Source organism: Streptococcus cuniculi (assembly GCF_001921845.1).
GTDB lineage: Bacteria > Bacillota > Bacilli > Lactobacillales > Streptococcaceae > Streptococcus > Streptococcus cuniculi.
In genome coordinates this window covers 1-57,671 of sequence record NZ_MSJM01000006.1, presented here as the reverse complement: position 1 = coordinate 57,671, position 57,671 = coordinate 1, and the positions used below count along the sequence as shown (strand labels likewise).

Genomic DNA, 57,671 nt, shown 5'->3' with positions numbered 1-57,671 from the left:
CCAGTGATTATCACCATCGTTTTAATATCATCTACTTGGATGTGGAAATGGAAATCATGGACGGCATGACAACTGCCCAAAAGATTCGTGCTGTGGATAAAGATGTGCTGCTTGTTTTTGTCACCAACCATTCTCAGGTGGCGATTCAGGGCTACGCTGTCGAAGCCATCGACTTTCTCCTCAAACCTCTCAGCAATTTCGTATTTGAAGAACACTTCAAAAAAATGCTTCGGAAGTTGCCAACTCCCGAGGAAGAGCAGCAGTATCTCTATGTCAAAAACAAGGCTTCAACCTTTAAAATCGCCCAAAAAGAGATTTACTATATCGAAAGTGAGGGGCACCAGCTCCATATCCATAGCAAGCAAGAGACCATTACCATCAGCAACACCTTAAAAAACATGGAACAATTGCTGGATAAAAAGAGCTTCTTCCGCTCTAATTCAGGCTACATTGTCAATCTGGCCTATGTGGAAAAGATTGAGGGAAATCTAGCCTATATACAGGGTGAGCCTCTACAAATCAGTCGCCCACGTAAGAAAGATTTCTTGACCGCCCTCACCAACTACATCGGAGATACCCTCTTATGATGACACATTTTCCTGATATTCCACGAGTCTATACAGCGCTATCCGAATCAATTGCCTGTTGTCTGGTCTGTCTTCCGCTCATTCTGACCATGGACTGGCTGCGTAGACTCCGTTCCTTAGCGCTCATCATCGGTCTGCAACTTCTCCTCCAATGGGTAGCTGGACAATTTCCTATTCTCTTGTGGACAGTTGGGATGTTTCTCAATATCTGCTGGATGTTTGCTTCGATTTACCTCCTTGGTGTTCACCAGAAAAAGACAGCCCTTTATTTGACTGCAAAGGCCTTTATTGCAGCAGAGTTAGTCGCTGCTCTCGCATGGCACCTTTACTGCCTCACGATTTATCAACAACCTGTGGATAACTTGTGGACACAAGCAGCCTTCATGTTGGTCATCGCTAGCCTTGCTTTTCTTCTCTTCCATCAGCAAAATAAAAAAATCAACCTAGAAGAGCTCCAACATATCACCGAAAAACGAGTTGTTTGGGTGGCCATTTTCACCTCGCTGATGATCTTTATGTTGAGTAATATCGGCTTTATCTTGTCTGGAACCCTGCAATTTCAGGATTCGACCAGTATCTTTATCCTCCGAACAACGGTGAATTTCTCTGGTCTCTTGCTCCTACTTACTCAGGAATCCCAGCAGTATGATCGCTATCTACGTGAAGAATTAACCGCTATCCACAACATGTTTCAATTGCAGTACAAGCAGTACCAAGCCTACCGAGAAAACAGCGACCTTATCAGTCGCAAAGCCCATGACCTCAAGCATCAGCTCTATATTATCCAGCAAGAAGCTGATAAGCAAAAACAGCAACAATACCTTAAAGAAATGACTGTAGCTATTCAACATTTTGAGGCAAAGATTGAAACGGGCAATCCTGTCCTTGACACCATCTTGACACAAAAAAATCAATACTGTCTCCAAAACGGCATCAATTTTACCTGTATCGTGCAGGGGGAGTTGCTGCATTTCATGGACATCATGGACATCTCTGCCCTCTTTGGAAATGCGATTGACAACGCCATTGAAGCAGTTGAACAAATTCCCAATCCTGAACAACGCTTGATGACCTTGAAGGTTTCCCAGCACAGCCAATTTATCGTCATCCGGCTGGATAATTATGATATTTCAAATCTCGACTTATCCACAGGTCAGTTTCCCAAGACCTCCAAGGCTGACAAAGATTTCCACGGCATCGGCCTGAAAAGCATGGACTTCATTGTCCAAAAATACGGTGGCAACCTGACCCTCAACAAGGAAGATAATTGGGTACAACTGAAAATTTTACTGCCTCTGACAGCCTAAATACAAAAAGCCCGAACGGGCTTTTTGCTTATTTATGGTTCAATACACATCACGAAATGAGGTCAGTTTTTGATGGTTGAAGAGTGCCCCATCATTCTTTCCAGTCCATTTCTAAATAATCCACAGGAATTTCTTTCATTTCATCAATCATCATACCGACATACTCCACCAGCATACTTTGAGGTTCTTGTTTGAGCAAGGTTGCATAGGTTGGGTTGGTATAGACATGGTTTTCAATCCACTCCTCACTCAAGCGCTCGCCTGAAAAGAAGGCTAGATTGAGTGGCGCCATGATTTCAGCTAGTTGGTCTGCAAATTTCCTGTCATAGGCAGCTTCGTCATGTAAGGCGGTATGAACCATTATCTCACTCGCTCGATTGAAAACATCCACCAGATAGCTCTTGTGGTCCGCCAAATCGGGGTTGGCATTCTTTTTCCACAGGTCGACATCAAGCCCTGTCTGTTGATAGATGAGACGATTCTCTTTGAGAGACAAACGACCGATGGTCATTGGATACATGGAAAAAGCACCATTTACCACCTCTGTAAGCGTCGAGTGCTCACCCTTTAGCTGTGCGATATGCTGGGTGTGGATATGGCCTGAAAAAGTCAACAAAATGCCATATTGATCATACAACTCCCGCACATCAACCGCATTGTCAAGTGTAAATCCCCGCGTTGGTGATGCATGTTGATCCAACACATTGTGGTGCATGATGGGAATCACGGCAACACCTGCTGATTGAGCCTCCCCCAATTGCTCTTTAATCCAAGCCAAGGTCTCCTTTTTGAGACGACCATTTGTCGCAGGAGCGCCTTTACCAAGCCCATCCGCATAAATATTACTATCAATCATAAGCAACCACAGATTTTCAAAAGGCTTTGCCATATAGCTAAGAGAAGCCCCATCCCGCTGACTGGCCTGGGCATACCCATAGTCGGCAAATAGGGTCTCAAAATCCTGCCTACTCACCTGATCTGTCCTAACCTGCTCTTCTCCTTTAAAACCACGCGCCCAACCGCTCGCAATATCATGGTTTCCTGGTATAACCAGTACCTCTGTCCCAGATGCTTCCATGGCTTTAAAATGCTCTGCCAAATCTTCCATACTCTTTTTTTCGCCGTTTAAGCTCAAATCCCCGCTGACAATCAGGAGTTTGGGCTTTTCTTTTTGGACTTGAGCCACCAAGGCCTCCATCCTCTCCTTGCTATAGCGGATATCTTTCCCCGCTGCGGTATTTTGAATATAGGAAAATGCTTTACCATTATCATGGAGACTAGGAGAAAGATAGTGAATATCGGTTATCAGCCAAATGTCCTGCGCATCTGTCCATTTTTCTGCCCGATAGCCAACCTTTACGGACGGCTTAACAAACAATGGAACCAACAGACCAATCCCTAGACAAATCAGATACAGCCAGTAGCGCTTCTTCATACAAGCCCTCCTTTTCTTTTCCTATTATATCATCTTCTACTTTAAAAGAGGACACAGGTGCAACTTTCAAGAATCATAGCAACAGCACTCCCTTAACCACCTTGTATCATCAAAAAGAAGAGGCTGAGAACTTATCTCAACCTCATGACGGATTATTTTTTCACGAATTGTGCAGATTGTTCACCCGCTTGGCGACCGAATACGATGATATCTGCAACGGCATTTCCACCGATACGGTTCTTACCGTGAACACCACCAGTGACCTCACCAGCTGCGTAAAGTCCTGGAATCGCTTGACCTTCTTTGTTCAAGACTTCGGTGTTGGTATTGATTTTCAGACCACCCATTGTGTGGTGTACCCCTGGTGCAATCTTAATTGCATAGTAAGGAGCAGTGTCTAAGGCATGATCCATACCGCTTGAACGGCCAAAGGCTGCATCGCTTTTATCTGCAACAGCTTTGTTCCATGTTTCCAAGGTTGTTTGCAAGGCATCTTCTGGAACATCAATTGCTTTTGCAAGATCCGCAACTGTTTCCCCTGATTTTACAAGGCCTTTTTTCTCATATTGAGCGATTGCTTTGACGCGATCTTTCAAGGCTGAATCAAAGACTACGTAAGCGTAGTTTGGCTCTAAACCATTGATGGCTGCTGAAACTTTATCACGAGTTTCCAATTCATTGAAGAAACGCTCTCCTTTTGAGTTGACCAAGATAGCACCTTCTCCACGAATCGCTTCTGTAATCAAGTATGATTTTTCTTGCTCTACAGTTGGGTGAATTTGGATTTGTTCCATGTCGACTGTTGCTGCACCTTTTGCTTCTGCAAGGGCAATACCATCACCTGTTGATCCTGCTTGGTTGGTTGTAACATAACCTTTTAATTTTGGATTCAACTGCGCAACTTTGTCTAAGTCAGCACCGAAACCACCAGTCGCAATGACAACTGCTTTTGCTGCAACTTTCTTGGTTTTGCCGTCAATCTTGACTTCAACACCTGAAATCTTACCGTCTTTTTCTTCAAGATTAGTCACATCAGCATTGACAAACATTGGAATTTCACGTTCTGCCAAGTTGTGGTAAAGACCTGTTACAAGGTAACCACCTACTGCTGATCCGTCTGCTGGACGGTGAGTACGTTTTTCACTCATACCACCAGTTGTGGTGATGTTGCTAAGCGTAATGCCCATGCTATCCAACCAGTCAATAGCAGATGCAGAGTTGTCTACCAAGTAGCGAAGCAATTCTGGATCATTTGTTCCGCCACCACCTTTAAGGGTTTCTTCGTAGAATTTATCGTTTGAATCTTTGATTCCTTCTTTATCTTGGAATTTGGTTTGAGAAGCATTCATACCCGCAGAAGACTTGGCCGTATTTCCACCAACTTCTCCCATTTTCTCAAGCACCGCTACGCTTGCTCCTGCATCATGAGCAGAAACTGCCGCAGCCATACCTGCACCACCTGAACCGATAACAAGGACATCATAGCTATCTTTCAATTCAGCTGGATCTGTGTAGACCTTCTCTGACGCTCCTGAAACAGCCTCTTCTTTTGAAGAGGAAGCAGGAGTTGACGATTCTGCTGTATTACTTGCCTTGCTTCCACAGGCAATCAAGAAAACAGCAGCAAGTAAACTAAGTAAGGCACCCAGCCAAACTTTCTTCTTCATAATAAACCTTCTCCTTTTCTTTTGGTTACTGTCCTATTTTACCCTATTTAGTAATCGGTTGCAACCATTTTTGTAATTTTTTTCACAAAGAATCTCCTCCATACGTTCAGATGAATTTCGCAGGTATGTAAAAAAGGGAAAGGAACTCGGACCAATCAAAAAGGGAGACTTCGCTCTCTAGTTTCTAGGCTGGGGTATCAACAGTCACTTCCCTGACTGTTGATATCCACAAAGTTGATTAGACCATCTTTGGAGCATAAATAGCGAACATTATGTCAATCAACCACTGCGCCAATATGTTTTTACTAATTCTGATAAAAAAGACTGGACTCTTTTGCCCAGCCTCTTCTTTTTCAATTATTTTTTCACAAATTGGGCAGATTGTTCACCCGCTTGGCGACCGAATACGATAATATCTGCAACGGCATTTCCACCGATACGGTTCTTACCGTGAATACCACCAGTCACCTCACCAGCTGCGTAAAGACCTGGAATCGCTTGACCTTCTTTGTTTAGGACTTCAGTATTGGTATTGATCTTTAGACCACCCATTGTATGGTGAATACCTGGTGCAATCTTAATTGCATAGTAAGGAGCTTTTGAAATGTTGCGCTCCATTCCTGTCGTCCGACCAAATTCAGTATCATTTTTCGCTTCGACTGCCTTATTCCAGCTGTCGATTGTGTTCTTCAAGTTTTCTTCAGACACGTTGAGCGCTTTTGCTAACTCTTCTACGCTGTCTGCCTTGATAACCATTCCCTTGCTTTCATAGGTATCAATTGATTTTGAATGTTCACGTAATTGTTGGTCAAAGACAACATAGGCGTATTGCTCTGGCAATCCATTGATAGCTGCTGAAACCTTATCACGTGTTTCCATTTCATTGTAGAATCGGTTTCCTTGAGCGTTGATGAGAACGGCACCTTCACCACGAATCGCTTCTGACACAAGGAAGGATTTTTCTTGGTATACTGTCGGATGGATTTGAATTTGCTCCATATCAACCGTATCTGCACCTAATTTCTGCGCCATTTCAATACCATCACCAGTTGCACCCTCATGGTTGGTCGTTACATAGCCTTTTAACTCAGGTTTGTATTTTGTAACAGTAGCCATGTTCGCACCGAATCCACCTGAAGTGACAATCACCGATTTAGAAGTGATGGTTTTTTCTTTTTTATCAACTGTTACTTTGACACCAGCTGCAACCCCATCTTTTTCAACAATTTCTGTGACATTCGCATTGACAAAAATTGGCACTTTACGTTCCATCAAGTTGTTATAAAGACCATTTACAAGGTAGCCACCAACTGCGGATCCGTCTGCTGGTCTATGGATACGCGCCTTACTGAAGCCACCTGAGAAAGTGACATTGTTGAGTGTGATACCCATGCTATCCAACCAGTCAATCGCTTCTGAAGAATGATCGACCATGTAACGGAGTAATTCAGGATTATTGGCCCCTTTTCCACCTTTTAATGTTTCTTCATAGAACAAGTCATTGCTATCATCAATCCCTTTTTCTTTTTGGAATTTTGTCTCTGAAGCATTCATTCCTCCTGAAGACTTACTTGTATTTCCACCTATCACAGGCATTTTTTCAAGAATCGCTACGCTCGCCCCTGCATCGTGAGCAGAAATCGCAGCAGCCATACCTGCACCACCTGAACCGATAACAACGACATCATAGCTATCTTTCAATTCAGCTGGATCTGTGTAGACCTTCTCTGACGCTCCTGAAACAGCCTCTTCTTTTGAAGAGGAAGCAGGAGTTGACGACTCTGCTGTATTGCTTGATTTGCTTCCACAAGCAATCAAGAAAACAGCAGCAAGTAAACTAAGTAAGGCACCCAGCCAAACTTTCTTTTTCATCATAAACCTTCTCCTTTTCTTTTGGTTACGATTCTAGTATACACTTTTCAGTAATCGTTTTCAAGATTTTTTGTAATTTTTTTCACAAGAAAACGAAAAGATTGCACCCCTTACCAGAAAGATGGTGAAATGTCAGCAATTAACAAAGCAACTCCCTGCAATTCTTAGGCGTTTTTCAAGCTCGCGTTTCTTTTTGATGCGTTTGTTCATGTTTCCTCCTGTTTTTGAGCATAAGAAAAGCACCTAGATTGTGCTAAGTGCTTAAGCGTATTTAGGATTATTTCTAAATTTGTTTATCATATCACCAAGAAATCGACCATCTTCAGACTCAAAGCCTTTCAACTGCTCCATTCTCTCGATTTCTTCGTCAAATATATCAATTTCCTCATCTGAATATTCTTTCGAAAATTCCCAACGAGGTAGTATTGATTGTATTTTTAAAAATTCATCTTCTGAAAAGAAATTACTCATCTTCATTTTTATATACTTCATGTCGTTTTCTGATGTTTCGTCTCGTTGGATTAGTCGAAACGATATTTACCTATTTCGGGATTCACCGCAACAGTTGTAACAGCACCTCTATACTGCTTAGATGACCTGCCGTTTTCATCATATTTAGTATAAGTCATTTCCAAAGGATTCTTGAGAGCAGAAAGTATCGTCTCAGATGTCCCGCTTCGTTCAATAATACGCTCTATTAAATGTTGAGATATATCCTTGATTTCGATGTCATCTATTGTTGTTACACCAATTATACCACTTTTTAGCTCTCTTTGCTTATCAAATATGTCTTTTTCTTTTTGTAACTTAAACTCCTGCTTCGCATAGCTATCAGGGTTGTAATAATAGTGCTCACGCTTGACATTCCGAGCCAAAAACAGGTGTTCATCGATATATGCACGATAAGTCGCATTCAGCTTATGTTCTTTAAACAACACAAAAAGCCCACTGTTGTAGGCTTTCTGTAAAGTAAGTAATGAAATTAAAGCATTTTGTTGTAGAATTCAACGACAAGTGCTTCGTTAATTTCTGGGTTGATTTCGTCGCGCTCTGGAAGGCGAGTCAATGATCCTTCAAGTTTGTCAGCGTCGAATGATACGAATGCTGGACGTCCAAGAGTTGCTTCAACAGCTTCAAGGATTGCAGGAACTTTCATTGATTTCTCACGAACTGAAATCACTTGACCAACTTCAACACGGTAGCTAGGGATGTCAACGCGTTTTCCGTCAACAAGGATGTGACCGTGGTTTACAAATTGACGTGCTTGACGACGAGTAGTTGCAAGACCTAAACGGTAAACAACGTTGTCCAAACGACGCTCAAGAAGAAGCATGAAGTTGAAACCAAGGATTCCGCCTTTGATTTTTGTAGCTTGTACGAACAAGTTACGGAATTGTTTTTCACCTACACCGTAAGAGAAACGAAGTTTTTGTTTTTCAGCCAATTGCAAACCGTATTCTGACAATTTGCTGCGGTTGTTTGGTCCGTGTTGACCTGGTACATAGTTACGACGAGCAAGCTCTTTACCTGTACCTGTAAGTGATAAACCAAGACGACGAGCTTGTTTCCAAGATGGTCCTGTATAACGTGACATAATAATGTCCTCCATAAAATAGTTTTTATGGAAATAGTCTTTGAGAAATCCTGATTCGTGCAGATACCCTTCGCCTAAACAGCTAAGGTTACTTCTATTGCAAAGTACCTGTTGACGAGCTTCATATTCCTCTGCTGCTATTTCACACAAAGAACAGTATAACATAGAAAAAAGGCTTTGTAAAGCCTTTTATTCCAACTAATCCAAATAATGAATCAAAATCTTTTCGGTTAAGACATCCGAATACGTATAAGATTCCACAAAGGTATTGTTAGGATCTTCGTATTCGACGATGAAGAGAGATTGGTAGACCTCGGTAATTCGGCCTTGTTTGTTTTTCTCGCGTTTGCGACCATTTTCAAGGGTCAACTCGACAATTTGTCCCTCGTGGTTTTTAATATCTTCTTTGATTTGCTTCATTTTGGCAACATCTGTAAATGCATCACTCATTCTTATCCATCCTCTCTCTTGGAAATACTTGAAAACTTGTTATACTCTTTTTGGAACATTAACTCGACGGTTCCACGCGCCCCTGAACGGTTTTTTTCAATAATCACCTCAACGGTATTATTGGGAATGCCACCGTCTTCTTGCTCTCCGCGTTCATAGTAATCATCACGATACAAGAAAGCAACGATGTCCGCATCCTGCTCGATAGACCCTGACTCACGAATGTCGGACAAGACTGGCCGCTTATCCTGCCGCTGTTCCACACCACGGGACAGCTGACTGAGGGCAATGACTGGCACTTTCAATTCCTTGGCTAAAATCTTCAATTGCCGCGAAATTTCAGAGACCTCCTGCTGGCGGTTTTCCCGACCAGTCCCTGTAATCAACTGCAAGTAGTCAATCAAAATCAAACCAAGATTGCCAGTTTCCTGGGCCAACTTACGGGAGCGAGAACGAATCTCTGTGATCTTAATCCCTGGCGTATCATCGATGTAAATACTCGCATTGGCCAGATTTGCCTGCGCCATGGTTAGCTTCTGCCATTCCTCATCTGTCAAATGACCTGTCCGAATGGAGCGCGAATTGATCATCCCTTCTGCAGCAAGCATCCGGTCAACCAGACTTTCTGCCCCCATTTCCAGAGAAAAGATGGCGACGGTCTTACCTAATTTTGTACCAATATTTTGCGCAATATTGAGGGCGAAGGCGGTTTTTCCGACCGCAGGACGAGCCGCCAAAATAATCAATTCTTCTTCGTGCAAGCCTGTTGTCATGGCGTCCAAGGCTGGATAACCTGTCGCAATCCCTGTAATATCAGAAGTTTGGCGCGAACGAATTTCAAGGTTTTCAAAGTTGAGATTCAAAATATCTTCAATCTGCTTGAAACCGCTCCGACTAGCACCTTCGCTGACATCGATTAAGGCTTTTTCCGCACGCGCAATGATTTCATCTGACTCATCCGCCCCATCATAGGCTTGGTTGATCGAATCGGTCAACCGCGCAATCAATTTGCGTAAATTCGATTTTTCAGCAACAATCTTGGCATAAAACTCGGCATTGGCAGAGGTTGGTACCGAATTGATGACCTCGGCTAAATAGCTCAAGCCACCAATATTTTCCAAATCACCATGGTTGGCCAAGTAGTTGCGCATGGTCGTTGCATCGATGACCTCATGCCGATCTGAAAGAGCGATCATGGCTTTAAAAATCAACTGGTGGGCATATTTGAAAAAATCATCTGCTTCAATATATTCGCGGACAAAGACCAGCTTTCCCTCGTCGATGAAAATCGCACCAAGGACCGACTGCTCCGCCAAAATATCTTGAGGTTGCACACGCAATTCATCTAATTCTGCCAAGATTCTCACCTCCTATCTCTGGTATGATTGACCTAGGCTTCTTTGATACTCAAGTTAATCACACCTGTCACATCTTGATAAATTTTAACAGGCACATCAATCAAGCCAACCGCACGAATCGGGTGGTCCAATTGAATGTTGCGTTTATCCACTTTGATGCCGAATTGTTTTTCCAATTCTTCGGCAATTTTCTTGCTCGTAATGGAACCAAAAGTACGGCCATCTGGACCAACTTTTTCCACAAAGGATACAAGCGTTGCTTCTTCAGCCAATTTGGCTTTTATAGCTTTTGCTTCTGCTACCATTTCAGCATGCGCTTTTTCTTGTGATTTTTGTTTGCCGCGTAATTCACCAATCGCTTGGTTGGTCGCTTCCTTGGCAAGGTTTTTCTTAATCAAGAAATTCTGGGCGTAGCCTGTTGGAACTTCCTTAATTTCTCCCTTTTTTCCCTTGCCTTTCACATCTGCTAAAAAAATGACTTTCATGAGGAACTCTCCTATTCTTCTTTTAATTCTTCCTGAATCACTTGATGCAATTTCTCCTGAACCTGTTCGAGTGATTGATCATGAATCTGAGCTGCTGCGAGATTAAAATGACCGCCACCGCCCATCTCTTCCATGATTCGTTGAACATTGACCTTGCTTCTGCTCCGCGCTGAAATGGCAATGTAATCATTGACATTTTTGGTGATGACAAAGACTGCTTCAATCCCTGCCATCTCAAGAATGGTATCGGCCGCCTTACTTGGAACAACATTGTCGTAGACGGTTTCTTGTGCACCACAGACGAGGACAATATGATTGGTCAACTTCTGTCCTCTTAGAATCAATTCATTGATTTGACGGTATTCATTGAAATCCGTAGCCGCAATCTGCTGAATTTCTGAACTATCGCTACCGCGATTTCTAAGGTAGCTAGCCACATCAAAGGTCCTACTGGTCACACGCGCCGTAAAATTCTTGGTATCCAGCATAATTCCCGCCATCAAAAGACTGGACTGCAGACGATTGAGTTTGTGGTGCTTGTCGTTTTGGAACTGAATCAATTCTGTCACCAATTCACTAGCAGAACTTGCACCACTTTCAATATAGGTCAAGACTGCATTGTCTGGGAAATCCGCATCGCGACGATGATGATCAACCACGACCACCTGACTAAACAATTCGTAAAATTCCTTGGACAGGGTCAAGCCGATTTTCGAGTGGTCCACCATGATGAGAAGCGATTGAGCTGTTACCTGCTTTTTCGCCTCCTCAACCGTCACCAGATTAGAGCAATTTTCCTGCGCTAATTTTTCAACCGCACGCTGAATATCAGCCCCCATATCCTGATCGTCATAGACTGTATAGGCATTGTTCATGATGTTTTGAGCAAAATACTGCATCCCCACAGCAGAACCCAGAGCGTCCATATCCAAATTGCGGTGTCCGACAACAAATACTGCATCAACCGTTTTTAACTTATCAGAGACAGCGGTCATCATGGCACGGGTACGGGTTCTCGTACGCTTGACGGATGAGGCCGAACCGCCACCGAAAAAGAGGGGCTGCTTGCTCTCATCGTTTTCTTTGACAACGACCTGGTCCCCACCACGAACCTCGGCCATATTGAGATTTTGCAGGGCAATCTGACCGATCTGCTGATGATTATTTGCTCCGTAAGCAATCCCCATACTCAAGGTAAGAGCTAGTTCGAGCTGTTTTGCCTCATCACGAAAACGATTGATAACCGAAAATTTGTCCTCAATCAATTTCTCCAAGACCGCGTAGTCTGTAAAGAAATAAAAGCGGTCCATGGTCCCACGGCGGTAGTAGATTCCATTTTCATTTGCAAAATCAGACACAAATTGCGCTAAGAAACTATTGATCTGGCTAATTTGAGAATCCGAGTAAATATCTTCTAACTCATCGTAATTATCGATGGAGATAATCCCAATCGCAGGTCTACTACCAATCAGATTGGAAGTCGCATAATACTCTGTTGATGCGTCAAAAAAGTAAAAAATCCCCTGCTCAAAATCGACATAGACGGCATAACGCTTATCTGCGACCGTTACGTAAGTCCGGTCCTCGTCTAAGCCTGCGTCAATGATTTCACGCAGTTTACGCTGATCAAACTCTCCGTCTTCTTTGACAAACAGCAGTTCAGCATAAGGATTAAACCACTCCACTTGATTGTCGTCTAAACGAATCTTAATGACCCCGACAGGCATATGTGCGAGCAGGCGCATCAAGCCATTATCAGCCTGGGCATTTAAATACTCAATTTGCTCTACTTCACTCACTTCGTAGGAATGCTTTTGGAAAATAAAAAGCAAGACCAGCAAAAAGAGAGCTAAAAAAATGGATAAATAGGTAATTGTCGAAGTTGGGTATAAGCCCTGTATCAAAGCCAATAATCCAAAGAGGATTACCCCAATCATCACAAAATGAATCGTTGAAAATCGAAATTTTTTCATCACTAACCTCTGCTTGCCATTTTACCATAAAACCGCTGAAAATGCTAGCTTCTATTTCCACAGAAGATTTACAAAAAGACCAGACAAATGCCCAGTCTTTAGTCATTATTTTTTGCTTTATTCTTTGAAATGGAACGGCTACGCCCTTCTAGATAAACCATGAGGATTGAAATATCCGCTGGATTGACCCCCGATATACGGCTGGCCTGCCCAATCGTTTCAGGAGCAATCAGCTTAAACTTCTGCCGTGCTTCGGTCGCAATCGAGTCAATATCATCCCAGTCAATGTCTGCTGAAATCCGTTTTTCCTCCATCCGCTTCATCTTCTCAACCTGATCCAAGGCCTTGCTGATATAGCCCTCATACTTGACCTCGGTTTCAATCAATTCAATGGTCTTATCAGACAATTCCTCCGCAGCAGGACCTACAAATTGGACTACATCTGCATAGGTCACCTCGGGTCTACGCATAAATTCCTTGGCTGTCAGCGCATCAGTCAAGGGTTTAAAGCCCATAGCGACAACCTTTTCATTGGTTTCCTTGACAGGCTTCAACTTGATTGAATCCAACCGCGCCATTTCATTTTCAAATTGATGTTTATGAATCTGGAAGACTTGGTAGCGTTCATCATTGACCAAACCAACCTGACGACCAATTTCCGTCAAGCGCATATCTGCATTATCATGACGCAAAATCAAGCGATACTCCGCCCGACTCGTCAACAGTCGATAAGGCTCAACCGTTCCTTTGGTCACCAAATCATCAATCATCACGCCGATATAGCCATCGCTACGCTTCAAAATTAACTCTGGCTTGCCCTGCACTTTCAGCGCCGCATTGATACCCGCGACAATTCCCTGACCAGCAGCCTCTTCATAACCAGAAGTCCCATTGGTCTGACCAGCAGTAAAGAGTCCTGAAATTTTCTTGGTTTCAAGGGTCGCCCGCAACTGATGGGGCATGACCATATCGTACTCAATTGCATAGCCAGTCCGCATCATCTCGGCATTTTCAAGCCCCTTGATAGAATGCACCAAGTCCTTTTGCACATCTTCTGGGAGACTGGTCGATAGACCTTGGATATAAATCTCGTCCGTATCACGCCCCTCTGGCTCTAGGAACAACTGGTGCCGTTCTTTATCTGCAAAGCGAACGATTTTATCCTCAATCGACGGACAATAACGTGGGCCCACCCCCTTGACCACACCTGAAAACATCGGCGCACGGTGCAAATTACTATTGATAATTTCATGACTGCGCGCATTGGTATAGGTTAGCCAGCATGGAATCTGGTCTTGCACATAATCCTCATCTTTTGATAGGAATGAAAAATGATTGGGCTTCTCATCTCCGGGTTGAATTTCTGTTGCAGCATAATCAACCGTACGTGCATTGACACGAGGCGGAGTTCCTGTTTTAAACCGCCCAATTTCAAGACCCAAGTCTTTCAAATTATCGGCCAAAGTGACAGAAGCCAGACTGTTATTTGGACCAGATGAATATTTCAAATCCCCGATGATAATCTCACCACGCAGAGCAGTTCCAGTTGTGACCACGACTGCCTTTGCCGCAAGATACTGATTGGTCGCTGTCCGAACACCAATCACTCGGCCATCTTCTACCAAAATTTCATCAATCATCGTCTGACGAAGGGTCAGGTTTTCCTGCTTTTCAACAGTCCGCTTCATTTCAAGCGAATATTTGGCCTTGTCTGCCTGAGCTCGAAGGGCACGTACGGCAGGGCCTTTTCCCGTATTCAACATTTTCATCTGAATGTAGGTCTTATCAATATTGCGCCCCATTTCACCACCGAGGGCATCAATCTCACGGACCACAATTCCCTTAGCCGAGCCACCAATAGACGGATTGCAGGGCATAAAAGCCACCATATCCAAGTTAATCGTCGCAAGTAGGGTTTTACAGCCCATCCGACTGGTTGCAAGACCTGCTTCTACCCCAGCATGTCCTGCCCCAATTACTACCACATCATACTCTTCTGTAAATGTATATGTCATTTCCTAGTCTCCTTTAATCGAATCTGTTCCACATTTCCTGACCAATTTGGCAAAGACGTTTTCAAAAAAGCGGGAACTACATCTATGTTGACAAGGTTGTCAACTTTTATCCCATAACAGGGTGACGTATCCCCTTCCTCCATCATGTTATAAGGTACTTCTTCTAAGGGCTCAACAAGATAATGAAATTCAATATTATGAAAGTCAATCATTTCTCCCTTGTCAACTGCTGTAAACTGATTTTCCACAATAAAGGCTAATTGCTTGACCGCTACCGCGATGCCCAGCTCTTCCTTGACTTCACGAACAACCGCATCTTCTGTTGATTCCCCAACTTTGACAGCTCCGCCAATCGTATAATATTTCTTAGTGTCCTCACGGTAGGAAAGAAAGAGCTTTTGATCTTTCAGAATCAGTGCTGTCGCTCGAACCCCAAAAATCTGCTGGTCTTTTTTTGTTCGAAAATCCACACGATACCTCATTTCTACACAAAAAGAGCCAAAACCCTCAGAAACTGTACGCAAAAAACGTCCAATTCCTATGAGCTTTGACCATCATAGCATTGTTATCCATATTGTAGCAAAAGGCAGGCTGAAAAGTCAACTAATTCGAATGAAAAATTCCCTCGGTTATCATTGTTCTCTTTGACAATCTACGGTATCCTATTTACAAATACAGAAAGGTGATTTACAAGATAAGAACCAATATCATTTTAGTTTCCATGCTTATTTGCACACTTACCGTCTTGATGTACATTCGTGCTACTGACAATCCCTTGAAAGACCTATACATTTTATTTATAGCAATTACTTTATCACTACGATTTTCATCATCAATCGAAAAGATAATTAGCTTTTTTCATTGTCAACATGATTGACAGTTTTAAATATACTGACACACTTTTCCGTCTTTAAAGGCAAGGTCAATCATACCTCCACCTATACACTCGTCACCATTGTAAAAGACAACGGCCTGACCAGGTGTAATGGCCCTTTGTGGCTCATCAAAGATGACTTCAGCCTTATCTCCTGTGACATGGACGGTCACTTTGGAATCCGGTTGACGATAGCGGAACTTAGCCGTACATTCAAGTGTAAAGGTTTCAGGCATCTCCTTTGTAAAGTGAACTTGACTGGCTGTCAAGCTAGTTGACATCAATGAATCATGATAGAATCCCTGACCTACATATAAAATATTTTGTGACAAATCTTTTCCAACAACGAACCATGGAGCGTTGTCGCCTCCGATTTGTCCACCGATACCAAGGCCTCCACGTTGACCGATGGTATAGTACATGAGACCTGCATGTTCGCCCATATCTCTGCCATCAACGGTCATCATTCGGCCAGGTTGAGCAGGTAGGTACTGGCTCAAAAATTCTTTAAAATTCTTTTCCCCAATAAAGCAAATCCCTGTCGAATCTTTTTTCTTGGCAGTTGCAAGTCCTGCACGCTCAGCAATTTCACGCACTTCTGACTTTTGCAAGTGACCTAAAGGAAACATGGTTTTCTGCAATTGTTCCTGTGATAATTGGCTGAGGAAGTAGGTCTGGTCCTTTCCATCATCCGCACCACGTAGCATGTGAACAAGACCATTCTCATCGCGTTTCACCTGCGCATAATGACCTGTCGCCACATAATCGGCTCCTAAGTTCATCGCATAGTCCAAAAAGGCTTTAAACTTGATTTCTTTATTGCACATCACATCTGGATTTGGCGTTCGTCCTGCTCGATATTCCGCAAGAAAATATTCAAACACCCGATCCCAGTACTCTTTTTCAAAGTTGACAGAGTAGTAGGGAATCCCTAGCTGATCCGCAACAGCTGCTACATCTTTGTAGTCTTCTGTCGCCGTACAAAAACCATTTTCGTCTGTGTCATCCCAGTTTTTCATGAAGATGCCAATCACATCATAGCCCTGCTCTTTGAGCAACAAGGCTGTGACAGAGGAATCAACACCTCCACTCATCCCAACGACAACACGTATCTTTGAGTGTTCACTCATTGTCTGTTCTCCCATCAATTTAATCTAGTGTAAACTAAGTTTACACCGTCTATTTTCAAAAAACGATTGAAGGTCGATTTTGAAGTACCTCACGGCACAGACAGTATTATACCATATCCCTAGCTATTTTCTAGCAAATAAAATCAAGAAGCAGATTTTCCGAACGTTATCTGATATAATACATATAAGAGAAACATGAGGAAGGTATATGACAAATTTAAAATTTCAATCGGTATTCGACATTATTGGACCCGTCATGATTGGTCCATCATCTAGCCATACCGCAGGAGCTGTCCGCATTGGCAAGATTGTCTCATCTATCTTTGGTGAGACTCCGACAGAAGTCGAATTTCAACTCTACAATTCATTTGCCAAAACCTATCGAGGTCACGGAACAGATGTCGCTCTGGTAGCAGGTATTTTAGGCATGGATACAGATGACCCTCGCATTCCAGACTCCCTTGATATTGCACGAGAAAGAGGCATCAAGGTCTACTGGAAAATCAATAAAGATAGCAATACTCCTCACCCAAATACGACCCGTATCATTATCAAAAATGACCACAAATCCATTTCTGCAACAGGTGTGTCCATCGGTGGAGGAAATATCCAGGTGACCGAGCTAAACGGCTTTGCGGTCAACCTTAATATGAATACCCCAACCATCATCATCGTCCACCAAGATGTGCCTGGAATGATTGCAAAAGTGACGGATATTCTATCAAAATATGACATCAATATCGCCCAAATGAACGTGACACGAGAGAGTGCTGGCGAAAAAGCAATTATGATTATTGAAGTCGATTCCAGACAATGTGGCGATTCCATTGCTGAAATTGAAGAAATCCCGCATTTACACAATGTCAATTTCTTCAACTAGAAAGAGAAAAATATGTTTTATACAATTGAAGAACTGGTAAAACAGGCAAATCAAGACTTTTCAGGTAGTGTCGCTGAACTCATGATTGAAACAGAAATCGAGCTGACTGGTCGTTCTCGAGAAGAAATCTTGACACTGATGTCAAGAAACTTGACAGTCATGAAATCCTCGATTCTAGACGGTCTGACAGAGAGTAAATCGGTGTCAGGTCTCACAGGAGGTGATGCAGCCAAGCTTGAGCGCTATATCAAGTCTGGCAAGACCTTATCAGACAAAACGATTCTATCTGCTGCCCGCAATGCTATTGCGGTAAATGAATTAAATGCCAAAATGGGACTGGTCTGCGCTACCCCAACTGCTGGCTCTGCTGGCTGCCTGCCTGCCGTCCTTGGAGTTGCCATTGACAAACTTGGACTAACAGAAAAAGAACAGCTTGACTTTCTCTTTACAGCAGGAGCTTTTGGGCTGGTAATTGCAAACAATGCTTCTATTTCCGGAGCAGAAGGAGGCTGTCAAGCCGAAGTTGGCTCTGCCGCTGCCATGTCGGCTGCTGCCGTTACCTTAGCTGCAGGTGGCAATGCCTTTCAAGCTAGTCAGGCTATTTGCTTTGTCATCAAAAATATGCTCGGTCTGATTTGCGATCCTGTTGCTGGTCTTGTAGAAGTCCCGTGCGTCAAGCGAAATGCCATGGGAGCTAGCTACGCCCTCGTTGCAGCTGATATGGCGCTAGCAGGGATTGAGTCCAAAATTCCTGCAGACGAAGTCATTCTTGCCATGTACCAAGTCGGATCTAGCCTGCCTACCGCCTTTCGAGAAACAGCAGAGGGCGGCCTTGCCATCACTCCAACCGGTCTAAAACTAAGCAAGGAGATATTTGGACAATGACAACCGTTTATTTTGTTCGCCACTGCGAGCCAAACTACAACAATCACGATGATTTGACAAGAGAATTATCGCCAAAAGGTTTACAAGATTGTCAACTAGTAACCGACTTCTTGTCAGATAAAGAGGTTGACATCGTTTTATCCAGTCCATTAAAGCGGACCATCGATACGTTAAAACCCTTTGCCCAATCTCAAAATCTTACGATTGAGACGGTTGCGGATTTTCGCGAACGTAAGATTGACGATGTGTGGATTGAAGATTTTGATAGCTTTACAGCAAAACAGTGGGAAGATTTTTCTTTCAAACTAGAAAATGGAGAGAGCCTTCAAGAAGTCCAAAATCGAAACATCGCTGCTTTACAGAAATGTTTACAGGATTATTCAGAAAAAACGATTGTCATCGGAAGTCATGGGACAGCACTTTCGACTATTCTCCATTACTATAGTGAGAATTTTGGACTGAACGATTTTTTAAGAATCAAGCCACTCATGCCCCATATCGTTTGTTTAGAATTTGACGAGTTTACATTACTAAGTCTAAAAGAATACACATTGTATAAGGGATAGATAAAAAAAGACCGAGTTCGGTCTTTTTGTTTTCTTCATGCTTAATACCAACCATGTGCCAACCAAAAGTTTTTAGCTGCAACCCATGAGCCATAGCGAGCTGCAACATAAGCATCTGCTACGCGTTCTTGATTTTCAGGGGAATAATCTCCGTTTAAGTAGCTATCTGTCAACTGATAGCGACCATAGTATCTACCATTTCGAGCTGTATAACTACCGCCTGATTCTTTTTGTGCAATCCACTCTTTGGCTTCTGCCTCAGCATCTGTTACCGTAGAAGTGTTAGAAACTGGAGTTGCTGCAGGAGCTGCCTGTGTTGTTTGGACTGGCGCAGCTGGAGCTGGCGTTTCTTGAACTGGTGCCGATTGAGCTGGAGCTACTTGACTTGGTGTTTCTTGAACTGGCTCTGCTTGAACAGGTGTTTCCTGAACTGGGGTTTCTTGAACGACTGGTTCAGAAACTACTTGTAAAGGAACATTCGCTACTGTCTCTGATAACTTATATAATTCTAATACCTGATTCACATAAATCAAATTCGGATTGCTAATCTGATTCAGAGCAACCAATTCTTCAACAGTTGTTTTGTAAATAAGAGCGATTTTAGATAGGGTATCTCCAGATTTCACCTTGTAGGTATCTGCACTTACGACACCAGCAATCAAGATGGAACTCATTGCAATAAGCCCTGCAATCGCTAATCTTAATTTATTACTTGTACGTCGTTTGTTACGTGTACGTCTCATATGATATACATAGTCCTTTCTTTCAGTCATCTTCTATGATACAACCAAAATATTACTCTTATTTTGTAAAAATATTACAAATGTTACAAAAAAGTTTAGATTCAGTGATAAAAGCACCATTTTGGCTCTTTTCCTCATGTTTTCGCTAATTTTTCATAAAATAAAGAAGGGTTCCTAAAATCAACATGACAACTAAAACTAGACTATCTGCTAACTTCCATTCTAGCATACGGTATTTGGTCCGCCCGTCTCCACCTTGATACCCCCGTGCTTCCATAGCCGTTGCGAGAGCATCTGCCCGTTTAAAACTCGAAGCAAAGAGCGGGATTAGAATTGGAATGACTGATTTTACCTTTTGAATGAGGCTTCCCTCTCCAAAATCAACTCCACGTGCCCGCTGGGCATTCATGATTCGTGTCGTATCATCCATTAAGGTCGGCACAAAACGCAAGCTCATCGACAACATCAAGCCAATCTCATGAACTGGCACCTTCAAATAGGTAAGAGGAGCAAGTCCTGCCTCAATACCGTCTGCTAAGCTCAAGGGCATGGTGGTCAATGTCAAGAGTGTCGACAAGAAGATAATCAAGACAAAACGGACAAAGATAATCCCCGCCTGCTGTAGTCCTTCCTCCGTCACTTTCAAAATCCAGAATTGCCATAAGACCTCGCGACCACCTGTGAAAAAGACTTGGAAAAAGGTTGTAAACAGGATAATACCTATCATGGGTTTGACACCATTGATGAAAAAGCTCAACTTAATCTTGGATAACAATACAACGATGAGGACAAAGGCAAACAATAAGACATTGGTCACTAAATTATTGGCCCAGAAAATAATCAACAAAAAGCTCATCATGGCAAGCAATTTGCTACGTGGATCCAAACGATGAATCACCGAATCCCCTGGAATATAACGGCCTAAAATCAACTTATCCATGCGCTATTACCTCAACAAATTCGTCAATGGTAATCGGTAAACGCTCAAAGACAAATCCTCTCCGTTCTAAATTCGCTGCAAATTTTGTAATCTTAGGCACTCCCAGCTGGATACTTTCCATAAAATCCACTTCTTGAAATACATCCCTAGGACAACCTGATTTGACCAATTTGCCACTTTCCATAATGAAGACATGAGTTGCAAAATTTGCGACATCATCCATTAGATGAGTCACGAGAACAACTGTCATGCCCGCTTGGTGGAGCTCTTTAAAAATGGACATCAATTCCCTACGCCCTACAGGGTCAAGACCTGCTGTCGGCTCATCAAGCACCAAGACCTTGGGTTCCATAGCAAGAATCCCTGCAATGGCAACCCGTCTCATCTGCCCACCAGACAATTCAAAGGGACTGCGGTCAAACAGGTCTTCTGTGATGCCTACCAAGGCTAGTTTTTCACGCGCAATCGCTTCTGCCTCTTCTTTTGATACTCCAAAATTCTGCGGTCCAAAAGCGACATCTTTCAAAACCGTTTCTTCAAAAACCTGACTTTCTGGGAACTGAAAAACAAGTCCAACTTTTTTACGCACCTGCTTGATGTCCTTATTGACAGAGGTCGGTGTAATGCAAAACTCGTCAATCAAGACGGTTCCTGCCGTTGGGATATTCAAGCCATTCAAGAGCTGCAAAATCGTTGATTTTCCTGAACCCGTATGGCCAATAAGCGCCGTGAAAGAGCCGTCTACAATCTCCAAATCGACACCAAAAAGCGCACGCCCTTCAAAAGGTGTGTTGGCCTGGTATGTATAATCTACTTGTTGGAGAGTAATGCCCATAATGTTTCTTCTAATTCCTCTTCTGTAAAATAGCGTGACGGCAGTTCAAGCCCCTTTTCACGCAATTGCTGAACCAAGGTTACTGTAAAGGGCTGGTCTAGACCCAAATCCTTTAAATCCTCACGCATAAATAAGTCTGCTGGACCACTAATCGATTCAATCTGACCTTTTTTCATGACCATGACCCGATCACTCAAGGCCACTTCGTCCAAATCATGCGTAATCGAAATTACCGTAATCTGATGCTTTTCCTTGATGTCCTTGACAATCCGAATCAACTCCAAGCGCCCTTCAGGGTCCAGCATACTGGTCGCCTCGTCAAGGATAATGATATTGGGACGCAGTGCCACGACTCCTGCAATCGCTACCCGCTGTTTCTGACCACCGGAAAGTCTTGCAGGTTCACGCTTTTTAAAATCAAGCATGCCAACCAATTCCAAGGCTTCCTGCACGCGTTGTTGCATTTCCTCTAGCGGAACACCTTGATTTTCTAAGCCAAAGGCAACATCATCTTCCACCGTTGCTCCGACAAACTGATTGTCTGGATTTTGAAAGACCATGCCAATCTGACGGCGTTTTTCCCAGACATTTTCGGGTGTTAAGACATCACCTGAAATAATAATTTCTCCAGATTCCGCCTCTAAAAGCCCATCAATTAGACGAACCGTAGTTGATTTTCCTGAACCATTGTGACCGATAATGGAAAGCCATTCTCCTTGTTTCACGTGAAACGACACATCATTCAAGGTATAATGCTCATCTTCTTGGTCATATTTATAGCTTACATGTTTTACTTCAATAATATTTGTCATTACTTAAAGGTATCCTTAAATAAATAAGAAGCACCCTTGAAATAATCATAACCTGAATAAAGGGTGAAAAATAGGGCGATGTAAAGGGTGATTGTTCCTAACAACTGCCAATGGAGCAAAAGAAAGATAATGGCAAACATCTGAGAAAATGTTTTTATTTTACCAGGCATCGCCGCAGCAAGCACCGTTCCACCATTTTCAACCAATAGCAAACGCAATCCAGTTACAGCTAACTCCCGACAAATAATAATCGCCACAATCCAAGCAGGAGCAAAGCCAAGCTCAACCAGCATAATGAAGGCTGTCATCACTAAAATCTTATCTGCCATGGGATCGGCAAACTTCCCGAAATTAGTCACCACCTGCCACTTACGCGCCAAGTAGCCATCGAGATAATCCGTCAGACTAGCAAGTGCAAACAGCACTGCTGCTAACATATGACTAGCTAGGCTATTCCACACACTCAAAACAAGTATGAAGACAGGAATCACCAAAATGCGGCCAAGCGTTAAGGCATTGGGAATATGTTCTTTTTTCATGTTAATCCTCATTGTTCAATTGTCAGAATGACATTTCCTGACTGGTTTGTTAAAGCAGATGTGTCCAATTTTTGACCTGCAATGGTAATGTCAACTCCACGTACCACACCGAGTACCAAGGTCGCCGTAGAAGTCCCTGCTGGAAGGGTTGCTGATACTGTAGGAGCTTCTGGGGATAGGGTAAAGCCACCTGCAATTTCTGTCCCTGTTAAGCTTACCCAGCTTGTGACACTTGAAACAGAAAGGGCAACTGTTACAGGCTCCTTAGCACCTTTTACGGTTACCGCCAGATCATTACCGCCACCAGAGGTAATCAAGCTCACGCCAGATGCTTGAGTGCTTGAAGATTCTGATGTGGATGTAGAGGAGGATGAACTGGTAGAAGACGAACTCTCCTCTGTCGTTGTCGTAGATGAAGAAACGACACTATAGGAAGTGCTGGTTTCTTGGTTTCGTGCTTGATTTTGCACACGACTGTAAACGATATAGGTTACAAAACATAGGATAAATGTAGAAGCAAGTAACAAGTAAATAAGTGGCAAATAAGATGTTTTTTTCTTTTTGACCTTATAGCTTCTGCGCAATTCCGACTGTAACTCTGCTTCCTCTCCCGCTTCATAATACATGACTAAACTATTGCGGTCATAGGCATCGAGCAATACAGCTGCATCTAATTCCAGCACTTCAGCATAACGCTGTAAAAATGAACGAGTATAAGTTTTATCTGGAATATAGTCAAAATCATTGTACTCTAAAGCCTGTAAATATTTTGCCTGAATCTTTGTCATTCTCTGTAAATCAGCAAAATTCCAACCACGACTTTCCCTAGCTGCTCGCAACACCTCTCCTATACTTTTTTGTCTCATAAGTTCCTCTCTCTATCAATTAGTTTTCAATACCATATTGTACCAAAAATTTAGGGAAATTTCGATGTTAATTCACTTTTATTTTGGAAAAATGATAAAATCTGCCACATCACACTGAGTCATAAATTGCCGTCCAACCACCAACACATCCTCCAGTGTCAAACTAGTCAGGAGTTCAGGAATATCAAAAATAGATTCGGTTTCTGAAAAATGACTCACAAAATAGCCGACCGTAAACTCTGAAGAGTTGAGACCACGGATAAATTCACCGTACATCTCATTCTTGAGAATTTGGAAATGCTCCTGCGTCACATCCTCATCCCGCTCAAAATTCAAAAAGGCCTTGCGCAACTGACTGGAAACTGTTATTGGCTCTGCCGTATCCCCCGTCACTACTACGAAATGATAGCCCTGCTGAACTTCAATATGAAAACTCAAGGAATGGTCAATCTTATTTGTCTCATAGAGAGTCTGATAACGTTTCGAGGTCCGTCCGATTAGCATGGCAAGTAAAAATGACAGGCAAACCCGGTAATACTGTTCCTTTCCCTTTGCAATAGAATCATTGCCTCGCAGACCGATAGCCAGTTTCGGCAACGCTACTTCCCAACTTTCCTTACCATGCTCGATGACCGCTTCTTTCTGGACAGGAATAGCTACTGGCAATTCCTCTTGTGTCACCTGATTTTCTGCTTGGTAGATATCAATCCAATCAAAAACTTGAGAAACATCTATATCCCCCATGACCACCAACGTCATTGCATTAGGCTGATAAAATTGCTGAAAATTTTCGCGCAAGGTTGCAGCTGAAATCTCGTGAATAGAGGTTGTTGTACCCGCGATATCTTCAGCCAAAGCGGTATTAGGATAAAGACTTTTCAAAATCCCCAGATAAAGACGATGGTCAGGATCATCTGCATACATTTCAATTTCTTGACTGATGATTTCTTTTTCCCTCTCCACACTCTCATCGGTAAAATGCGCCTCTCGTACCATTTTCTGAAGCAAATCAAGCGGGTGACGAAGTTCGCCTGTCGTTGAAAAAAGATAGCTAGTCTGGTTAAGGCTAGTATAGGCATTGGCATTCGCACCATACTTTGCAAACTCCTGCAAGATGTCCCCACCATCTTCCGTCTCAAATAGTTTATGTTCTAAAAAATGTGCAATTCCTGCCGGATAAGACTTGATACCACCACCAATAGATGTAAACCTATTGTCAACAGAACCAAAATCAACCGTTATAATAGCATAGGTTTCATGAAAATCTTTTTTAGGAATCAAGACGACTCTTAATCCATTTTCTAGCTGACACTCATAAATGGGATTTTTTAAGTAAGGATAGGTCTTTTCTGTCAACTTCATCTTTACTGCATAACTCCTTCCATAAAATAGACTGCCTGTAGTCGGACCAATTTTGCTACCCGAATAACATCTTCCCTTGACAATTGATTGACAGATTCTATCCATTCTTGTAAATTAAGTTGACCCTCACCGAAAATAATCTTATTATAGGCTTGATCAATCAGCTGGCTCTGCTTATCCTTAGACAGAGTAGCAGAATGAATCAGCATCATCTTTGTCAATTCCAATTCTTCATCTGTAAAGCAGCCCCTCTTTATATCTAATAATTGCTTACTAATCAATCGCATGGCCTTTTTTCGATTATCCTTGTCAATGCCTGCGTAGACCTTCAAGAGCCCTGAAAAGATATTTAACTGACTTCCGATTGTATAAGCAAGTCCTTCTTTTTCACGAACATTTGTAAATAATTTAGAATGAGCAAATGCGCCAAACAAGCCATTAAAGACGATTAAAGGAATGTTATTGACATCGTTGTAAACATGTTGTAAATGGTAGGCCAACTCTAGAATTGATTGTCCTGCTTCCTTTCGTTCCATTTTTTCTCTGACAATAGTTGAAAAAGGCTGCTGGTAAGTCCATTCTAGCTTGGGATTGCGGTAAGAAAAGCGAAAATCCTGTAGTAGCTTGATGACCATTTCTTGGTCAACTTCTCCTGAAACAAAGAAATCAATCCGATCCAGATGAATCATATCCTGTAAAGCCTTGTAAACGGTTTGAGCAGTCTCTTTCTCTACTAACTCCCGTTTTCCAATCCGCGGAATTTTTAAATGTTCATCTTCAAAAAAGAGAGATGCCAATTCCACATCTGCATGGTAAAAATGGTCTTCTACTTCGGCATCGAGATAGTTCAATAAATTTGTCTGTTCAATCTCAAATAGTTTTAACTCAAAACCATCTTTTTTCACCAAGGGCTTAAATAGACTAGCATAGAGAAAATCAAGCAAGGAAAGTGTCAAATCTGTCTGATTCGGCAAGTAGCTGGACTTGACATACGATAGTCTTATGTCAACATAATGAACCTTGCCCTTTCTTGAGACGCTGGTGGAAAACTGTGCTCCGTACAACTCTGCCAATCGCTTATGAAAGAGATGAGAAGTAGGATAGACTTGATTGGCCATATCTAAGATATTAGAGGCAAGCACACGTCCAGCAACGGTCTCCTTATTCATAGGCGCAGCAAAACGGACCAAAATCTGATTGGTCGTAAACTTATCTGCGGGAATAAAATGAAGCTGGACACCTTCTTGTAATTTCATACGAAACCTCTCTCAAACATTCTAGCTTCAATTATACCATTTTATGATATAATTAACTGAAACGAGGTAATTTATGGACTACAAATTATACGAAGAATACATTATTTTACAAGCATTGTTAAAAGAAGTTGGAGTCATCCAAAGCGGAGGAGCTATTAAGGGATTTTTACAGGAATTCCCCGTCTTTTTTAATGGTGAAAAAGAAGAACGTAGACGCAAAAAAATCCGTATTGGGGATGTCATCAACATTCCAAGTCACGATGTAAACATTATAATAGTGGCACCAACAGAAGCTGAACAAAGAGAATATGAGGAAAACAAGGCTGAAAAAGAACGGGTCGCTCAACTTGTCAAACAGCTCAATGCACAAAACAAAAAGAGCAAACCACAAACCACTTCTTCTCATAAGACCAACAATAATAGACAGAAAAAAGCACCTGTCCGCTTTCCAGGTACCTAAGCATGTGGCTCGAATCATTACATTTACAGCATTTTCGCAATTACCAAGAGCTGGATATTGACTTTCATAATGGATTAAACGTCTTTTTGGGACAAAATGCCCAAGGTAAAACCAACATCTTGGAAAGTATCTATTTCTTAGCCCTTACGCGTAGCCATCGGACACGGATTGATAAGGACTTAATGCAGTTTCAGCAAAAAACTCTTTCACTCAATGGTTTACTCCATCGTAAAGCCGGTAAACTTCCGCTTGACATCGAGTTGACAGAAAAAGGGAGAATCACTAAGATCAATCATCTCAAGCAATCTAAATTATCCGACTATATCGGACACATGAATGTTGTTCTTTTTGCCCCAGAGGATTTACAGCTGATTAAAGGTGCTCCTGCACTTAGAAGAAAATTTATCGATGTCGAATTGGGACAAATCAAGCCAATCTACTTGTCTGATTTATCTAATTACAACCATATTCTCAAGCAGCGAAATACCTATCTCAAATCCTCAGATAAAATCGACGAAACCTTTCTCTCTGTCTTAGACCAGCAATTAGCTGAATACGGCAGCAAGGTCATTTTACAACGAATAGAATTTCTAAAAAAACTAGAGTTCTTTGGCAATCAAAAAGTCCTAGAAATCTCGGAACAACGTGAGGAATTGACCGTCCAATACCAATCTTCTATCAAGTTTACAGATATTGACAGTTTAATTGACAGTTTCTTGACAGAACTAACAAACTGTCGAAAACGAGATTTGTTCAAAAAAAATACCGGTGTAGGACCCCATCGCGATGATATTGCCTTTTTTCTAAACGGTGTAAATGCCCACTACGGAAGTCAGGGGCAACATCGCAGTCTTGTATTATCACTCAAATTAGCTGAGATTGAACTAATGAAAGAAGTCACGCGTGAATACCCTATCCTACTGCTTGACGATGTGATGAGTGAACTTGACAATAACCGTCAAGTTAAATTACTAGAAACTATTTCCCACAATATCCAGACCTTCATCACAACAACGAGCCTTGACCACTTGTCCACACTGCCTGAAGACGTCAAAATCTTCACCGTCCATCAAGGTCATATTCAAGAACAATAAAAAGCTGGCTATGCCAGCTTTAAGATTTAAGAAAAAGTTCTTTTGTGCTACTTTTCTTAGGTGGTGCGGACGGTAGCGACTTCCTGCGGAGTAAAATAATCCAGTGGATTATTTTAGCCCGAGCCCAGAAACAAAGGAGCGAGGATAATCGATTTCTGCGAAATCACGATTTTTATCCTACTCCCTACTTTTACCACAGCGAAAAGTAGCTGATGAGGCTCGCTCTGCTCGCAAAAATCGGAAATCGAATGGTACGTTAGCAGAGCTTTTGAACTTGTTTAAATAAGTCTTGTTTTTTCTACGTTCTGAAAGCTGGCATAGCCAGCTTTTTATCTTTACATATATGTAAAGTATTGTCTCTCGATTTTTTTTAGGACTAGGCTGAGTAAAGCTATAGAAACTACTAATAGGATTTTACGACACCTAATAAGACCGCACCAATCACAAAACAAGCAATTCCAATAGTTAACCAGCGCATTTCTTTGCGCGTTTTAGTTTCACCTAAAAAGAGGATACCACCGATAATCGAGATAATCACACCCAGTTGTGAGAAACTAAAAGCTATAGCAAGACCTGCCTTAGCAGCAGCAAGAAGCATAAAGATATTTCCAATCCCCCACATGAGACCAACTAGTGCATTTTTAATCACAACTGCTTCAAGCTGAATCTTGAATTTCATAAAGATCATCGCACCTAGGACCATGCCGACAGCCATCGGAAGAATAACTGCTAAAGCATCAAAATGCATGATATTATTGAACAAAATCGCATAAGATAGATAACCAGCAGTCGAGTAAGTCAATGCACGGAACCCCTTTCCAAACTCATGGTTGGTATTTGTATAAGATTTCTCATCATCCTGCTTACTAGTGAAGTAAAATCCAATGACAAGGAGCAAAAGAGCAAGAATTCCAAGTAAAAATTGAGTTGGTTTGCTCCATTCACCAAAGATGATTGCACCAATCAAGCTACCAAACACCAATTGAGCACCACTAGATAGAGGATTTGCGACTGACACTCCCATATACTGCATGGAACGGAATTGGCCATATTGCCCCATGGACCAAAGCATACCACCTATGATGCCAAATCCCCATAGAGAAACTGACATTTCTGGTCTGACTATCAGCCAAACAACCAATGCAAACAAGAGCGCTCCCAGTGTCATTCCAAAAGTTTGTTGATTGGGCTTGCCACCAATCTTATTACTGACAAAACCAATACTACCCCAAGCTACCATTGGGATCAGTGCGTATAAAATACCTTGCATTTCTTCTCCTTTACAGATTATTTTACAGTTTTGTAAACTTAATTTACACAATTGTAAATATATCTTATTATTTTCAACATAGTTCCATATTCTAACACAATGGATCGTCTTTGTAAAGACAAAGAAAGAACCTCTGAAACATTTCAGAGATTCTTTAGCGCTATTATTGAACAGAGTAGTTTGGTGCTTCGTTGGTAATTTGGACATCGTGTGGATGACTTTCTTTCAGACCTGCACCACTCATTTCGATAAATTGAGCATTGTCATGCAATTCTTGGATATTAGCTGCACCAACATAGCCCATACCTGAACGAATACCACCGAGCATTTGGAATACGATATCTGCTGCTGCGCCTTTGTAAGCAACACGGCCTTCGATTCCTTCTGGAACCAACTTGTTGGCTTCATTGACAGAGCCTTGGAAGTAACGATCGCTTGAGCCTTTTTTCATCGCAGCAATCGAGCCCATTCCACGGTATGTCTTGAATTTACGTCCTTGGAAGATTTCAGTTTCTCCCGGTGCTTCATCTGTCCCTGCAAACATAGAGCCTAGCATGACCGCATGTCCACCTGCTGCAAGGGCCTTGACAATATCACCAGAATACTTGATTCCACCGTCTGCGATAATCGTTTTTCCGTATTCACGCGCAACCTGTGCTGCATCGTAGATTGCTGTGACTTGCGGTACTCCGACCCCTGCAATGACACGGGTTGTACAGATAGAACCTGGTCCAATACCAACCTTAACTACATCAACCCCAGCATCATAGAGCGCACGAGCACCTTCTGCTGTTGCAATATTTCCTGCAATCAAAGTACGGTCTGGGAAATGCGCACGGATTTCTGCAATCTTGCGCAAAACGCCTGCTGAATGGCCATGAGCCGTATCGATAACAATCGCATCTGCACCTGCTGCAAAGAGGGCTTCTGCACGCTCGAAGGTATCCGAAGTCACTCCAACTGCCCCCGCTACAAGCAGACGACCAAATTCGTCCTTGGCAGCATTTGGAAACTCAATCACTTTTTCAATATCTTTAATCGTAATCAAGCCAGATAAGCGACCATTTTCATCCACAAGAGGAAGTTTTTCAATACGGTGTTCTTGCAAAATGCTTTCTGCCGTCTCTAAATCTGTCCCAACTGGCGCTGTCACAAGATTTTCGCTGGTCATATGAGTTGAAATAGGCTGGTCGTAGTCTGATATGAAACGCATGTCACGGTTGGTGATAATACCGACCAATTTACGATTTTCCATGGTTTCAACGATTGGCACACCACTGATACGATAGCGTCCCATCAATTCATCTGCCTCTTTAATCGTATGATTTGGAGTGAGGAAAAATGGATCGATAATGACGCCATTTTCAGAGCGTTTTACCTTGCGTACTTCATCTGCCTGACGTTCAATTGACATGTTCTTGTGAATGACACCGAGACCACCTGCACGCGCAATCGCAATCGCCATTTTACTTTCTGTTACGGTATCCATAGCTGCCGTAATGATTGGGATATTAAGGGTTAAATTCTCAGCCAGTTTTGTTTGGAGATTGGCATCATTTGGCAAAACGTGACTTTCCGCTGGAATAAGCAATACATCATCAAAGGTAAAACCTTTTTTCAAAAATTTTGTGTCCCAATTAGACATCCACAGATTCCTCTTTTCTTCTTATTTTTTCCAGCTAAGACTAGCTGATTTGTATTTTAAATATCATACCATTTTGAAATCATTTGTCAATTATTATTCGCCTTAAATTACAAATTTTCTTTTAAATAAGATATTAAAGGAATAACATCTTTTATAAAACGAACTTTATGGATATTTTTATTATTTTCGTTCAGAAAAAGAGCAGAAATAATCTTTCTGCTCTTTTTAATATTTGGATTAACTAAAATAATTCAAGCCCATCGCTGCTTTGACTTCTGAAAGAGTTTGACCTGCTACTTGGCGAGCTTTTTCGCTGCCTTTTTGAAGCATGTTGTAGACTTCACCCATGTCCTTAGCAAATTCCAAACGGCGCTCCCGAATCGGGCCTAATTCCCGCTCTAGGATGTCTAATAAATAGCGTTTGGTCTTCACATCTCCAAGGCCACCCTGCTTGTAATGCTCTTTCATCGCTTCGATTTCAGCCTTGTCTTCCTCACGACCAAAGACGTCCAAATAATGAAAGACCATATTGCCCTCAATCTTACCTGGGTCTTCCACCTTGATATGGTCAGGGTCCGTATACATACTCATGACCTTTTTCTTGAGCGTATCCATATCATCAGCTAGATAAATCCCGTTATTTAGCGACTTAGACATCTTGGCATTGCCGTCTAGTCCTGGAAGCCGTCCAGCACCCTCATGTGTCGGATAAATCCCTTCTGGCTCAACTAGGACATCTGTCTGATAGGCATGATTGAAACTACGGACAATTTCACGGGTCTGCTCAATCATCGGTTTTTGGTCAACCCCAACTGGCACATAATTTGCCTTAAATGCAGTAATATCTGCAGCTTGGGCGATAGGATAGACTAAAAATCCTGTCGGAATGCTTTCACCAAAGCCTTTTTGAGCAATCTCTGTTTTCACGGTCGGATTGCGCTCTAAGCGTCCCAATGAAACCAAGTTCATATAATACATGGACAATTCAGCCAATTCTGGTATCTGACTTTGGATGAAGATCGTGGATTTTTCAGGATCCAAGCCCGCTGCCAAGTAATCAAGAGCGACATGCCCGATAGACTCTACAATCTTCTGCGGTTCTTTCGCATGGTCTGTAAGAGCCTGCTGATCTGCCAAAAAGACAAACATGTCATACTTGCCTTCATTTTGCAGACGGACACGATTTTGTAAACTTCCGACATAATGCCCGATATGCAATTTTCCAGTCGGCCGATCTCCTGTTAGTATAATAGGTTTTGTCATGATATTCTCCTTTTCCATACAATAAAACCCACGCACAGCAAAAAGCCATGCGAGGGCGTCAAAGACACGGTGCCACCTCACTTATGAGTCATCTCATCTCATTTGCATATAAGGCCTGCAAGCCGAATCTTTATGATTTCAGATTCTTGATCCATCAGCCCATTCATCAATCGCTATTACCTGTTTTCACCGACCACAGGCTCTCTAAAAATAGCTAATTCACTACTTTTCTGATTCTTTTCAATTATATACCCTAAAAAATAGAAAGTCAAGCCATTCTTAACTTGACGGCAGGGTTAGAATTAGGGATAATAGAAGCTGAACATTGACAGATAGGATACCTATATGAAACAAAAAATAAAAGATTTTGCTCTCGTTACAATCGGAGCATTTATTTCTGCTGTTGCCTTCAATAGCATGTTTGTTGAAAACCATATTGCTTCTGGGGGAGTTGGGGGCCTTGCGATTAGCATGAACGCCTTATTTGGTTGGAACACCGCTAACTTTGTACTCTATGCCAATATTCCCCTCTTGCTCCTTTGTTTTTTCTGCTTGGGTAAGGAAGTCTTCATTAAAACTGTTTACGGTGCCTGGATTTACCCAATTTTCATCAAGTTGACAGCAGGTTTACCAACCTTGACACACAATACGCTTCTAGCAGCCATCTTTGGAGGAGCTGTTCTCGGATTTGGTTTAGGACTTGTCTTCATCGGACATTCATCAACGGGTGGTACTGGCATCATTGTTCAGCTATTTGAAAAATACACACCCATTCCACTTGGAACCAGCATGGCGTTTGTGGATGGGATTGTCGTAGGGCTTGGATTTATCGCCTTTGACGCGGATACAGTCATGTACTCCATCATTGCTTTACTCTCCATTACCTACGTTGTCAACCTTGTCATGGCAGGAGCGGATTCATCACGAAATATCATGATTATTTCGAGACACCATGCGAAAATCAAGGAATACATCACAAAGGTGGCAGATCGTGGTGTGACCGAACTTCCCATGGTCGGTGGGTTTACAGGTCAGGAAAATCGCATGCTGATGACAACTGTTTCCCGTCTCGAATATCAAAAGTTAGAAACCAATATTCTTGCCATCGATGAAACAGCCTTTATTGTCGTCATGCCTGCCACCCAAGTAAGGGGAAGAGGCTTTAGTTTACAAAAGATGCATCCAAATTTAGAGAAAGATATTCTCATTCCAATGTAGTTTCAATTGAAAAATCATCTTTTTTAGAGTAGAATAAGACTAATCATAGAAATAGGAGAATTGTATTGCTTACAGTATCAGATGTATCGCTTCGTTTTAGCGATCGAAAATTATTTGACGATGTCAACATTAAGTTTACAGCAGGAAACACCTACGGCTTGATTGGAGCTAATGGTGCCGGTAAATCAACCTTCCTGAAAATTTTAGCGGGTGACATTGAGCCAACAACTGGTCATATTTCCCTTGGAACAGACGAACGTCTTTCTGTCCTACGCCAAAATCACTTTGACTACGAAGATGAGCGTGTGATTGATGTTGTAATCATGGGAAATGAACAACTTTACAGCATCATGAAAGAAAAAGACGCCATTTACATGAAGGAAGACTTTGCAGATGAAGACGGTGTCCGTGCAGCCGAATTAGAAGGTGAATTTGCAGAATTAGGTGGCTGGGAAGCAGAAAGTGAAGCATCTCAACTCTTGCAAAATCTGAACATTTCTGAAGATCTTCATTACCAAAATATGAGTGAGTTAACAAATGGGGAAAAAGTAAAAGTTCTCCTAGCCAAGGCTCTCTTTGGTAAACCAGATGTCCTACTCCTTGATGAGCCGACCAACGGTCTTGATATTCAATCAATTAACTGGCTCGAAGACTTTTTGATTGACTTTGAAAATACAGTCATTGTCGTGTCCCACGACCGCCATTTTCTCAATAAAGTGTGTACCCACATGGCTGACCTAGACTTTGGCAAAATCAAAATCTTTGTCGGAAACTATGACTTCTGGAAACAATCAAGCGAATTGGCTGCTAAATTGCAAGCTGACCGCAATGCCAAGGCAGAAGAAAAAATCAAGGAATTGCAAGAATTCGTTGCCCGCTTTTCTGCCAACGCTTCAAAATCTAAACAAGCGACTTCTCGTAAGAAGATGCTCGACAAGATTGAATTAGAAGAAATCATCCCATCAAGCCGTAAATACCCATTTATCAATTTCAAGGCTGAGCGGGAAATCGGAAATGATTTAGTCACCGTTGAAAACTTGAAAGTAACCATTGATGGAGAAGTCATCTTAGATAACATCAGCTTTATTCTTCGTCCAGGTGACAAGACAGCCCTTATCGGTCAAAATGATATTCAGACAACAGCGCTGATTCGTGCCCTTATGGGAGATATCGAATACGAAGGAACTATTAAATGGGGTGTGACAACTAGTCAATCTTACCTACCGAAAGATAATAGTCGCGATTTTGCAAGTGATGAATCCATTCTCGACTGGCTCCGTCAGTTTGCAAGCAAGGAAGAAGATGACAATACTTTCTTGCGTGGTTTCTTAGGACGTATGCTCTTTTCTGGTGATGAGGTGAACAAGCCTGTCAATGTCCTTTCAGGAGGAGAAAAGGTGCGCGTGATGCTCTCAAAACTCATGCTCCTCAAATCAAATGTCCTTGTCCTCGATGACCCAACCAATCACTTAGACTTGGAATCTATCTCTAGTTTGAATGACGGACTGAAGGCCTTCAAGGAATCTATCATCTTTGCCAGCCACGACCATGAATTCATTCAAACCCTAGCCAATCATATTATTGTTATCTCAAAAAATGGAGTCATTGACCGTATCGATGAAACCTACGATGAATTCTTGGAAAATCAAGAAGTGCAAGCAAAAGTAAAAGAACTTTGGAAAGATTAAAAGAAAAAGGCGATCTGATTCGCCTTTTCTTGCAAATAGAAAAATAAGCATTATGTTCAAAAAACACTCAAAATACCTATTTTTAGTCGCCTCTTTCCTACTACCTATCCTTATCATCGCTAGTATCTTAGCCATGAAAGGAATTTGGTGGGGAAGTGAGACCACAATTTTAGCAAGCGATGCCTTCCACCAGTATGTCATTTTTAACCAAGTATTGCGAAATACTTTACACGGCGACGGCTCCCTATTCTATACCTTTACGAGTGGATTAGGCTTAAATTTTTATGCCTTATCTTCTTATTATTTGGGCTCTATCTTATCTCCCTTGACCTACTTTTTTAATTTAAAAAGCATGCCAGATGCCCTCTATCTCTTTACACTACTAAAGTTCGGATTGACAGGGTTGTCAACTTACGTTAGTCTCTCTACTATCCATAAAAAATTACAACCTATCCTTGCCATACTGTTATCCACTTCTTTTGCATTAATGAGTTTTGCGACCAGTCAGCTAGAAATAAACATTTGGCTAGATACCTTTATTTTGGTGCCACTTATTCTCCTTGGACTTCACAAGATAATGGAAGAAGGAAGAGGAAGAATCCTCTATTTTGTTAGTCTTACTTGTTTGTTTATTCAAAATTATTATTTTGGATATATGATGGCCTTGTTTTTAGCCCTTTGGTTTCTTGTCCAGCTATCTTGGAATTTTAAGGAAAGAATCAAATCTTTTGTTGACTTTACAGTTGTGTCACTATTAGCAGGTCTCTCCAGCATGATTATGCTCCTGCCGACCTATCTGGATTTAAAAACACATGGAGAAAAGTTGACAAAGATTGTCAACTTACAGACAGAAAACTCTTGGTATTTGGATATTTTTGCTAAAAATTTAGTTGGAAGCTATGATACAACGAAGTTTGGTGCCATTCCTATGATTTATGTAGGAATTTTTCCCCTACTCTTTGCCCTTATTTTCTTCACTATAAAATCGATTAAATGGCAGGTGAAAGTCAGCTATGGTGTGCTACTTACCTTTATCGTTGCTAGTTTTTATCTCCAACCACTTGATCTTTTTTGGCAGGGAATGCACGCGCCCAATATGTTCCTACACCGCTACGCTTGGATTTTTCCATTAGTCATCATTTACATGGCTGCAGAGACATTGACACGATTGGTAGATATTCATTTGCGTAACTACCTTCCCTCTATTCTCTTCTTACTGGTTGGATTTGGAACAACATTTTTTGCCTTCAATCATTATGAATTTCTGACATCTATTCATTTTTTACTATCCTTTGAATTTTTAATAGCCTACGGAATTCTTCTATTTGCCATCAGTAAAAAGCGAATTAATATAAAAGTCTTTTCATGTGTCAGTCTATTGTTCGTCCTCTTTGAACTTGGATTGAATACCAACTTTCAAGTTGACGGTTTGTCTGCTGAATGGCACTTCCCAAGTCGTGAGAATTACGAGCAAAACTTGACAGATATTGACAAGATTGTAAAGTATGCAAAATCTACCAATGAAACATTTTATCGAACTGAGCGAATCTTTCCTCAAACAGGAAATGATAGCATGAAATACAATTACAATGGTATCTCTCAATTTTCTTCCATTCGGAATCGCGCTTCAAGCTCCACTTTAGATAAATTAGGTTTTCGTTCTGACGGTACAAATTTGAATTTACGCTATCAAAATAATACCATTCTGGCAGATAGTCTCTTTGCTGTCCAGTATAATTTAGTAGAAGGTGACCTGTCTAAATTCGGATTTTCTCCAATCCATTCAAGTGGCTCTTATTATCTCTATGAAAATGCCTACTCCCTTCCCTTAGCAGTATTAACAAGTAAGGTTTACAAAGATGTAAACTTCTCTAATCTGACACTTGATAATCAAACCCATTTCCTAAACCAGTTAGCTGGGCTCGATTTACAGTATTACCACAGCTTAGAACCTTCCAATGTTGAGAATGGATCTGAATTAACGAATCGTGTAACTGTTTCTAAAACGGAAAAAGATGAGACACCTCGCATCCAGTATTCACTATTGGTCCCTGCTCATACACAATTATATGTCAACATTCCAAATATCAATTTTACAAGTGATAATAGTAAGAATGTGCAGTTCACCATCAATAATGTCACTAAAAACTTTACTCTTGATAATACCTTCTCACTTTTTGATGCAGGATATTTTGAAGATGAACAAGTTGTGACCTTAACAATGAGCTTTCCTAGTAATTCCCAAGTCTCATTTGATAAACCGCAATTTTATCGATTGGATACAGTTGCTTATCAAGTAGCCATGGATAAACTAAGAAGTCAAGAAGTACAGGTAAAAACAAAAGGAAACAAGATTACTGTCGACTATACATCTGATACGGATGCCTCATTGCTCTTAACCCTCCCCTATGACAAGGGCTGGTCTGCCAGCCAAGATGGCAAGGCTTTACCGATTACAAAAGCGCAAAATGGCTTCATGAAAGTAGATGTCAAAAAAGGGAGCGGAAAGATTGTACTCTCATTCATTCCTCATGGATTTGTGATTGGGGCTTCTTGTTTTGGAATAGGAATCTTACTCTTTAGTTTCTACAACAGGATGCGCACCAAGAAGCGAATCAGTATCATAACAAGTAAAAAGGCGGAGGAATAATTCCCCGCTTTTTTACATAATAAAATAAAAAAATCCCCTAAAACATCAGGGAATCACTCTTACTCCGCCAGTAGGACTCGAACCTACGACATCATGATTAACAGTCATGCGCTACTACCAACTGAGCTATGGCGGATAAAATAGTCCGTACGGGATTCGAACCCGTGTTACCGCCGTGAAAAGGCGGTGTCTTAACCCCTTGACCAACGGACCATTCAAGCACTATCTAGTATAATATAGACCTTATCTCTTTGTCAAGCTATTTTTTTTGCTTTTTTCTATATCTTGACATTCCGTCTTGTTTACGATAGAATAAAATGGTTACTGAGCGGTTCCATAGCTCAGCTGGATAGAGCATTCGCCTTCTAAGCGAACGGTCGCAGGTTCGAATCCTGCTGGAATCATCTGATAAAGCCTAGCTTCTATGCTAGGCTTTTTTCTCTCCATAATTCATAATTGACATATAGGGCTGGAATCAAGACATAGATAAGTCCATATTCGGAAAATCTTAGGGAAAGAAGCGTTGAAACAATTACACCAACGCTAAAACTAGCTAAAATCAGAATCGTTTCCTGTCCTCTTTTGCGAAGGATTTTATCATGCTCCATCCATCCTTTAAACCACAGATAAGCTGCATTTTTTAGATTTCCTGTCATCATGACATTGGCGTAAGGGGCTCCTCGTAATTTTTGAAAAGTTCCAATTTGAATAGAAGCTACAAAAGCTAGGGTCGCCATGGTGAAAAATGGACCTACAAAAGGAGAAATCACAATTGCCAGAATGATAAAAGCAGTCATCAACAAGCTACTGCAGAAATGCCATATCCACCGATTTTTTTTCAATTTCCGCTTCAAGAGATAGACAATAAATTGTCCCAATACAAAGAAAAAAATAGGGTTTAGAAAGCTAAGTACCTGTGATATTTCACCTTTTGCTAAGTAATAGGATAACATGATAATATTACCTGATTGAATCCCTGCAAATCGACCTCCCTGAGTAACATAGGTAAAAGCGTTTAGATAACCGCTGATAAAAGTCAAAGCCGTTGCAATTCGTAACCCTTCAAATACTTGATATTCCTTGTTTATTGACATATTACTCCTACGTTTCACGTGAAACTATTTATGATAAGGACTTCCTTGTTGAATCATAAAGGATCGATAGATTTGCTCAATCAAAACCAGACGCATCAATTGGTGAGGTAGGGTAAGGAGTCCAAAACTCATCAAAAGATTGGCCCGTTTTTTAACCGTCTCATGCAAGCCCAAACTACCACCAATGACAAAGCTAATATCAGAATAGCCCTTGACCATGGTATCAGACACTAACTGGCTGAAATCTTCTGAAGCAAATTGTTTTCCTTCAATGGCTAAGGCAATCACATATTCACGTTCGTTGATTTTTGCTAAAATGCGTTCAGATTCTTTTTTTAAAATAGCCTTATTTTCAGCTAGACTGGCCTTATCAGGTGTCTTTTCATCAGCTAATTCAATCATCTCGATTTTTGCAAAACGACTCAAGCGTTTGACGTATTCAGCAATCCCATCCTTGAGGTATTTTTCCTTTAACTTTCCAACTGTAATCATTTTTATTTTCATACTATTATTGTATCATATTCACTCTAAATGCAACTGATAAATGTTTAGTAATAGCCTACTTTAACAGGATTTTTCTAAGTTATCCACAACCTGTGGATTGCTTTTTTATCATTTTAAGTTATAATTAAGAAAATAGGGTTATGATGAACCAAAATGTCGGAGGAAAATATCTGTATGAAAAAAATCGTAAAATATCTACTCATACTTGTACTTGGATTTGCTGGAGGATTAGCAGGAGCCTTAGCCGCTCCCGTATTTCAAACAACCAAGCAGCCAACACAAGTCGTTGAAACTAAAAAAGAGAACGAGCAGACAATCGTTAGTAAGGTACAATACAATAATGAAAATTCAACAACCTCAGCTGTTGAAAAAGTACAAAATGCGGTAGTATCTGTCATTAACTATCAAACACCACGTGATAATGGTTATCGTTCTATTTTAGAAGAAAATGACAATTCAGATGATTTAGCCGTTGCTGGAGAAGGTTCTGGAGTTATTTACAAAAAAACAGACAAATTTGCCTATCTTGTCACCAATACGCACGTCATTGCAGGAGCTGAAAAAATCGATATCCAACTGGCTTCAGGTGAAAAAGTAGAAGGAGAGTTGATTGGATCAGATACTTACGCAGATATTGCCGTCATTAAAATCGCAGCTGATAAGGTGAAAACCGTTGCTGAATTTGCAGATTCCGACAAGATTAAAGTCGGAGAAACAGCCATTGCGATTGGTAGCCCGCTAGGGAGTATCTATGCCAATACAGTAACGCAGGGAATCGTCTCTAGTCTTAGTCGTACAGTAACATCCAAGTCAGAAGATGGTCAGACTATTTCAACCAATGCCATTCAAACCGATACAGCCATCAATCCTGGTAATTCAGGTGGACCTCTTATCAATATTCAGGGACAGGTCATCGGAATTACCTCTAGCAAAATTACTTCTAGCTCCAATTCAGCAGCAGGAGTTGCTGTAGAAGGAATGGGATTTGCAATTCCAGCAAATGATGCAGTCAACATCATCAATCAACTAGAGAAAAATGGGAAAGTTATCCGTCCAGCACTAGGAATTAAAATGGCTAATTTAAGCAATCTTTCGACTACACAACGCCAAAAAGCTGGTATTGAAGATGATAACTTAAAAGCTGGTATCGTCGTTCTTTCTACTCAAAAAGGCCTACCAGCAGACGGTCAGTTAGAACAGTACGATGTCATTACCAAGATTGACGGTGAAACGGTTGAAAGCATCAGCGACCTGCAAAGTGCCCTGTATAAACATACCGTTGGTGACACCATTTCCATTACCTATTCTCGCCACGGAAAAGAAAACACAATTGACATCAAGTTGACCAATTCAACAGAAGACCTTTCAAACTAGGTAATTACTCACTTTACATCATTGTAAAGTGAGCTTTTTTTTGCTAAGATGGACGTATGGAAGAACTACGTTATATTGCAATCACTGACATCAGCCCTAATCCTTATCAACCACGGATTCATTTTGATCAAGAAAAGCTAGAAGAACTGGCCCTATCGATTAGAGAAAATGGTCTAATTCAGCCCTTGATTGTCCGAAAATCAGCCATTATCGGCTACGAATTATTAGCAGGAGAGAGGAGACTTCGAGCCAGCCAATTGGCAGGTTTGACAACCGTTCCTGTGGTCGTCAAAGACTTGTCTGATGATGACTTGCTCTCTCAAGCTATTATTGAAAATCTGCAGCGCTCTGACCTTAATCCAATTGAAGAAGCGACATCTTATCAGCGCTTGATTGAAAAAGGCTTGACCCACGATGAAATTGCACAAATCATGGGCAAATCACGACCTTATATCACCAATATTCTGCGCCTATTGCAGCTATCTGCTCCCTTGATTCAAGCAGTAGAAGAAGGAAGACTATCACAAGGACACGCTAGACTCCTAATTCCTTATCAGGCAAAAGAGCAAGAGCAGTGGCTCCATACTATTCTTGAAAAAGAGCTAAGTGTCCGCGCTTTAGAAGCAGCCCTATCCACCAAAAAAACAAAAACAATTCAACCTAGCAAAAATCTCTTTGTCAAAGAAGCAGAAGAAAATCTCCAGCAACTACTGGGAACAGTTGTTGACATTCAACAGAAAAAAAATGGCAGTGGCACCCTATCCATTTCCTTTAAAAATGCTGAAGAATTCGAACGAATTATCCACACCATTATAAACTAGTGTGGAAACAATTAATTGATGAACAGGGTTATTCACACTAAAAACTTGTCCAATCCTCTAGAAAAACAAGTAATTTCCCATATTATACACAACTTGTGGAAAACTATTATAAACCGTGTGGAAAAAGAATAAAGTTGTGGAAAACTTTATTCTTTTATGATACACTAGTAAGACCAAATCAAATAGAAAGAGAGGGGAAAAAGTGGACCAGAAGCAAACATTTTGGAGCAGGGTTCTTCAGCTGGCTAAAGCCAAGCTCAACCAAGGAGCCTATGATTTTTACGTTGAAAATGCCCAATTACTAGATATCGCTTCAAACCGAGCGCAGATATTCTTAGACAGCCCTTATAAACAGCTCTTTTGGGATCAAAATTTAAAAGATATTCTCATCACTGCGGGATTCGAAATCTTTGATAGCCAAATTGCTATTGACTATCAATTTACCACAGATGCCCCTGAACAGGCTATAGTCAGTGAGCCAGTAGTGCAGCTGCAAGAAGAACAAGCTCCTCACCCAGATATCAAACCTCAATATACCTTTGCAAATTTTGTCCAAGGAATTAATAATCAGATGGCAAAGGCTGGGGCTTTAGGGGTTGCTGATAATCCAGGAATTTACTATAATCCTCTATTTATCTATGGGGGACCTGGTTTAGGAAAGACCCATCTCTTAAACGCAATTGGAAATAAGGCTTTAGAAAATAATCCAAATGCCCGTATCAAGTATGTTTCAACAGAAACCTTTATCAATGACTTTCTAGATCATCTTCGCTTAAATAAGATGGAGCAATTCAAAGAAATCTATCGGAATTTAGATTTTCTACTCATTGATGATATTCAATTTTTACGAAACAAGGCCTCTACTCAGGAAGAATTTTTCCATACTTTTAATGCACTTTACGATAAAAATAAGCAAATCGTCTTAACCAGTGACCGTAATCCTGACTATTTGGATAATCTGGAAGAACGGATTGTAACGCGCTTTAAATGGGGATTAACAACGGATATTACACCGCCAGATTTAGAAACGCGTATCGCCATTTTGCGCAATAAATGTGAAGAATATCCTTATGACTTTACAGACGATACTCTCTCTTATCTAGCAGGGCAATTTGATTCCAATGTCCGCGACCTAGAAGGCGCCTTAAAAGATATTCATCTATTAGCTAGTGTGAAACATCTGACTGAAATTACCGTTGATGTCGCAGCGGAAGCTATTCGAGCTCGAAAACAGACAAACCCTGTCAATACGGTTATTGCGATTGAGACCATTCAGCATGAAGTAGGAGAATTTTACGGGGTTAGCCTCAAAGAAATCAAAGGGGCAAAACGTGTTCAAAATATTGTCCATGCTAGACAGGTGGCTATGTATCTTGCACGTGAAATGACCGACAATTCTCTCCCAAAAATCGGGAAAGAATTTGGCAATCGCGACCATACAACCGTCATGCACGCGCATAATAAAATCAAAAATATGCTCTCAGACGATGAAAATCTCGAAATTGAACTAACTACTATCAAAAACAAAATTCGAAACTGATACTCTATATCAGAATTTGATTTTTGACGAGTATGAGGATAACTTGTGAGAAATATCCACAGTTTTCCACAAGCTATGCACATCGTATTTTTCAAAGAAACACGCGCTATCAGGCTGTTTTCCACAGAATACACAGAGCCTACTATTACTACTAATCTTATAATATATAAATAAAGGAGAATCCATGATTCAATTTTCTATCAATAAAACTGTATTTTTACAGGCTCTTACCATTACCAAGCGGGCAATCAGTAGTAAAAATGCTATTCCTATCTTATCAACTGTAAAAATGGAAGTCTCTACTGAAGGTATTACCTTAACTGGATCAAATGGTCAAATTTCCATTGAAAACTTCATTGCAACCCAAGATGAAAATGCTGGTTTGTTGATTTCTTCGCCAGGTTCTATCCTATTAGAGGCTTCTTTCTTTATCAACGTTGTTTCAAGCCTACCTGATATTGTCTTAGATGTCCGTGAAATCGAGCAGCAACAAATCGTTTTAACCAGTGGTAAATCAGAAATTACCTTGAAAGGAAAAGAGGCAGAGCAATATCCTCGCTTGCAGGAAGTGTCAACTGCTGAACCGCTTATTCTCAAAACCAGCGTCTTGAAAGAGACCATTAACGAGACAGCCTTTGCAGCTTCAACCCAAGAAAGCCGTCCAATCTTGACAGGTGTTCACTTTGTTCTTACAGAAAATAAATACTTGAAAACAGTTGCGACAGATTCTCATCGGATGAGCCAACGTAAATTAACCTTGGATAAATCTGGGGATAACTTCAATGTGGTCATTCCGAGCCGTTCTCTACGTGAATTTGTCACTGTTTTCACAGATGATATTGAGACGGTAGAAGTGTTCTTCTCAAACAACCAAATGCTCTTTAGAAGCGAGCATATCAGTTTCTATACTCGTTTGCTTGAAGGAACCTATCCTGATACTGACCGTTTGATTCCGACAGAATTTAATACAACAGCTATTTTTGATACTGCAAAACTCCGTCAAGCTATGGAGCGGGCCCGTTTGCTATCAAATGCCACTCAAAATGGTACCGTAAAATTAGAAATTACAGGCGGTCAAGTATCAGCTCACGTGTATTCACCAGAAGTTGGTCGGGTAAACGAAGAATTGGATACGTTAGAAGTAACAGGAGAGGACTTGGTCATCAGCTTTAACCCAACCTATCTGATTGATGCCCTAAAAGCAGCTAATAGTGAACAAATCAAGATCAGCTTTATTTCACCAGTTCGTCCCTTTACCCTTGTGCCAAATACAGAAGAAATTGATTTTATCCAACTGATCACACCAGTCCGCACAAATTAGTTTTTATAAAAGAGGTCATTTGACCTCTTTTTATGTTATACTAGGGTAAAAATGAAAACGATTAGGGATATGATTGTATATATTTTAGCTAATCCTAGGGCAGGAAATGGGAAGGCTGTTACTATCATCAGAGATATTCAAGCAGCTTATCCACAGGTCGAGATAAAATCTTACCTGACGACTAGTAAAAACGACGAATATGCGCAAGTAGAAACGATTTTATCAGTGTTTCGGAAGGAGAGTGACCGGTTCTTGATTCTGGGTGGAGATGGGACCTTGTCCAAAGTCCTTTCCATTTGGCCTAAAGATTTCCCTTTTGCCTATTATCCAACTGGCTCAGGAAATGATTTTGCGCGTGCTACAGGAATTAAAAATTGGCAGCAGGTCATGGAGAATTTACTGGAAACAGCACCTCTACCCATTTGTGTACTAGAAGTTCCAAGCGGCGTAGTGGTCAATAGTTTGGATATTGGCTATCCGGCGCGTGTCATTGCACATTCAGAAAACTCAGCGGTCAAAAGGTGGTTTAATCGCCTCAAAATCGGTAAGCTCACCTATCTTTTCTTTGGCGTTCTTAGCTTATTAAATCCTTTGCAATTATCAGTTGTTGTGGAAACGAACCATCAGACAGTAGCATTGGACCATCTCTTTTTTCTGTCGATTGCGAATAACACCTATTTTGGTGGAGGGATTATGATTTGGCCAGAAGCCCATGTGACCAAATCGCAGATGGACCTTGTCTATGTGTCAGCAAGCTCCATCAGCCAGCGTATTAGGGCTCTGTTAGCCTTGCTAGTCAAACGCCACAAGGCGTCTCCTTTCTTGCAGCATATGACAGCAGAAAGGGTCAGGCTAATAGTACCGCATGAAACCGTTGCACAAGTTGATGGGGAACTACAGACCATAGAACAAGTAACCATCAGATGTCAAACACGTTATTATTATCTTGGAAAGGAATAAAGATGTACGAATTAGGAAGTATCGTGGAAATGAAAAAGCCCCATGCCTGTGTCATTAAATCAACGGGGAAAAAAGCAAATGCCTGGGAAGTCATGCGCCTAGGAGCAGACATCAAAATCCGCTGTACCAATTGCGATCACTTGGTCATGATGAGCCGGCATGATTTTGAGAGAAAATTGAAAAAAATCGTATCATAAAAGAGGATGTGCCAAGCACTCCTCTTTTGGTTAATCTAGGGATTCAAATTTGCCATCTTGAACTTTTTTAAAACCATTTTGTTCCAGTAAAGCCGTACTTGATTTAAAGCTGATTTTCTTGACATCTTTTGCGTTACTCTCAAAAATCATACCAGGAATATTTTTGAGTTCAGAAAAATCAACCTTGGTATAATCGATTTCTAATGTTTCAACTAATTTTTCATCTTGATAATCTATAGTGTGAGTAACACCTTTTTTATTTGCATAAAGAGCTGAAACTGGTTCTAGTTGTTCTTTGACTACATTTTTATCATTTGTCCCAAAAGCACTGTAATAAACAGTATTTTCTGCTGTTTGGTGGACTACATCATCTCCTTTATGGTAATAAGTCAAACGAGAATCAGATTTTGTGGTTTTATCAATTTTTTGGAAGTAGCTAGCTTCTTCTTTGGTCTCACTCTTTGCGCAAGCCACTAATAAAAATATGGATAGCAAAGAAAACATAAGTTTGAGTGTAGTAGTAATTGTTTTTTTCATAAGGTCCCCCCTTTATTTTCTAAGAATAGTATAGCATATTTTTTTATTTTTTGCGTAGTAGAATTGGTTCACTATTTTTCAAACTAGTTTCAAAGCATTGTGTGGTGGTTGAATTTATCCTTACTTATCTTGCTATTTAGCAAGCTTTTTTCAAATTTTTCTGCTATAATAGGTGTGATTGAAATTTTTGAATGGAGAATAAGAAATGGCTTTAACAGCAGGTATCGTTGGCTTGCCAAACGTTGGAAAATCAACCCTATTTAATGCAATTACAAAAGCAGGAGCAGAAGCAGCAAACTATCCTTTTGCGACCATTGACCCCAATGTCGGAATGGTCGAAGTGCCAGATGAGCGCTTGCAGAAATTAACAGAATTGATTACCCCTAAAAAGACCGTCCCAACGACCTTTGAATTTACAGACATCGCAGGAATTGTCAAAGGGGCTTCTAAAGGGGAAGGTCTGGGAAATAAATTCTTGGCCAATATCCGTGAGGTAGATGCAATTGTCCACGTTGTCCGTGCCTTTGATGATGAAAATGTCATGCGGGAACAAGGTCGTGAATCAGCCTTTGTCGATCCGATGGCTGATATTGAAACTATTAACCTAGAATTGATTTTGGCTGATTTGGAGAGTGTCAACAAACGCTATGCGCGTGTGGAAAAAATGGCGCGTACCCAAAAGGATAAGGATTCTGTAGCAGAATTTAACGTTTTACAAAAAATTAAACCAGTCTTAGAAGATGGCAAATCTGCTCGGACGATTGACTTTACGGAAGAAGAACAAAAAGTCGTGAAAGGCTTGTTCCTTCTGACAACCAAACCAGTGCTTTACGTGGCAAACGTCAGCGAAGATGAAGTCGCAGATCCAGATAATATTGAGTATGTGAAGCAAATCCGTGATTTTGCTGCGACAGAAAATGCAGAAGTGGTCGTGATTTCTGCGCGTGCAGAAGAAGAAATTTCAGAACTAGATGAAGCTGATAAAGCTGAATTTTTAGAGGCTATGGGCTTAACAGAGTCAGGTGTCGATAAGTTAACGCGAGCTGCCTATCATTTGCTAGGTCTAGGAACCTACTTTACAGCAGGTGAAAAAGAAGTGCGGGCTTGGACCTTTAAACGTGGTATCAAAGCGCCACAAGCCGCTGGTATCATTCATTCAGACTTTGAAAAAGGCTTTATCCGCGCCGTGACCATGTCTTATGATGACCTCATGACCTATGGTAGCGAAAAAGCCGTCAAAGAAGCAGGACGCCTCCGTGAGGAAGGAAAAGAATACATCGTCCAAGACGGCGATATTATGGAATTCCGCTTTAATGTATAAAGCGTGTCGAGAATAGTCTAAAGGTTGGAAACGATTTTCCAACCGTTTTAGTGTTTTAAAAGGAGATATCATGACAAAATTGATTGTGGGTCTGGGCAATCCTGGGGATCGCTATGAACATACCAAGCACAACGTTGGTTTTATGTTCATCGATCGCATCGCTAAAAAAGCAAATCTGTCCTTTAACCATGATAAGATTTTTCAGGCAGACATTGCCTCAACCTTTATAGATGGTGAAAAGGTCTATCTGGTTAAGCCAACGACCTTTATGAATGAATCAGGGAAGGCTGTCCATGCTTTATTGACTTACTATGGACTGGATAAAGAAGATTTAGTGGTGATTTATGATGACTTGGATATGACGGTTGGGAAAGTGCGCTTTCGTCAGAAAGGATCAGCAGGCGGCCATAATGGAATCAAGAGCATCATCAAATACCTTGGCAGTCAGGAATTTGATCGTATTAAAATTGGGATTGGTCGTCCCAAAAACGGTATGACAGTTGTTCAGCATGTCCTGTCACACTTTGAGACAGATGACCATATTCAGATTGAATTGACCTTAGACAAACTTGACGACTTTGTAAACTTTTATTTACAGGAAAATGACGCTGAAAAAATCATGAGAAAGTATAATAACTAAGATGAATATCATTGAATTAGTCAATCGGAATGCACAGGTTGACAAGTGGCAGGCTGGTTTGAGCAAATCGACTCGTCAGCTGATGATGGGGTTATCAGGCACCATGAAGGCCCTTGTCATGGCATCAGCATTTGATGTGTTAGATGAGAAGTGTTTGATTGTGACACAGACCCAGAATGAGGCTGAAAAATTAACTCAAGAACTGACGAGTATTTTAGGGAGCGATTATGTTTACAACTTCTTTACAGATGACAATCCTGTAGCAGAATTTGTTTTTGCTTCAAATGACCGTACTCAATCTCGCTTGGAAAGTTTAAACTTTTTGTTAGACAAAAAGAAATCTGGAATTCTCGTTGCCAGCATGGCTGCTTGTCGAATCTTATTACCAAGTCCAGCTTCTTATCAAAAGGCGATGATAAGTGTTGCAGTTGGTGAAGAAATTGAAATTGACAAACTTGTAAAGAGCTTACAAGCAGTTGGCTATAAAAAAGTGTCTCGTGTGTTAAGTCCTGGAGAATTTAGCCAACGGGGAGATATTCTGGATATTTTTGAAATTAGCAGTGAAAATCCTTATCGGTTGGAATTTTTTGGCGATGAGATTGACGGTATTCGCCAGTTTGAAATTGAAAGCCAATTGTCCATTGAAAATGTTGATAGTATTTTGATAGGACCTGCTTCTGATATGATTTTCTATTCAGAGGATTTTTTGCGTGCTGAAAAAAAGTTGACAGATAGTTTACAAAAATTGCAACAGCAAGAACAGATTTCTTATATTGAAGAAGTATTATCAGATGTAAAACAGTCTTTTCGTCATCCAGATAGTCGGAAATTCCTTTCTTATTTTTATCAAAAGGAATGGACCTTGCTAGACTATCTTCCAGCTCATACGCCCGTATTTTTTGATGATTTTCATAAAATCGCTGATCGTCATGCCCAGTTTGATAAGGAAGTTGCTGAATTATTGACACAAGATTTACAACATTATAAATCAGTGTCAAGTTTGAATTACTTTGCATCAGCCTATCAATCTTTTAGAGCTTATAAGCCTGCTACTTATTTTTCAGTCTTTCAAAAAGGACTAGGTAATCTGAAGTTTGATGCTATGTACCAGTTCAATCAGCATTCGATGCAGGAATTTTTCAATCAAATTCCCTTGTTGCAAGATGAATTACGCCACTATGCCAAATCGAACTATACCGTGATTATTCAGGCTGAATCAGAATCCTCTTTACAACGTTTACAGAAAACTTTACAGGAATATGACATCGAGCTAGCTTTTGCTGCACCAAATCAGCTCCAAATTGGTCAGCAGCAATTAACGATTGGCCAATTATCTGCTGGATTTCATTTCTTAGATGAAAAAATTGCCCTGATTACAGAGCATGAAATTTTCCATAAAAAGATTAAACGGAAAATCCGTCGCAAAAACATTTCAAATGCGGAGCGTTTAAAAGATTATAGTGAGCTGACTGTCGGAGATTATGTGGTTCACCATGTTCACGGTGTGGGTCAATACCTCGGAATTGAAACGATTGAAGTATCAGGAATTCATCGGGATTATCTGAGTATTCAATATCAGAATAATGACCGCATTTCTCTGCCTGTCGAGCAAATTGATGTCCTGTCAAAATACCTTGCTTCAGACGGTAAAACACCAAAACTCAACAAGTTAAATGACGGTCGTTTCCAGCGGACCAAGCAAAAAGTAGTCAAGCAGGTCGAAGATATTGCAGACGATTTGATTCGTCTCTATGCCGAACGCAGTCAACTAGAAGGCTTTGCCTTTTCACCAGACGATGTCAATCAAGTAGAATTTGACCAACATTTTGCCTATGTTGAAACAGAAGATCAGCTCCGCTCTATCAAAGAAATCAAAAAAGATATGGAAAAGTCGTCTCCAATGGACCGTTTGTTGGTAGGGGATGTTGGTTTTGGTAAGACAGAGGTTGCCATGCGCGCAGCTTTTAAAGCGGTTAATGACGGCAAACAAGTAGCGATATTGGTTCCGACAACTGTCTTGGCCCAGCAGCATTTTACCAATTTCCAAAGTCGTTTTGCAGAATTTCCTGTCAATGTCGATGTTATGAGCCGGTTTAAGACCAAGGTAGAGCAAGAAACGACGCTCGAAAAACTCAAAAAAGGTCAGGTGGATATTATTATCGGTACCCACCGTCTGCTCTCAAAAGATGTGGAATTTGCCGACTTGGGACTTTTGGTGATTGACGAGGAACAGCGCTTTGGAGTGAAACATAAGGAACGCTTGAAGGAGTTGAAAACCAAAATTGATGTGCTGACCTTGACGGCAACGCCGATTCCACGGACCTTGCAGATGTCCATGTTAGGTATTCGTGATTTGTCAGTCATTGAAACACCCCCTACCAATCGTTACCCTGTTCAAACATATGTGCTAGAGACCAATCCCTCAATTATCCGTGATGCAATCTTGCGGGAAATGGATAGAGGGGGCCAGGTTTACTACCTTTACAATAAAGTTGACACAATCGAACAAAAAGTATCTGAAATACGAGAATTAGTACCTGAAGCAGAGATTGGCTACGTCCATGGTCAAATGTCAGAAATCCAATTAGAAAATACACTTCTAGCCTTTATTGAGGGGGAATACGATGTCCTAGTGACAACGACGATTATTGAAACAGGAGTCGATATTCCAAATGCCAACACTCTTTTTATCGAAAATGCAGACCACATGGGGCTGTCAACCCTCTATCAACTAAGAGGTCGTGTTGGTCGCTCCAATCGTATTGCCTATGCCTATTTGATGTATAGACCCGACAAAAATCTGACAGAGGTTGCTGAAAAGCGTCTTGAAGCCATTAAAGGTTTTACAGAACTAGGTTCCGGCTTTAAAATTGCCATGCAGGATTTATCTATTCGAGGGGCTGGAAATATTTTGGGAGCAGCCCAGAGTGGCTTTATTGATTCAGTCGGCTATGAATTATATTCACAATTACTAGAAAATGCCATTCTTGAAAAGCAAGGTAAGCAGGCTAAACGGGAAAAAAGCAATACTGAAATCAATCTCTTTATCGATGCGTATTTGCCAAGTGAGTATATCTCTGACCAACGTCAAAAAATTGAGATTTATAAGCGGATTAAGCAGATTGAAACTCGGGTAGATTATGAAGAATTACAAAATGAGTTAATGGATCGCTTTGGAGAATACCCAGATGTGGTGGCTTATCTTCTTGAAATTGGTCTTTTGAAATCCTCTTTTGATCAAGTATTTGCACAGAAAGTGGAACGAAAACAGGATCAGCTTGTGGTCAGCTTTGAAGAACTATCAGGTCAAATCTTCCTGATGCAAGATTACTTTGAGGCTTTGTCTGTGACAGATTTAAAAGCCCGTATTTCGGAAAATAAGGGACGTGTGGAGTTGGTCTTTAATATTACTAAGAAAAAAGACTATGAAATCATCGAAGAACTCCTGCATTTTGCTGAAAAAATGGTTGAAATTAAGGCACGAAAGGCGCTATAAAGTTTTAAAACGAATCAAAAAGTGATACAATAAAGAAATGAGGTGAAAATATGAGACTAGATAAGTATTTAAAAGTTTCCCGTATTATCAAACGTCGCACAGTTGCAAAAGAGGTGGCGGATAAGGGAAGAATCAAGGTCAATGGTATTTTGGCTAAATCATCGACTGATTTGAAAGAAAATGACCAGATTGAAATCCGTTTTGGAAATAAATTGCTGGTTGTCAGAGTGCTGGAAATGAAAGATAGCACGAAGAAAGAAGATGCGCTCAAGATGTATGAAATCATTAGTGAAACAAGGATTGAAGCAGATGAAAAAATCGAACATTCTCCAAATCAATAACCAATACATTCAAGAAGAACTGCAAAAAAGCCAGGCTTATCGGCAAGAAAAAAAGCAGAAGAATCGCTTTATGGGTTCCATCTTGATTCTTGTTGTCTTTCTCTTCGTCTTGCCGACCTACAATTTGGTTACTAGTTACGAAAATTTACAAAAGCGTGAGGTCCAATTGAACGATTTGCAAAAGCGTTATAAAGACTTAGAAAAGCAGCAAAAAATTGAGACTTCCTTGGTGAAAAAACTAGAAGATGAAGAATATGTGACCAAGTATATTCGAGCAAAACTTCAATATTCAAAAGATGGGGAATTTATTTATAACATCCCAGGATTATTACCACGATGACAGAAACGATTGTAGAAATTGTAGAAAAATTCTTGGCTTATTCTGATGAAAAATTAGAGGAACTAGCTGAGAAAAATCAAGCCTTAAAAATTGAGGAAAAGGATACTAAAAACTAGGAAAGGAGGGAACATGAAAAAGCAGTTATTATGGCTTATTAGCCCAGTCTTATTCGCAGCGACACCCGTTGGAAGTACTGAAATTCTATTTGAATTATCCAATCAGATGAATTATCAGTTGAACTACAAAGAGTATAGTACTGATTTTCAAAGTGTTCCAGCCAATCCCAATGTCTTTGAAGAAGTTGACAGCTACCTTGACAAAGAGTTGACAACTCCTTACAAAAAAATCAAACCCAATCAATCCTTTTCGATCATTGGTGTCGATAGTAATAGCCAGAACCAGCTAGTCTTCCAATTAAAGGATAAGAGTTATGTAGTGGCTGATCAGACCCATATCTATGATGATATTATCCTATCGCAAAAGGTTGTTGCAGAAAAAGCCTGGCTCAAGAAAGGTTTCACCCTCTACTCCAGTCCCATCGCTAATCAAGCGAAAAAAATAGATATTGGTGTTAAGCCCTACAAAGAAGTAACAGTATCAGAAATTGTTGAAACTCATCTAGGTTTCTTTGCGAAAATAAACTCTAAAGCGTGGGTAAATGTGGCTGATTTATCAGAAACAGATAACCGTATAGATGCTGTTCAGGAGTTACTTACGACAAAATATCATTCTAAGAATATAGCTGTCTATGTCAAGAAGTTGTCAACTGGAGAGACAGCAGGTGTCAATCAAGACAAGATGATGTATGCAGCAAGTGTGACCAAACTCCCTGCCTTATACTATGTTCAAGAAAATATCAATCAGAAAAAAATAAAATTGACAGATAGTGTAAAGTATGTCAAGGAAACAGAAGATTTTGATGGTGCCTACGAACCAGAAGGAAGTGGCTCAATCCCTAAAACACCTGATAATCAGAATTACAACATTGATGACTTGATTAATCGAACTGCAAAGGAATCAGATAATGTGGCTAGCAATCTCCTCGGTTATTATGCAGCTGATAAATTCGATAAGCGTTTCTATCAAGAAACGACTAGAATTGCAGGTCAAAAATGGGACATGGTCTCGCGCATGGCATCGGCTGAAATGGCAGGATTGATGATGGAAGCAATCTATCATCAGAATGGTTATGTCCTAGAAAGTCTGTCTACTACCAACTTTGACGACCAACGGATTGCGAGAGATATCGATGTCAAAGTCGCCCACAAAATCGGAGACGCCTATGACTTCAAGCATGACGTAGCGATTGTCTATGCCAAAGAGCCATTTGTTGTCTCGATTTTTACAGATCAGATGACGTATGATGATATTTCACAGATTGCAAATGATGTATACAGGATTTTAAAATAATCATGGAAGAAAAATTTTTAAAAGTGACACAAGAAGGTCACTTTTTTGATAAGCATAAGTCAGTCCTTATCGCAGTTTCAGGTGGAAAAGATTCAATGAATTTGCTTCATCTTCTCTATAAATACCAGGATATCCTTGATATTAGGATTGGGGTTGCTCATGTCAATCATCAGCAACGAAGAGAATCAGCTGAGGAAGAGGTTTATATCAAAGAATGGTCTGAAAGACGAAGCATTCCTTTTCACGTTTCTTATTTTGAAGGAACATTCTCTGAAGAAGCAGCTCGCACCATGCGCTATGATTTTTTTGCAGAAGTGATGAAGCAGCATGATTATACAGCTCTTGTCACGGCTCATCACGCTGATGATCAGGCAGAGACGATTTTCATGCGTTTGATTCGAGGCAGTCGTCTAGCTCACCTTTCCGGTATGAGAGTTGTTCAACCTTTTGCAAGTGGAGAGTTGATTCGTCCCTTATTGCCTTTTCCTAAGAGCGAATTGATGAATGTGCCTCACTTTGAAGATGAGAGTAACTATTCTTCGCTTTATTTTAGAAATCGTATTCGTAATGACTATCTTCCTCTATTAGTCAATGAAAATCCCCAGTTTACATCTGCTTTATTGCATGTAGGAAAAGAGTCGGAGTTGTTGCATCAGGCTCTTAGGGACTTGATCTGTCACATTGACGTGACAAATTTGCAGGATTTTCAAGCGCAGACAGTAGCTGTTCGTTATTTTTTACTACAACACTATCTGGAAGAATTTCCAGAACTTCAGTTGACACGAGATCAATTTGACCAAGTGTTAAACATTCTTGAAAAAAGGGCCAATTACCAGCACCACTTAAAAGGTGACTATTACCTTATCAAGGATTATCAGCGCTTTGCTATTACAAAAATCCAACCTAAGACGGATAGGCAAGAGGAAGAATACGTGATAGAATCAGAAGGTGTTTTTCAACATGGGTCGTTTATTTTTTCATTAAATGAGCCACTTGAGCAACCAGATCAGATTATCTATCTTCAAGTTCATCAACCGATTCTCCTACGAGGGAGAAAGGCTGGTGATCGTATTTTGCTTCATTCGATTCACAAAAAAATTCGCCGTTATTTTATTGACCAAAAAATACCTCAAAAGTTGCGGGATACGGCTATTGTGATTGAACAAGAGGGAAAAATTTACGGAATCGCAAATATGGTTGCCAGTGATTTGAGTAAATCTGCAAAAAATGATATAATCAAAGCTACATTATATATAAAAATGAAAGAGTGAATGAAATATGTTGGAAAAAGATATCAAAAAAATCCTTATTTCAGAAGAAGAGATTGTTGCAAAAAGCAAGGAATTAGGGAAGATTTTAACAGAAGATTATGCTGGAAAAAATCCCCTTTTGGTTGGTATTTTAAAGGGTTCTATTCCGTTTATGGCGGAACTCGTCAAACATATCGACACTCATATCGAAATGGACTTTATGGTGGTTTCTAGCTATCATGGGGGTACTGAAAGTAGCGGTACTGTCAAGATTATCAAGGACTTAGATACAAACGTTGCGGGTCGTGATGTCCTCTTTATCGAAGATATCATTGATACAGGACGCACCTTGAAAGAATTGAAAGAGTTGTTTGCTCTACGCCAAGCAGCTTCTATTAAAATTGCAACCCTCCTTGATAAACCAGAAGGCCGTGTGGTGGAGATTGAACCAGATTATACTTGCTTTACAATTCCAAATGAATTTGTTGTAGGATTTGGTCTAGATTATGATGAAAACTACCGCAATATTCCTTACGTAGGAGTATTGAAAGAAGAAGTTTATTCGAATTAGAAAAAGGTTACTATAGTATTTATGAACAATCAAAACAATAAAGGATTTATCCGAAATCCTTTTCTCCTTATTTTAATTATTGCTACTTTAGTTACGGCGTATCAATTTTTTAAAGCAGGTAGTCAAGTTTCAACTCATGAAATCAGCTACTCACAAGTTGTGAAAGAATTAAAAGACGGTAACGTGACAGATGTCACTTACCAACCAAATGGTAGTGTTGTTGAAATTTCAGGAACCTATAAAAATAAAAAAGTAGCAGATAGCAAGGCTGCGGAATCGATTAAATTATTCCAAGTTTCAGATAAGACGAGTTATCAAAAATTTACATCGACTATGTTGCCAGCTGATTCAGCACTAGCTGATTTGCAGGCACTGGCGAAAGAAAACGATGTAAAAGTGACCGTCAAGCCAGAAAGTTCCAATAGCTTGTGGCTCAATATTCTGATTAACATTTTTCCGCTCGTGATTTTCGGTATTTTCTTTGTCATGATGATGAACCAAGGTGGTGGTGCACGAGGCGCCATGAATTTTGGACGTAATAAATCTAAGGCATTAGAAAAGAGCAATGTTAAAGTCCGTTTTTCTGATGTAGCCGGTGCAGAAGAAGAAAAGCAAGAGTTAGTAGAAGTTGTTGAATTTCTTAAAGATCCAAAACGCTTCACTAAATTAGGCGCGCGCATTCCTGCAGGCGTCCTGCTTGAAGGACCTCCAGGAACAGGTAAAACACTTCTTGCAAAAGCTGTTGCTGGAGAAGCAGGAGTACCCTTCTTTAGTATTTCTGGTTCTGACTTTGTCGAAATGTTTGTCGGAGTTGGTGCTAGCCGTGTCCGCTCTCTCTTTGAAGATGCTAAAAAAGCAGCCCCAGCAATTATTTTCATCGATGAAATTGATGCTGTCGGTCGCCAACGTGGTGTCGGCATGGGCGGCGGAAACGATGAACGTGAGCAAACCCTCAACCAATTATTGATTGAAATGGATGGTTTTGCTGGAAACGAAGGTATTATCGTAATTGCTGCAACCAACCGTAGTGATGTATTGGATCCAGCCCTTCTTCGTCCAGGACGTTTTGACCGCAAAGTCTTAGTCGGACGACCAGATGTAAAAGGCCGTGAAGCGATTTTGAAAGTCCATGCCAAAAACAAACCATTGGCAGAGGATGTCGATTTGAAATTGGTGGCGCAACAAACCCCAGGATTTGTTGGTGCGGATTTAGAAAACGTTTTGAACGAAGCTGCTTTGGTCGCTGCTCGTCAGAATAAGTCAGTTATCGATGCTTCTGATATCGATGAGGCAGAAGACCGTGTCATCGCAGGACCGTCTAAGAAAGACCGTCAAATTTCAAAACGTGAGCGAGAAATGGTTGCCTATCACGAAGCAGGTCATACAATCGTTGGACTTGTTCTGTCAAATGCACGTGAAGTTCATAAAGTAACCATTGTTCCTCGTGGGCGTGCAGGTGGTTACATGATTGCCTTACCAAAAGAAGATCAGATGCTTCTATCTAAGGAAGATATGAAGGAGCAATTGGCAGGTCTTATGGGTGGTCGTGTGGCAGAGGAAATTATTTTTAATGCTCAAACAACAGGCGCTGCAAACGACTTTGAGCAAGCGACGCAAATGGCGCGGGCTATGGTTGCAGAATATGGAATGAGTGATAAAATGGGTCCAATGCAGTATGAAGGAAATCATGCTATGTTTGGTGGCTACACTGCTCCAAAACATATTTCTGAACAGACCGCTTATGAATTAGATAATGAAGTTCGCAAGTTATTGAATGAAGCGCGCGATAAAGCAGCTGAAATCATTCAAGCTAACCGGGAAACACATAAGCTGATTGCAGAAGCTTTGTTGAAATATGAAACATTGGATAGCGTTCAAATCAAATCACTCTATGAAACAGGACAAATGCCAACAGATTCTGAACACCGTGATGAGGAAGATGTTCATCCACTTTCATATGATGAAATTAAAGAAAAAATGCAAGATGAGAAGTAAATTTACTTCTCATTTTTTGATAGTAGATGGATAAACTCCTTGTCTGAAGCGGAGCTTCCCAATGGTTAAAAAAATTAAAAAATTTTTCAAAAAGTAGTTGACATGTTAAAGAAGAGGTGATATACTGATATAGTTGTCGCTTGAGAGAGCGGACGGACAAGACCTTTGAAAATTAAAGAAGACGAACCAAACGTGCAGGGTGGTTTATGGAGACATAAACCGTCAATGAACGAAAAAAAT

Annotated in this window: 53 protein-coding genes, 3 tRNA genes and 1 other annotated feature (1 of these 57 running past the window's edge); of the genes, 27 read left to right on the top strand and 29 right to left on the bottom strand. The window is 40.8% G+C overall.

Going from position 1 to position 57,671, the window contains the following annotated elements; genetic code table 11:
* Both BU202_RS07280 and BU202_RS07275 read left to right on the top strand, forming a co-directional pair.
* A protein-coding gene (locus tag BU202_RS07280; protein ID WP_075105132.1) for a LytR/AlgR family response regulator transcription factor crosses the window boundary here: on the top strand, positions 1–587 show its 3' portion. It extends 127 nt beyond the left edge of the window; the window shows 587 of its 714 coding nt (coding positions 128–714); its start codon lies beyond the left edge, outside the window; its stop codon occupies positions 585–587.
* Positions 584–1,894, top strand: coding sequence for an ATP-binding protein (locus BU202_RS07275; protein ID WP_244149034.1), 1,311 nt, complete (start codon positions 584–586; stop codon positions 1,892–1,894). The genes BU202_RS07280 and BU202_RS07275 overlap by 4 nt, the downstream gene beginning before the upstream one ends.
* A gap of 91 nt (positions 1,895–1,985) precedes the next feature.
* On the opposite strand, the gene BU202_RS07270 is transcribed toward BU202_RS07275, so the two are convergent.
* The 13 genes from BU202_RS07270 to mnmA all read right to left on the bottom strand — a co-directional run bounded on the left by BU202_RS07270 (position 1,986) and on the right by mnmA (position 16,747).
* Positions 1,986–3,329: a metallophosphoesterase gene (locus BU202_RS07270; protein ID WP_075105131.1), complete on the bottom strand. Its 1,344-nt coding sequence runs from the start codon at positions 3,327–3,329 to the stop codon at positions 1,986–1,988.
* A gap of 152 nt (positions 3,330–3,481) precedes the next feature.
* Positions 3,482–4,996 (bottom strand): flavocytochrome c, encoded by a 1,515-nt coding sequence (locus tag BU202_RS07265; RefSeq protein ID WP_075105130.1) that lies wholly within the window; start codon positions 4,994–4,996, stop codon positions 3,482–3,484.
* Between the two features lie 357 nt (positions 4,997–5,353).
* Positions 5,354–6,868 carry a flavocytochrome c gene (locus BU202_RS07260; protein WP_075105243.1) on the bottom strand — a complete coding sequence of 505 codons (1,515 nt, stop codon included), beginning with the start codon at positions 6,866–6,868 and terminating at the stop codon, positions 5,354–5,356.
* 261 nt (positions 6,869–7,129) lie between these two features.
* A complete protein-coding gene (locus tag BU202_RS07255; RefSeq protein WP_142354771.1) occupies positions 7,130–7,345 on the bottom strand; it encodes a hypothetical protein in 216 nt (71 codons plus the stop codon).
* 44 nt (positions 7,346–7,389) lie between these two features.
* Positions 7,390–7,806 (bottom strand): hypothetical protein, encoded by a 417-nt coding sequence (locus BU202_RS07250; protein ID WP_075105128.1) that lies wholly within the window; start codon positions 7,804–7,806, stop codon positions 7,390–7,392.
* 44 nt (positions 7,807–7,850) lie between these two features.
* The gene (rpsD, locus tag BU202_RS07245) at positions 7,851–8,462 is read right to left on the bottom strand and encodes a 30S ribosomal protein S4 (protein ID WP_075105127.1); all 612 of its coding nucleotides are present in this window, start codon (positions 8,460–8,462) and stop codon (positions 7,851–7,853) included.
* 198 nt (positions 8,463–8,660) lie between these two features.
* Positions 8,661–8,912, bottom strand: a complete 252-nt coding sequence (locus BU202_RS07240) for a Veg family protein (protein WP_075105126.1) — start codon at positions 8,910–8,912, stop codon at positions 8,661–8,663.
* A gap of 2 nt (positions 8,913–8,914) precedes the next feature.
* The gene (gene dnaB, locus BU202_RS07235; RefSeq protein ID WP_075105125.1) at positions 8,915–10,270 is read right to left on the bottom strand and encodes a replicative DNA helicase; all 1,356 of its coding nucleotides are present in this window, start codon (positions 10,268–10,270) and stop codon (positions 8,915–8,917) included.
* 32 nt (positions 10,271–10,302) lie between these two features.
* Positions 10,303–10,755, bottom strand: coding sequence for a 50S ribosomal protein L9 (gene rplI, locus BU202_RS07230; RefSeq protein WP_075105124.1), 453 nt, complete (start codon positions 10,753–10,755; stop codon positions 10,303–10,305).
* An 11-nt stretch (positions 10,756–10,766) separates the two neighbouring features.
* The gene (locus tag BU202_RS07225; RefSeq protein WP_075105123.1) at positions 10,767–12,728 is read right to left on the bottom strand and encodes a DHH family phosphoesterase; all 1,962 of its coding nucleotides are present in this window, start codon (positions 12,726–12,728) and stop codon (positions 10,767–10,769) included.
* A gap of 98 nt (positions 12,729–12,826) precedes the next feature.
* On the bottom strand, positions 12,827–14,743 hold the full coding sequence (gene mnmG / locus BU202_RS07220) for a tRNA uridine-5-carboxymethylaminomethyl(34) synthesis enzyme MnmG (protein ID WP_075105122.1): 1,917 nt from the start codon (positions 14,741–14,743) through the stop codon (positions 12,827–12,829).
* A complete protein-coding gene (locus BU202_RS07215) occupies positions 14,740–15,213 on the bottom strand; it encodes an NUDIX hydrolase (RefSeq protein ID WP_089503455.1) in 474 nt (157 codons plus the stop codon). The genes mnmG and BU202_RS07215 overlap by 4 nt, the downstream gene beginning before the upstream one ends.
* A gap of 412 nt (positions 15,214–15,625) precedes the next feature.
* Entirely contained in the window at positions 15,626–16,747 is a 1,122-nt protein-coding gene (gene mnmA, locus BU202_RS07210; protein ID WP_075105121.1) for a tRNA 2-thiouridine(34) synthase MnmA, read from the bottom strand.
* Positions 16,748–16,955: 208 nt separating this feature from the next.
* Between mnmA and sdaAB the strand changes: the two genes are divergently transcribed.
* From sdaAB to BU202_RS07195, 3 genes are read left to right on the top strand one after another with little or no spacing between them, the layout of a single operon-like run.
* Complete coding sequence (gene sdaAB, locus BU202_RS07205) at positions 16,956–17,627, top strand: L-serine ammonia-lyase, iron-sulfur-dependent subunit beta (protein ID WP_075105120.1); 672 nt, start codon at positions 16,956–16,958, stop codon at positions 17,625–17,627.
* Positions 17,628–17,639: 12 nt separating this feature from the next.
* A complete protein-coding gene (sdaAA, locus tag BU202_RS07200; RefSeq protein ID WP_075105119.1) occupies positions 17,640–18,512 on the top strand; it encodes an L-serine ammonia-lyase, iron-sulfur-dependent, subunit alpha in 873 nt (290 codons plus the stop codon).
* The gene (locus tag BU202_RS07195; protein ID WP_075105118.1) at positions 18,509–19,078 is read left to right on the top strand and encodes a histidine phosphatase family protein; all 570 of its coding nucleotides are present in this window, start codon (positions 18,509–18,511) and stop codon (positions 19,076–19,078) included. Before sdaAA ends, BU202_RS07195 begins: the two co-directional genes overlap by 4 nt.
* Positions 19,079–19,119: 41 nt before the next feature.
* Here BU202_RS07195 and apf read toward each other — a convergent pair whose 3' ends face one another.
* The 8 genes from apf to yfmF form a co-directional block, all read right to left on the bottom strand.
* Complete coding sequence (apf, locus tag BU202_RS07190; RefSeq protein WP_075105241.1) at positions 19,120–19,821, bottom strand: aggregation-promoting factor; 702 nt, start codon at positions 19,819–19,821, stop codon at positions 19,120–19,122.
* 145 nt (positions 19,822–19,966) lie between these two features.
* Complete coding sequence (locus tag BU202_RS07185) at positions 19,967–20,761, bottom strand: energy-coupling factor transporter transmembrane component T family protein (RefSeq protein WP_075105117.1); 795 nt, start codon at positions 20,759–20,761, stop codon at positions 19,967–19,969.
* Entirely contained in the window at positions 20,754–21,596 is an 843-nt protein-coding gene (locus tag BU202_RS07180; protein WP_075105116.1) for an energy-coupling factor transporter ATPase, read from the bottom strand. The genes BU202_RS07185 and BU202_RS07180 overlap by 8 nt, the downstream gene beginning before the upstream one ends.
* Entirely contained in the window at positions 21,572–22,408 is an 837-nt protein-coding gene (locus BU202_RS07175) for an energy-coupling factor ABC transporter ATP-binding protein (protein ID WP_075105115.1), read from the bottom strand. The genes BU202_RS07180 and BU202_RS07175 overlap by 25 nt, the downstream gene beginning before the upstream one ends.
* On the bottom strand, positions 22,408–22,947 hold the full coding sequence (gene pgsA / locus BU202_RS07170; RefSeq protein ID WP_075105114.1) for a CDP-diacylglycerol--glycerol-3-phosphate 3-phosphatidyltransferase: 540 nt from the start codon (positions 22,945–22,947) through the stop codon (positions 22,408–22,410). The genes BU202_RS07175 and pgsA overlap by 1 nt, the downstream gene beginning before the upstream one ends.
* Before the next feature lie 8 nt (positions 22,948–22,955).
* Positions 22,956–23,813, bottom strand: a complete 858-nt coding sequence (rodZ, locus tag BU202_RS07165) for a cytoskeleton protein RodZ (RefSeq protein ID WP_075105113.1) — start codon at positions 23,811–23,813, stop codon at positions 22,956–22,958.
* A gap of 78 nt (positions 23,814–23,891) precedes the next feature.
* On the bottom strand, positions 23,892–25,175 hold the full coding sequence (gene yfmH / locus BU202_RS07160) for an EF-P 5-aminopentanol modification-associated protein YfmH (protein ID WP_075105112.1): 1,284 nt from the start codon (positions 25,173–25,175) through the stop codon (positions 23,892–23,894).
* A gap of 2 nt (positions 25,176–25,177) precedes the next feature.
* Entirely contained in the window at positions 25,178–26,431 is a 1,254-nt protein-coding gene (yfmF, locus tag BU202_RS07155; RefSeq protein ID WP_075105111.1) for an EF-P 5-aminopentanol modification-associated protein YfmF, read from the bottom strand.
* Between the two features lie 73 nt (positions 26,432–26,504).
* Between yfmF and BU202_RS07150 the strand changes: the two genes are divergently transcribed.
* Positions 26,505–26,891 carry an RNA-binding S4 domain-containing protein gene (locus BU202_RS07150; RefSeq protein WP_075105110.1) on the top strand — a complete coding sequence of 129 codons (387 nt, stop codon included), beginning with the start codon at positions 26,505–26,507 and terminating at the stop codon, positions 26,889–26,891.
* A 2-nt stretch (positions 26,892–26,893) separates the two neighbouring features.
* Complete coding sequence (gene recF / locus BU202_RS07145) at positions 26,894–27,985, top strand: DNA replication/repair protein RecF (protein ID WP_075105109.1); 1,092 nt, start codon at positions 26,894–26,896, stop codon at positions 27,983–27,985.
* A 403-nt stretch (positions 27,986–28,388) separates the two neighbouring features.
* On the opposite strand, the gene BU202_RS07140 is transcribed toward recF, so the two are convergent.
* From BU202_RS07140 to trpS, 3 genes are all read right to left on the bottom strand, one after another.
* Complete coding sequence (locus BU202_RS07140; protein ID WP_075105108.1) at positions 28,389–29,255, bottom strand: GRP family sugar transporter; 867 nt, start codon at positions 29,253–29,255, stop codon at positions 28,389–28,391.
* Between the two features lie 163 nt (positions 29,256–29,418).
* A complete protein-coding gene (gene guaB, locus BU202_RS07135) occupies positions 29,419–30,900 on the bottom strand; it encodes an IMP dehydrogenase (RefSeq protein ID WP_075105107.1) in 1,482 nt (493 codons plus the stop codon).
* A 237-nt stretch (positions 30,901–31,137) separates the two neighbouring features.
* A complete protein-coding gene (gene trpS / locus BU202_RS07130) occupies positions 31,138–32,163 on the bottom strand; it encodes a tryptophan--tRNA ligase (RefSeq protein ID WP_075105106.1) in 1,026 nt (341 codons plus the stop codon).
* 48 nt (positions 32,164–32,211) lie between these two features.
* Positions 32,212–32,411, bottom strand: a binding site (T-box leader).
* A 97-nt stretch (positions 32,412–32,508) separates the two neighbouring features.
* Between trpS and BU202_RS07125 the strand changes: the two genes are divergently transcribed.
* From BU202_RS07125 to BU202_RS07115, 3 genes are all read left to right on the top strand, one after another.
* Positions 32,509–33,381 (top strand): YitT family protein, encoded by an 873-nt coding sequence (locus tag BU202_RS07125; RefSeq protein WP_075105105.1) that lies wholly within the window; start codon positions 32,509–32,511, stop codon positions 33,379–33,381.
* Between the two features lie 65 nt (positions 33,382–33,446).
* Positions 33,447–35,069 carry an ABC-F family ATP-binding cassette domain-containing protein gene (locus tag BU202_RS07120; RefSeq protein WP_075105104.1) on the top strand — a complete coding sequence of 541 codons (1,623 nt, stop codon included), beginning with the start codon at positions 33,447–33,449 and terminating at the stop codon, positions 35,067–35,069.
* Positions 35,070–35,121: 52 nt separating this feature from the next.
* On the top strand, positions 35,122–37,719 hold the full coding sequence (locus BU202_RS07115; RefSeq protein WP_075105103.1) for a YfhO family protein: 2,598 nt from the start codon (positions 35,122–35,124) through the stop codon (positions 37,717–37,719).
* Between the two features lie 62 nt (positions 37,720–37,781).
* On the opposite strand, the gene BU202_RS07110 is transcribed toward BU202_RS07115, so the two are convergent.
* Positions 37,782–37,855: transfer RNA gene (locus BU202_RS07110), tRNA-Asn, on the bottom strand.
* A gap of 5 nt (positions 37,856–37,860) precedes the next feature.
* Positions 37,861–37,932 (bottom strand) — tRNA-Glu (locus tag BU202_RS07105).
* A gap of 117 nt (positions 37,933–38,049) precedes the next feature.
* Here BU202_RS07105 and BU202_RS07100 point away from each other — a divergent pair.
* Positions 38,050–38,123, top strand: a tRNA-Arg gene (locus tag BU202_RS07100).
* 18 nt (positions 38,124–38,141) lie between these two features.
* On the opposite strand, the gene BU202_RS07095 is transcribed toward BU202_RS07100, so the two are convergent.
* Positions 38,142–38,813: a YoaK family protein gene (locus BU202_RS07095; protein WP_075105102.1), complete on the bottom strand. Its 672-nt coding sequence runs from the start codon at positions 38,811–38,813 to the stop codon at positions 38,142–38,144.
* Between the two features lie 24 nt (positions 38,814–38,837).
* Entirely contained in the window at positions 38,838–39,317 is a 480-nt protein-coding gene (gene rlmH / locus BU202_RS07090) for a 23S rRNA (pseudouridine(1915)-N(3))-methyltransferase RlmH (protein WP_075105101.1), read from the bottom strand.
* A gap of 174 nt (positions 39,318–39,491) precedes the next feature.
* Here rlmH and BU202_RS07085 point away from each other — a divergent pair, with 174 nt between their 5' ends.
* The 6 genes from BU202_RS07085 to BU202_RS07060 all read left to right on the top strand — a co-directional run bounded on the left by BU202_RS07085 (position 39,492) and on the right by BU202_RS07060 (position 45,530).
* Entirely contained in the window at positions 39,492–40,691 is a 1,200-nt protein-coding gene (locus BU202_RS07085; protein ID WP_089503454.1) for a S1C family serine protease, read from the top strand.
* A 56-nt stretch (positions 40,692–40,747) separates the two neighbouring features.
* On the top strand, positions 40,748–41,512 hold the full coding sequence (locus BU202_RS07080; protein WP_075105099.1) for a ParB/RepB/Spo0J family partition protein: 765 nt from the start codon (positions 40,748–40,750) through the stop codon (positions 41,510–41,512).
* Between the two features lie 202 nt (positions 41,513–41,714).
* Entirely contained in the window at positions 41,715–43,052 is a 1,338-nt protein-coding gene (dnaA, locus tag BU202_RS07075) for a chromosomal replication initiator protein DnaA (RefSeq protein WP_075105098.1), read from the top strand.
* Positions 43,053–43,236: 184 nt separating this feature from the next.
* Positions 43,237–44,373, top strand: coding sequence for a DNA polymerase III subunit beta (gene dnaN, locus BU202_RS07070; RefSeq protein WP_075105097.1), 1,137 nt, complete (start codon positions 43,237–43,239; stop codon positions 44,371–44,373).
* A 51-nt stretch (positions 44,374–44,424) separates the two neighbouring features.
* On the top strand, positions 44,425–45,333 hold the full coding sequence (locus BU202_RS07065) for a diacylglycerol/lipid kinase family protein (RefSeq protein ID WP_244149033.1): 909 nt from the start codon (positions 44,425–44,427) through the stop codon (positions 45,331–45,333).
* Positions 45,334–45,335: 2 nt separating this feature from the next.
* The gene (locus BU202_RS07060; protein WP_075105095.1) at positions 45,336–45,530 is read left to right on the top strand and encodes a DUF951 domain-containing protein; all 195 of its coding nucleotides are present in this window, start codon (positions 45,336–45,338) and stop codon (positions 45,528–45,530) included.
* 30 nt (positions 45,531–45,560) lie between these two features.
* Here the strand turns inward: BU202_RS07060 and BU202_RS07055 are convergent, their stop codons facing one another.
* Positions 45,561–46,067, bottom strand: a complete 507-nt coding sequence (locus BU202_RS07055) for a YehR family lipoprotein (protein WP_075105094.1) — start codon at positions 46,065–46,067, stop codon at positions 45,561–45,563.
* A gap of 205 nt (positions 46,068–46,272) precedes the next feature.
* Here BU202_RS07055 and ychF point away from each other — a divergent pair, with 205 nt between their 5' ends.
* The 10 genes from ychF to ftsH all read left to right on the top strand — a co-directional run bounded on the left by ychF (position 46,273) and on the right by ftsH (position 57,431).
* Entirely contained in the window at positions 46,273–47,388 is a 1,116-nt protein-coding gene (ychF, locus tag BU202_RS07050; protein ID WP_075105093.1) for a redox-regulated ATPase YchF, read from the top strand.
* A gap of 70 nt (positions 47,389–47,458) precedes the next feature.
* Positions 47,459–48,028: an aminoacyl-tRNA hydrolase gene (pth, locus tag BU202_RS07045; protein WP_075105092.1), complete on the top strand. Its 570-nt coding sequence runs from the start codon at positions 47,459–47,461 to the stop codon at positions 48,026–48,028.
* 1 nt (position 48,029) lies between these two features.
* A complete protein-coding gene (gene mfd, locus BU202_RS07040) occupies positions 48,030–51,524 on the top strand; it encodes a transcription-repair coupling factor (RefSeq protein ID WP_075105091.1) in 3,495 nt (1,164 codons plus the stop codon).
* A gap of 50 nt (positions 51,525–51,574) precedes the next feature.
* Positions 51,575–51,865, top strand: a complete 291-nt coding sequence (locus BU202_RS07035) for an RNA-binding S4 domain-containing protein (RefSeq protein ID WP_075105090.1) — start codon at positions 51,575–51,577, stop codon at positions 51,863–51,865.
* Positions 51,834–52,205: an FtsB family cell division protein gene (locus BU202_RS07030; RefSeq protein WP_075105089.1), complete on the top strand. Its 372-nt coding sequence runs from the start codon at positions 51,834–51,836 to the stop codon at positions 52,203–52,205. Before BU202_RS07035 ends, BU202_RS07030 begins: the two co-directional genes overlap by 32 nt.
* Positions 52,202–52,321, top strand: a complete 120-nt coding sequence (locus BU202_RS07025) for an SP_0009 family protein (RefSeq protein WP_075105088.1) — start codon at positions 52,202–52,204, stop codon at positions 52,319–52,321. The genes BU202_RS07030 and BU202_RS07025 overlap by 4 nt, the downstream gene beginning before the upstream one ends.
* Before the next feature lie 13 nt (positions 52,322–52,334).
* Positions 52,335–53,615 carry a serine hydrolase gene (locus BU202_RS07020; RefSeq protein WP_075105087.1) on the top strand — a complete coding sequence of 427 codons (1,281 nt, stop codon included), beginning with the start codon at positions 52,335–52,337 and terminating at the stop codon, positions 53,613–53,615.
* A 2-nt stretch (positions 53,616–53,617) separates the two neighbouring features.
* Complete coding sequence (tilS, locus tag BU202_RS07015) at positions 53,618–54,886, top strand: tRNA lysidine(34) synthetase TilS (protein ID WP_075105086.1); 1,269 nt, start codon at positions 53,618–53,620, stop codon at positions 54,884–54,886.
* Positions 54,887–54,893: 7 nt separating this feature from the next.
* On the top strand, positions 54,894–55,436 hold the full coding sequence (gene hpt, locus BU202_RS07010; RefSeq protein WP_075105085.1) for a hypoxanthine phosphoribosyltransferase: 543 nt from the start codon (positions 54,894–54,896) through the stop codon (positions 55,434–55,436).
* A 21-nt stretch (positions 55,437–55,457) separates the two neighbouring features.
* Complete coding sequence (ftsH, locus tag BU202_RS07005) at positions 55,458–57,431, top strand: ATP-dependent zinc metalloprotease FtsH (protein ID WP_075105084.1); 1,974 nt, start codon at positions 55,458–55,460, stop codon at positions 57,429–57,431.
* Positions 57,432–57,671: the final 240 nt, after the last annotated feature.

What these genes read in the sequence shown, in the direction of transcription:
- BU202_RS07095 (WP_075105102.1), bottom strand. Translation starts at nt 38,813, where the DNA reads ATGTCAATAAACAAGGAATATCAAGTATTTGAAGGGTTACGAATTGCA.
- tilS (WP_075105086.1), top strand. Translation starts at nt 53,618, where the DNA reads ATGGAAGAAAAATTTTTAAAAGTGACACAAGAAGGTCACTTTTTTGAT.
- BU202_RS07025 (WP_075105088.1), top strand. Translation starts at nt 52,202, where the DNA reads ATGACAGAAACGATTGTAGAAATTGTAGAAAAATTCTTGGCTTATTCT.
- BU202_RS07020 (WP_075105087.1), top strand. Translation starts at nt 52,335, where the DNA reads ATGAAAAAGCAGTTATTATGGCTTATTAGCCCAGTCTTATTCGCAGCG.
- BU202_RS07240 (WP_075105126.1), bottom strand. Translation starts at nt 8,912, where the DNA reads ATGAGTGATGCATTTACAGATGTTGCCAAAATGAAGCAAATCAAAGAA.
- BU202_RS07195 (WP_075105118.1), top strand. Translation starts at nt 18,509, where the DNA reads ATGACAACCGTTTATTTTGTTCGCCACTGCGAGCCAAACTACAACAAT.
- BU202_RS07060 (WP_075105095.1), top strand. Translation starts at nt 45,336, where the DNA reads ATGTACGAATTAGGAAGTATCGTGGAAATGAAAAAGCCCCATGCCTGT.
- sdaAA (WP_075105119.1), top strand. Translation starts at nt 17,640, where the DNA reads ATGTTTTATACAATTGAAGAACTGGTAAAACAGGCAAATCAAGACTTT.
- BU202_RS07175 (WP_075105115.1), bottom strand. Translation starts at nt 22,408, where the DNA reads ATGACAAATATTATTGAAGTAAAACATGTAAGCTATAAATATGACCAA.
- mfd (WP_075105091.1), top strand. Translation starts at nt 48,030, where the DNA reads ATGAATATCATTGAATTAGTCAATCGGAATGCACAGGTTGACAAGTGG.
- BU202_RS07260 (WP_075105243.1), bottom strand. Translation starts at nt 6,868, where the DNA reads ATGAAAAAGAAAGTTTGGCTGGGTGCCTTACTTAGTTTACTTGCTGCT.
- hpt (WP_075105085.1), top strand. Translation starts at nt 54,894, where the DNA reads ATGTTGGAAAAAGATATCAAAAAAATCCTTATTTCAGAAGAAGAGATT.
- BU202_RS07265 (WP_075105130.1), bottom strand. Translation starts at nt 4,996, where the DNA reads ATGAAGAAGAAAGTTTGGCTGGGTGCCTTACTTAGTTTACTTGCTGCT.
- pgsA (WP_075105114.1), bottom strand. Translation starts at nt 22,947, where the DNA reads ATGAAAAAAGAACATATTCCCAATGCCTTAACGCTTGGCCGCATTTTG.
- BU202_RS07225 (WP_075105123.1), bottom strand. Translation starts at nt 12,728, where the DNA reads ATGAAAAAATTTCGATTTTCAACGATTCATTTTGTGATGATTGGGGTA.
- BU202_RS07255 (WP_142354771.1), bottom strand. Translation starts at nt 7,345, where the DNA reads ATGAAGATGAGTAATTTCTTTTCAGAAGATGAATTTTTAAAAATACAA.
- yfmF (WP_075105111.1), bottom strand. Translation starts at nt 26,431, where the DNA reads ATGAAATTACAAGAAGGTGTCCAGCTTCATTTTATTCCCGCAGATAAG.
- mnmA (WP_075105121.1), bottom strand. Translation starts at nt 16,747, where the DNA reads ATGAGTGAACACTCAAAGATACGTGTTGTCGTTGGGATGAGTGGAGGT.
- ftsH (WP_075105084.1), top strand. Translation starts at nt 55,458, where the DNA reads ATGAACAATCAAAACAATAAAGGATTTATCCGAAATCCTTTTCTCCTT.
- BU202_RS07065 (WP_244149033.1), top strand. Translation starts at nt 44,425, where the DNA reads ATGAAAACGATTAGGGATATGATTGTATATATTTTAGCTAATCCTAGG.
- BU202_RS07180 (WP_075105116.1), bottom strand. Translation starts at nt 21,596, where the DNA reads ATGGGCATTACTCTCCAACAAGTAGATTATACATACCAGGCCAACACA.
- BU202_RS07150 (WP_075105110.1), top strand. Translation starts at nt 26,505, where the DNA reads ATGGACTACAAATTATACGAAGAATACATTATTTTACAAGCATTGTTA.
- trpS (WP_075105106.1), bottom strand. Translation starts at nt 32,163, where the DNA reads ATGACAAAACCTATTATACTAACAGGAGATCGGCCGACTGGAAAATTG.
- BU202_RS07125 (WP_075105105.1), top strand. Translation starts at nt 32,509, where the DNA reads ATGAAACAAAAAATAAAAGATTTTGCTCTCGTTACAATCGGAGCATTT.
- yfmH (WP_075105112.1), bottom strand. Translation starts at nt 25,175, where the DNA reads ATGAAGTTGACAGAAAAGACCTATCCTTACTTAAAAAATCCCATTTAT.
- sdaAB (WP_075105120.1), top strand. Translation starts at nt 16,956, where the DNA reads ATGACAAATTTAAAATTTCAATCGGTATTCGACATTATTGGACCCGTC.
- rlmH (WP_075105101.1), bottom strand. Translation starts at nt 39,317, where the DNA reads ATGAAAATAAAAATGATTACAGTTGGAAAGTTAAAGGAAAAATACCTC.
- BU202_RS07275 (WP_244149034.1), top strand. Translation starts at nt 584, where the DNA reads ATGATGACACATTTTCCTGATATTCCACGAGTCTATACAGCGCTATCC.
- rodZ (WP_075105113.1), bottom strand. Translation starts at nt 23,813, where the DNA reads ATGAGACAAAAAAGTATAGGAGAGGTGTTGCGAGCAGCTAGGGAAAGT.
- BU202_RS07080 (WP_075105099.1), top strand. Translation starts at nt 40,748, where the DNA reads ATGGAAGAACTACGTTATATTGCAATCACTGACATCAGCCCTAATCCT.
- rplI (WP_075105124.1), bottom strand. Translation starts at nt 10,755, where the DNA reads ATGAAAGTCATTTTTTTAGCAGATGTGAAAGGCAAGGGAAAAAAGGGA.
- pth (WP_075105092.1), top strand. Translation starts at nt 47,459, where the DNA reads ATGACAAAATTGATTGTGGGTCTGGGCAATCCTGGGGATCGCTATGAA.
- BU202_RS07185 (WP_075105117.1), bottom strand. Translation starts at nt 20,761, where the DNA reads ATGGATAAGTTGATTTTAGGCCGTTATATTCCAGGGGATTCGGTGATT.
- BU202_RS07030 (WP_075105089.1), top strand. Translation starts at nt 51,834, where the DNA reads ATGAAAAAATCGAACATTCTCCAAATCAATAACCAATACATTCAAGAA.
- rpsD (WP_075105127.1), bottom strand. Translation starts at nt 8,462, where the DNA reads ATGTCACGTTATACAGGACCATCTTGGAAACAAGCTCGTCGTCTTGGT.
- BU202_RS07270 (WP_075105131.1), bottom strand. Translation starts at nt 3,329, where the DNA reads ATGAAGAAGCGCTACTGGCTGTATCTGATTTGTCTAGGGATTGGTCTG.
- dnaN (WP_075105097.1), top strand. Translation starts at nt 43,237, where the DNA reads ATGATTCAATTTTCTATCAATAAAACTGTATTTTTACAGGCTCTTACC.
- recF (WP_075105109.1), top strand. Translation starts at nt 26,894, where the DNA reads ATGTGGCTCGAATCATTACATTTACAGCATTTTCGCAATTACCAAGAG.
- BU202_RS07035 (WP_075105090.1), top strand. Translation starts at nt 51,575, where the DNA reads ATGAGACTAGATAAGTATTTAAAAGTTTCCCGTATTATCAAACGTCGC.
- ychF (WP_075105093.1), top strand. Translation starts at nt 46,273, where the DNA reads ATGGCTTTAACAGCAGGTATCGTTGGCTTGCCAAACGTTGGAAAATCA.
- BU202_RS07115 (WP_075105103.1), top strand. Translation starts at nt 35,122, where the DNA reads ATGTTCAAAAAACACTCAAAATACCTATTTTTAGTCGCCTCTTTCCTA.
- mnmG (WP_075105122.1), bottom strand. Translation starts at nt 14,743, where the DNA reads ATGACATATACATTTACAGAAGAGTATGATGTGGTAGTAATTGGGGCA.
- BU202_RS07085 (WP_089503454.1), top strand. Translation starts at nt 39,492, where the DNA reads ATGAAAAAAATCGTAAAATATCTACTCATACTTGTACTTGGATTTGCT.
- apf (WP_075105241.1), bottom strand. Translation starts at nt 19,821, where the DNA reads ATGAGACGTACACGTAACAAACGACGTACAAGTAATAAATTAAGATTA.
- guaB (WP_075105107.1), bottom strand. Translation starts at nt 30,900, where the DNA reads ATGTCTAATTGGGACACAAAATTTTTGAAAAAAGGTTTTACCTTTGAT.
- BU202_RS07055 (WP_075105094.1), bottom strand. Translation starts at nt 46,067, where the DNA reads ATGAAAAAAACAATTACTACTACACTCAAACTTATGTTTTCTTTGCTA.
- BU202_RS07140 (WP_075105108.1), bottom strand. Translation starts at nt 29,255, where the DNA reads ATGCAAGGTATTTTATACGCACTGATCCCAATGGTAGCTTGGGGTAGT.